This is a genomic window from Moorena sp. SIO3I6 (genome assembly GCF_010672095.1).
This window is the reverse complement of the sequence record NZ_JAAHHU010000047.1, coordinates 1-43,974: the sequence shown is the minus strand read 5'-3', so window position 1 is coordinate 43,974 and position 43,974 is coordinate 1. Positions and strand designations below refer to the sequence as shown.

The following is a 43,974-nucleotide window of genomic DNA, read 5'->3' as shown; positions in this document are numbered from 1 at the left end:
GATCAGCAAGCCCAGTGGTTTCAATCACTAAATGGTCAAACTTATCCCGTCTCCGCATCAAGTTACCGATGATTCTAATTAAATCTCCCCGCACGGTACAGCAAATACAACCGTTGTTCATTTCAAATATTTCTTCATCGGCATCTATCACTAACTTATTATCAATACCAACTTCCCCAAATTCATTAACAATTACCGCTACCTTTTTTCCATGCTCGTAGGTCAAGATATGGTTGAGTAAGGTAGTTTTTCCGGCTCCTAAATAGCCAGTTAAAACCGTGACGGGTATAGCGTTATTTACAGTAGTTGCAACCATGGATTTTTGAGTAAAATGAATTAGTTAATTACAGCAATTTTCGCCCCCCTAGGGCGTGTTTTCTTGCCTCGGAGATCCCCCTAAATCCCCCTTAAAAAAGGGGGACTTTGAGAATGGCTCCCCCCTTATTAAGGGGGGCTGGGGGGGATCTAAATCTTGCGGAAAACTTTGAAAACACGCCCTAGGGTTGCTTGGTTTTTCACACTGACCAATTTTAGTGTGGAGTTACATCAGCGGTTTTTAAGACTTTCAATCCTACTGAATACTATCACTAATAGACATATATTTTACTTAAATTTTAACAATTTTTTTCAGTACTATCTCAAAGTATTTAACCGTTTTATGTTATCATAAATATTGCTGAATTATACTAGTCTATATCTAATTTTTTAATAATCGAATATATCTTAATATAACGGTAAATTATCTGGGGCTAATATCGCCGGATCAGCTAAACTAATTTAATTTTGCTTACCTCAATTCCAATCACATCAATTCCCTATAGGAATCCTAAATTAATTGTGATAATTTCTGTTCCCTACTCCCTACTCCCTGTTCCCTACTCCCTACTCCCTACTCCCTACTCCCTACTCCCTACTCCCTACTCCCTACTCCCTACTCCCTACTCCCTTTGTTTTAAAATCTATTAAGATACTATAGCTGTTAATCCGAAGGGAGAAATTCAGCCAATTTGATCGACAAAACCTGGACTAGATAACAGAAAAAGACACAATACTTATTATGGCAACGTTACATGGCAGTTGGATACCTAGGGAAACTAGTGGTCATCTATTTATTTGGGGAGAAACCTGGCGCACGAAGGCACAGATATCAACAACTGCCAATGAGATGTCATCTCACCCCTTTGGGATGACTGAGGAAGAATTGACGTCTTTTTTAGAGTCTCGTAGTCTGTCCATTGGTCAATTTTTAGAGGTGTCTGAGAAGGCTCGTTCAGGTAGTCGTAAGCGTGGCGCTCAACAGCATCACCATCCCTGGGAGTCTCAAATTGTTCTGTTACCTACTGAACCATCATCCAAAGGTGAACCAGCTTATCCAGTGCTGTCTAGCAAAGTGTTTTTAGATAGTGCAGACGATAGTCCAGACGATAGTCCAGAGGCTACCCAGTGGGAATTCCAACCATGGCAAGTGCAAGGGGTAAGTCTGGAACCGATGGCAGCGGTAAGATTTCTGCAAGCTTTACCCCTGGGCTCCTTTGAAGGCTCAGACGCTTACCTGGGAGGGGAGTTGCGTTTTTGGTCTCAGGTGATGCGCTGGAGCTTGGATCTGCTGAATCGGGGTAAGTTTTTACCAGGACTGTACCGATTGCCTGATGGTAAGGTAAGGGCTTGCTGGCAACCTCTGCTTGATAGTACTACCGATCAAGTCCGTCTAGAAACCTATATCAAGCTCATGCCCTCGGCTTGCTGTGCTTATCCACAACAGGTTAGTTCTCCACAGTTGACCCTTGAAAGCTCCAACCTACAACCAACCAACCTACAACCAACCAACCTTCAACCAACCAACCTTCAACCTCCCAACCTTAAACCTGCAACCGATTTGGTTAAGGCTCAGGAATTGCTACTGGGATTCTTGAGTAGTGTGGTTAATACACAGGTGCAGAATTTTGTCAAGGGTGAGTCGGTGCCAGTAGTAGATTCTCCGATGGTGGAATGGTTGCGATCGCTTTCTTCTAATTCAGATAATTCAGAAACCCTAGCCCTAGAGTCAACAACCCTAGGTCGATTAGCCGCAGCCCTCTCGACTTGGAACACTCCGGTGCAACAGAATTTAGTGACACCGACGTCCAAGAGGTTGAGCAACAACCTGTTTCGCACCTGTTTTATCCTGAAACCTCCTACCTCTGATCAAGAGAATTGGGGCTTGGCTTATGGCTTACAAGCGGTTGATGACCCAGACCTGGTGGTGGATGCTGAGACGATCTGGAATTACTCCGGAGAGCGATTGGAGATTAAGCAACGAACTATTGAACAACCTCAGGAAACCTTCCTAAAAGGGTTAGGATTAGCGACTCGACTCTATCCTCCCATCGAACCTAGCCTACACCAACCCCGTCCTGAGTTTTGTGAGCTAACCATAGTAGATGTGTATGAGTTCATTAGGGCTAGTGCATGGCGGTTGCAAAACAATGGCTTGGGTATTGTGCTACCCCCAGGATTGAAACCAGGCACGGGAGCCAAACGCTTGGGGATTAGTCTTGTGGCGGAAGTGCCACCACAAAAGAAGAATCAACGGTTAGGACTCCAAAGCTTACTGAAGTTTAAGTGGCAACTGGCGATTGGAGATAAAACCATCTCGAAGCGGGAGTTTAATCGCTTGATGGCACTGAAATCTCCCCTAGTGGAGGTGGATGGGGAATGGATGGCGTTACAACCGTCCGATGTCCGTGCAGCTCAAGAGATGTTTAAGGGTTCGACAGATAACATGACTCTGTCGGTAGAGGATGCTTTGCGGATCACTACTGGTGATAATAATACCTTGGCAAAACTACCAGTAGTCAAGTTTGAAGCATCGGGAGCGTTGCAAGAGTTAATTACTAACTTACAGGGGAATCAATCCCTGGAGCCGATTCCTCAACCAGCTAGTTTTCAGGGGCAATTGCGACCCTATCAAGCTAGAGGGATGGGCTGGCTGGCGTTTCTGGAACGTTGGGGTTTGGGCGCTTGTCTGGCGGATGATATGGGCCTTGGTAAGACCGCACAACTGATTGCGTTTCTGTTGCATCTTCAGGAAGAAGGTACCCTCAATGGACCCTGCTTAGTGGTATGTCCCACGTCTGTGCTAGGAAACTGGGAACGGGAAGTAAGGAAATTTGCGCCATCCCTGAAAACTATTGTCCATCACGGGGATAAACGCTCCAAAGGGAAAACCTTTGCTAAGGCAGTTAAGACTAAGCAGGTGATCATTACTAGTTATTCCTTAGTACATCGGGATGCGACTACCCTGGATGGGGTGGAATGGCAGGGGGTGGTGCTGGATGAAGCTCAGAATATTAAGAATCCTAGCGCTAAGCAATCCCAAGCGGTGAAGCAACTTTCCACTAGCTTTCGGATTGCGTTAACGGGTACTCCAGTGGAAAATCGGTTGTCGGAATTGTGGTCAATTATCGATTTTCTCAATCCTGGGTATTTAGGCGATCGCCAATTCTTCCAACGTCGATTTGCTGTACCGATTGAGAAGTTTGGCGACCGGGATTCCTTGCAGACCATGCGATCGCTAGTGCAACCGTTTATCCTCCGTCGCCTCAAAACCGATAAGTCTATTATTCAAGATTTGCCAGAAAAGCAGGAAATGAATGTTTTTTGTGGTCTTTCGGCAGCCCAAGCTACGGTTTATCAACAGTTGGTGGATGATTCCTTAGCACAAATTGAAGAGGCTGAGGGGATTAAGCGCAAGGGCATGATTTTGACCTTGTTGTTGAGACTCAAGCAACTGTGTAATCATCCCGCTCTGTTGGAGAGTAAGGGGAAAAAGACTAAGGGGAAAACGGGAGATAATTCGTTGATGTCTAGCCAGCAGTCGGGTAAATTACGACGGTTGGAAGAAATGTTAGAAGAGGCGATTTCTGAGGGAGACCGTGGCTTAATTTTTACCCAATTTTCGGAATGGGGGAAATTGCTGAAACCCTATTTAGAGCACAAATTTGGCAAAGAAGTGTTATTCCTCTATGGCGCAACTCGTAAGAAGCAACGGGAGGAAATGATTGATCGGTTCCAGAATGACCCCGATGGTCCATCGATATTTATTCTGTCTCTGAAAGCCGGTGGCACTGGATTGAATTTAACGAGAGCTAATCATGTGTTTCATGTAGACCGCTGGTGGAATCCAGCAGTGGAAAATCAAGCCACTGACCGCGTCTTTCGGATTGGTCAAAAACGCAATGTTCAAGTCCATAAGTTTATCTGTACTGGTACTGTGGAAGAAAAGATTAATGACATTATTGAAAGTAAGAAACAGTTAGCGGAACAAACTGTAGATGCTGGAGAAGATTGGTTGACGGAAATGAATACGGAACAATTGCGGGATTTGGTGTTGCTTGACCGGAGTGCGGTTATTGATGATTAGGGAGTAGGGAGTAGGGAGTAGGGAGTAGGGAGTAGGGAACAGGGAACAGGGAACAGGGAACAGTGATAATATTTGACTATTTTAGTGCTTAAATTGATTGTTATCACTGCCGTTACAAAGTTTTTTTGTACTGGTCAAAGTATCAGTATAAGTCTTCAAAAGTCCCCCTTATTAAGGGGGATTTAGGGGGATCTCAATCCTTATTAAGGGGAACCAACAGGGAATCAGAATCAGGAATGAACAAAACTGACATACTCCCTTTCTACTCCCTACTCCCTACTCCCTACTCCCTGTTCCCTGTTCCCTGTTCCCTGTTCCCTGGGCGCAGCCCTATAATTTGCTTACCCTTCATGGTCATTTGGCGCAATAGAAGCGAGGGGCTTGATCGTTTTCAAAATCTGATCACCCAGGGTTGCTTGGGCTAGTTCAAGCTCATAATGTTGTTGGAGGTTCAACCAAAAGTGGGGAGTAGTACCGAAGTATCTGGCTAGCCTCAGGGCTGTATCGGTAGTAATGGTTTTTTTGCCGTTTACGATGGCATTGACCTGTGTTACGGGTACATGGATATCCTTAGCCAGTTGATTCTGGCTGATGCCGAATGGTTTGATAAATTCTTCTAGAAGAATCTCACCGGGAGTAATAGGGGGAAGTTTTGTAGTCATTAGTGATAATCCACAATTTCAACATCATAGGCATCTCCATTTTCCCACCTGAAACAGACTCGATGCTGCTCATTGATTCTAATGCTGTACTGACCCTGGCGATCACCCTTTAAAGCTTTTAGTCTGTTACCTGGTGGAACGCGCAAGTCTTTTAGGTCATGGGCGGCATTAAGCATTTTAAGCTTCCTGAGAGCAGATGTTCTAAAATTGGCAAATCGAGAGACGCTGTAGTTTTTGAAAAGCCGTTCGGTATCTTTGCAGCGAAATGATTGTATCATGAATAGTATATTCGGTTTGCCGTTGTCATGCAACATGGAATACAGGGTATCGCTAAAGTTGTCAAGTCTGGAAGATGCAAAGACTTTTTTATGCTAAAGTAGCTATTAAGTAGGGTGGGCAAAATTCTATGATCTAGAATTTTTAAAAGAATCAACCAGTTTTTGCCCACCCTAAAAGCTTTTTCATTTTTGATACTAGTGTTAATATTATGTATGTAAATTTTAGTATAAACTTAAATCCGTTTACCCTGATCCAATCTTTAGGAAATGTGTCAAAGGTATAAACTTCCAGAGCTTCTTCGTAACAAGCGATCGCAAGTTTAAGATTCCGTGCTTTCTGACCTTTGATTCGGTTACGGTAAGCATTTCCCATATTCTTTTGTGTCATTGCCCAATCTTCAGGAAAAGCCTCAAAGGTATAAACTGTTAGAGCCTGTTGGTAACAAGCGATCGCTTCTTCAATATTCTGTGCTTTCTGACCTTTGATTCGGTTACGGTAAGCATTACCGAGATTATATTGTGTCATTGCCCATTGTTCGGGAAATGCCTCAAAGGTATAAACTCTAAGAGCCTCTTGGAAACAAGCAATCGCTTTTTTAAAATTCTGTGCTTTCTGACCTTTGATTCGGTTACGGTAAGCATTTCCGAGATTATTTTTTGTCATTGACCATTTTTCAGGAAATGCCTCAAAGGTATAAACTCTAAGAGCCTGTTGGTAACAAGCGATCGCCTCTTCTATATTCTGTGCTTTGTGACCTTTGATTCGGTCAGAGTAAGCAATACCGATATTATTTTGTGTCATTGCCCAATCTTGGGGAAAAGCTTCAAATGTTCTGACTTTCAGAGCCTGTTGGAAACAAGCGATCGCTTCTTCTAAATTCTCAGCTTTCTCACCTTTGATTCGGTTACGGTAAGCATTACCCATATTATTTTGTGTCATTGCCCATTGTTCGGGAAAAGCCTCAAATGTATAAACGTTAAAAGCCTTTTTTAAACAAGCGATTGCCTCTTCTATATTCTGTAATTTATGACCTTTAATTCGGTCATAGTAAGCAATACCAATATTATTTTTTGTCATTGCCCAATCAATAGGAAATGCCTCAAATGTATAAACTTTAAGAGCCTGTTGATAACAAGCGATCGCTTTTTCTATATTCTGTGCTTTCTTACCTTTGATTCGGTTATCGTAAGCAATACCGAGATTATATTGTGTCATTGCCCAATCTTGGATAAATGCCTCAAAGGTATAAACTCTAAGAGCCTCTTGGAAACAAGTGATCGCCTCTTCTATATTCTGTAATTTATGACCTTTAATTCGGTCAGAGTAAGCAATACCGATATTATTTTTTGTCATTGCCCAATCAATAGGAAATGCCTCAAATGTATAAACTCTAAGAGCCTGTTTATAACAAGCAATCGCTTCTTCTATATTCTGTGCTTTCTCACCTTTTATTCGGTTATCGTAAGCAATACCGAGATTATATTGTGTTTTTGCCCAATCTTTAGGAAATGCCTCAAAGGTATAAACTCTAAGAGCCTGTTTGTAACAAGTGATCGCTTTTTCTAAATTCTGTGCTTTCTTACCTTTGATTCGGTTATTGTAAGCATTACCGATATTATTTTGTGTCGTTGCCCAATATTCGGGAAATGCCTTAACGGTTATGAAGATAAGAGCCTGTTGGTAACAAGCGATCGCATCTTCAATATTCTGTGCTTTCTCACCTTTTATTCGGTTACGGTAAGCAACACCGATATTATTTTGTGTTATTGCCCATTTGTCGGGAAATGCCTTAAAGGTTATGACGGTAAGAGCTTGTTGGTAACAAGCGATGGCATTTTCTATATTCTGTGCTTTCTCACCTTTGATTCGGTCAGAGTAAGCAATACCGATATTATTTTTTGTTCTTCCCCAATCAATAGGAAATTCCTCAAAGGTATAAACTTTTAAAGCTTCTTGGTAACAAGCGATCGCTTCTTCAATATTCTGTGCTTGCTGACCTTTGATTCGGTCAGAGTAAGCAATACCGATATTATTTTTTGTTCTTCCCCAATCAATAGGAAATTCCTCAAAGGTATAAACTTTTAAAGCTTCTTGGTAACAAGCGATCGCTTCTTCAATATTCTGTGCTTTGTGACCTTTAATTCGGTTACGGTAAGCATTACCTAAATTATATTGTGTCATTGCCCATTGTTCGGGAAAAGCCTCAAAGGTATAAACGGTAAGAGCCTGTTGGTAACAAGCGATGGCAACTTCAATATTTTGTGCTTTGTGACCTTTGATTCGGTTACGGTAAGCATTACCGAGATTATATTGTGTCATTGCCCATTGTTCGGGAAATGCCTCAAAGGTTCTGACGGTAAGAGCCTTTTGGTAACAAGCAATCGCTTTTTCTAAATTGTAAGATTTTTCCCCAACAATACGATTACGATAAACACGACCAAGATGATGTAGAGTTTGCGCCCATTCTTGGGATAGAGTTTCCCGGAGACCTAATTGTAAAACAGTTTCTAATCCAGTAAGGGCTATTTCTAAATTACTTGCCCTTCTTCCTAAAGGGAATTTATAGATATCAAGACAAAGACTTTCTACTATTCCAGCAATTGCTTCTTGTTTTTCAGGTTTTAGGTCAGCACAATTATTCAGAAGCCACTGTTCTAAAATTTTGGCAAAAGAGCTATTTAATTTATCAGCATTAGATTCCATAACATCATGAATAGGTTGTAAATCGCCATCATTTTCATACTCTAGCAAGAGGAGCTTTTTTAACAAGTCATAATACTCGTCACTACTATAAACTATATGTTGAGATAAGTCCTGTAGTTTTTGCTGCTCAATATCAGCTTGAAAGGGAGTATAATAGTCAAGCAAATCAATATCTCTATCTACAGGAAACTCGATTACTCCAGAACGCCAATCAAAAAAATCAGGAGCACGACGAACTAAATACTTTAAGGTATATTTCCTAACGGTAAACACTAAGCAGCAATTAAAATCATCTCTAAATCTTTCCCGTTGCCAATTGAGATGACCTAATAAGCTAGCTATCCCATCTTTTGGATAGGATTTTTGAGGGTTTTCAAGGGTATGTTTAATATAATCGTCTAACGCTAAAGACTTTTCAAGGCCACTAATAAATAAAATATCAATGGGATTGTCTTTAACGTTTTCCTCAATCAGATCATATAAATTATAAATAGAATGGTCTAGCTTTAAAACATCAATCGTTTTATCATTAATATCTTGTTGAATTTTTTCAATAATTATTTTTTCTTGTACAGGAGTACACCGCACAAATAAAATTCCAAAGCCTTCACGCCAAGATAAATCCCGTTTTAACCTCAGATAGGATTCTTGTTCATCTGATCTAAATTTTTGTGACTTTGATCTTGACATTGTACTCATTGATTAGTTTGACCCGGTGGTGCGTTACGGGACGGACTGCCCTAATACTGGCTACTTATCACATCAGGGGAAGCCCGTCTCTAACGCACCCTACGCAACTCATCAAGAGCAGATTTAAACTCAGGTGTCCCTTCAATTAAAGGGTGAACATCATACCAACGTACAGGATTATTTTCTGCATCAAACTCTCGATATTCCAAGAGACAACGACGGAATAGCAAACTACGATAGTATTCATCATGGGGGATAGACTTGGAAAGAGAAACTTCAGCTAATTTTTGCCATTCTTCAGAACTAACCGCATTACGATAGGTGCTATCTCTAGCATCACTAACCGCCCGCCTAACTATTTTTGTAGTAATCGGGAAATCATCAATATAACGCATGACTGATTGCATCAATAGCATCAAATCTCGGACATGACCACCAGTCATAGCACAAAGCTCAATGCGACTGTCTTGAGTATCAAAGATTTGTGTATCAATATCAATCGTAGGGTCAACTAAGTGAATCCTTTTTTCAATAACTTCTTTTAATTTATCTAATCCTTCTGAATAGGATTCATTGTGGCGGTTTTTTACCATAATCATTGGTAACACTTGAGGAGTACCATAAATATTTCTTAATTCAGTAGCTTGACTGGAATACGCTAAGGAAATAGGCACGGTATAAACTACGTGACAATTCAACGCTGTTAATTGACTGCTATAATCAATAAATATTTCTTCGTGACTTGTCCGTTCATTCCCTTTTTCCAGGGGGATGATTCTATCTAAGTTATCTGCTATCACAACTATTTTGGATTTTTCCTCAGGTAATTTATGTTGAGCATCTTCAATAAATTCATTTAACGCTGTAATTAAAGATACACTATAATTATCAACCTGTTTTCTAATGGTTTCACGGCTACTAGGAATTCGTCTCAAACTTGTGGTCAATTTACTAAAAACCTGAATTTGAGCTTCAATACTTAATTTTTCAAATTCCACCTCCGATAACGCCAAATCCTTTAATTCAGTGTAGCGAGACTGTAACCAATTTAATAACGGATTAGGAGACCCATACTCTTTAAGTTTCTCTAAAATATTACGAGTACAAGCTAACAGAATATCTGTATATTGAGCATCGATTTCATCAATATCTCCTTCCGTTGCTGGAAAATAAACCACAAAGCAGCCATCCTTCTTCAAATAATCTTCCAGACGCAATAACTCGGTTGATTTCCCCACACCTCGATGTCCAGTATAAAGTTGACAAGTCGCTTTATCTGACAAGGTGATTGTTTTACCAATTTTCATAAAAATATCGTCATCTCCCCTGACTTCACTACAGTTTACATAAGCTGGATCGTTGGCTGGTAAGGGATAAAATGGTTGAAATTTATTGTAGATTTTTTTGATTAAGCTCATGGGGGGTGATGTGTATAAAGGATTTTTTTAGGGAGCAGGGAGCAGGGAGCAGGGAGTAGGGAGTAGGGAGTAGGGAGCAGGGAGTAGGGAGTAGGGAGTAGGGAGTAGGGAGTAGGGAGTAGGGAGTAGGGAAGATGGAAACAATTAAATGGCAATTGCCCTATGGCTGCCTGGTAATGATCCTATTATAAAATAATATATTGCGGTTTTTAATTAGGTGAGGTATACAATTTAGGGATTTTAGGAAACAGGGAATAGCGATGCAGAGGTGCGACCCGTGGCGAATTTAATTCGCCAACGGAAAGCGCACCTAAGCGGTCTTGGGGGTTTCCCCCATGAGCGACTGCATCAAGACGGGAACAGGGAACAGTTCGTAGGGTGGGCAAAATGATATTATCTAGAATTTTTAAAAGAACCAAAGAGTTTTTGCCCACCCTACTTACAAATAATCAACGGCTTTTTGCCCACCCTAAAAGAAGTTGCGTAGGGTGGGCAAAATGATAGTATCTAGAATTGTTCAAAGAACCAAAGGCTTTTTGCCCACCCTACTTACAAATAATCAACGGCTTTTTGCCCACCCTAAAAGAAGTTGCGTAGGGTGGGCAAAATGATAGTATCTAGAATTGTTCAAAGAACCAAAGGGTTTTTGCCCACCCTACAAGCTTTGCTGACTGGCTAGTTTATTAGTTGCGTAGGGTGGGCAAAATGATAGTATCTAGAATTGTTCAAAGAACCAAAGGGTTTTTGCCCACCCTACAAGCTTTGCTGACTGGCTAGTTTATTAGCAACAAGTACTAGTTAATGAGAAACTAGTACTCGTTAGGAAGAAACGGGTACCCATTTGTTACACAGCAGTACTCGTTTACAAGAAAATAGTATTGGTGTGTGAGAAACTAGTACTCGTTAGGAATAAATGGGTACTGGTGTGTCACAAATGATTACCTGGTCTGGTCTATTGTTAAGCCTTGAGCCTTATAGCCCTATTGCCTATTGCTAGCATGCCTATTGCCTATTGCTTACTCCCTGCTCCCTAAAAGCCCAGACGTTGTACCTAACAGCAATTGCAAACCGCTGTATTGATAATTGTGATATTTTTGCCATCATGGAAGTAACTCCTATTTAGGTGGGAGGAAAACCGCGCTGGCGTCGGTTAATGGTTTGAACCAGCGCGGTTATTAGTCTCAGTCTCAATATCTATAGTATAGATAAATCCTGGAAAAAATGCAAGGATTAATTTAGTTTTTTACATTTATTTACAAAGACTATTTGTAGGGATTGATGGATTTAAGTATGGATAAATATTGATAGCAATGTAAGTATATTTTAGGGCATTTGTTTATTTATAAGCTAACGATAACGTTATAGTATTGCTTTTTTTATTAACTTTAAAATATCAAAAAAAAACCTTTAAAAACCCTTGACAAATAGTTGTATAATCATTACAATAATACTTGTCAACAAATTGAATCTTTGACCTATGTCAGAATTTACTCCAAACTCCAACAAACAAGCCGTTAAGCACATCTTGAAGGGTTCTCGTAAAGCAGTACTCAACACGATGTACGCCCTTTATGGTCTGCGCTATGCCGAGATTTCCGAGTGGAGTCCTCTGCAGCCCACGGAGGTTCCAGGGGAATTCATTACGATAATGACCAAGTACTTGTTGTTGCCATAACACCTTAAATTTCTGGGGGGGTTTCCCCCCCCTTGGCCAATCCCATCGGATCACGTCCGGATTGGTTTGGAAACTTCTGACATAGGTGATTGAAATAGCCGTGGATAGTATTTCTGCGGCTATTTTTTTTTGTTTTGGAATATATAGATAATTTATAATTTATAATTGGGAATCGGTAATCCAATACTGGTGGTTCAGTAAGCCTGTACTCCAACATCATCAAAGTATGATAAAATTAATAAATGGTGTTTCATAGCTATCAGGTATACAGGATTTTTTACCTCTTGCCTGCTCCCTACTCCCTACTCCCTACTCCCTGTTCCCTTTGCTATAAAAAAATGCAACTAGAAGACTATTTTGACTTCCTCAGTGTGGACGATATTCGTATAAAAGGCACAAGAATAGGAATAGAAACTATTCTCTATGATTATATCCATCGTGCCCGCACTCCTGAAGAAATTGCCGAAACCTATCCATCCCTAAATCTAGAACAGGTTTATGCTACTATTCTTTATTATCTACACAATAAAGAAATGGTCAGCCAATATGTTGCTGACTGGTTAGAGTGGAGTCACCAGCAACTGAAAGCACAGCAAATTAACCCCTCGACCTCTGCCCTGCGATTGCGGAAGTTGAGAGCAGAACGAAAAGTAATCAAAAAAGCTGATGACTCTCAACTATCTATTGGATGAAAATGTCAATCCTGCTTACAAAATCCAATTGACCCGGAATTCTCCTGATTTGGTGATGTGGATTGTTGGTGAACCGAATACTCCTGCAAGAGGAACGTTAGACCCCCAAATTCTGAAATGGTGTGACGAGTATGGTTTTGTGCTGGTAACAAATAATCGTAAATCTATGCCTACCCATTTAGCTGATTATATTGCAGAAGGGAATCACATACCAGGAATCTTTATTCTCAACACCAAGTTAAGTATGGGAGAAAATATTGATGAGCTGGTTTTTCTAGCTGAGGCATCTTTTGAAAACGAATATCAAGACCAAATTATTTATCTTCCACACAGTTATAGCGTTTAGCAAAGGTCTTTCGCCGATTGAGAAAGCTTATCTGGATCTAGACTCCACCAAATCAACGCGCAAGTATCGAGAACAATTTTCACACTTCTCCCCATTCTTCTGTCGTAGGAGTTGTTAAATCCTCAAAATACTTGACTTTACCGCGCATTTTTCCAAATAACTGTTCTGTTGAGGATAAATTACCGTATTTAGAAATTATCACCACTGGTTTGCCCCGATCAGTGACTACAATTTCTTCCCCTTCTGACTCTACAAGCTGCAATAACTCCAGCAGTTTGCTTTTCAGTATACTTTTTGAAATTGTTTTCATTATGAAACTAGTAACGGAGTTAGGTAACACTAAAATTATATCACATTTACATGGTTTTTCATAGCTATCAGCTACACAGGATTTTTTACCTCTTCCCTGTTCCCTATTCCCTGTTCCCTGTTCCCTAAAAAACCATAAATATGTACCTGGACAAAAATAAACCTCACTTCTTGATGCAAAGCGCGAGTGGGGGAAACCCCCTGTTCCGAAGCTGCATCGCTGTATTAACTTGTGTAAAGTTGCCAAAAATCGGTCTGCTCCCTGCTCCGAACGCGGGGCGCGTTCGGAGCAGGGACTTCGGAACAGGGAAGAGCGAAAAAATAGTGCTTACCTGATTAGACTAGAAACAGCTATAGTGCTAATATAAGCATTTGTTGCCTACTCCCTACTCCCTACTCCCTACTCCCTACTCCCTGTTTTCTTTGCTATATAAATGACAAACTACGAAATCGAAACCCAAGAATGGTGGGTAGAACGTTGGAATGACTTACTCAATTCCTATCGCTTCAAAAAGCGTTTGGAACGGGGACGTATCTATGCCAAAGAAGGCAATATTCTCAGTATTGACTTTCTAGGACCACAAGTAGTCGCCAAAGTTCAAGGAACTGCTCCGGAGCCCTATGAATTAACCATTTCCATCGAACCCTTTACCGAGGAAGACTGGAATTATGTGGTGCAAACCCTAGCAAGTAAAGCAATTTACTCAGCTCAGTTATTAGCAGGAGAAATGCCCCATAATATCGAAGAAGTCTTTACTGCCAATGGTTTAAGTTTATTTCCCTTCACCCTCTCCGACGTTCGTTCCCAGTGCAATTGCCCCGATCCCAAAAATCCTTGTAAGCATATCGCAGCAGTATACTATGAATTAGGCGATCGCTTCAGCGAAGACCCCTTTGTTTTGTTCCAGTTGCGGGGAAGCACCAAAGAACAAATCCTTGATGCCTTGCGTAAATTACGCAGTGGTCAAGCAGGGGAAACTTCCACCACAGAGCAGCCATCGTCAATTCCAAATCTCACTTCCGGTGATCAAAACCCTGATCCAAACAGGGAAGAGGGGGAATCAGCAATCGGCGATCCTGAAACCTCAGTCAATATTCAGCAATTTTGGCAATACGATCAGCCCCTCGATTCTTCCCTCGTGGTAATTGCACCACCAACAGATAGTGGAACCGTCCTCGATGTCTTAGGAACAATTCCTCTAGGAGCAGCTGACCCTCGTGTGATGCAGTATCTCAAAGGAATTTATCAGATAGTCAGCCAGCAAGCTGTAATTTCAGCATTAAATCGAGATAGTTAATAGGGTAATAATTTAGTTCCTGTTGGAACTAATGTGCCTATTTAAGCTATCAGCTATCAGCTATCAGCTATCAGCTATCAGCTATCAGCTATCAGCGTTCAGCATATGCTTATGATGCGCTTTTACCCAGACTTTTAATTCTGTAAAATCTCGAACTATTAAATTATCCCAAATGAAGTTTATTTGAAGCATTCGGCTGACCACTGACCACTGACCACTGACCACTGACCACTGACCGCTGACCGCTTAATGCTAACAAGACTTCTGAGCCACACCCTTATACATATAGCCCATAATCTTAGGAAATTTTGGTTCATAAAACTCTTCTAACTTCAGAATCTGGAAATGGTTTTCAACCAGCTGCTTGATATTACGATTTAGATGACAGCCATCCCCGATAATCTTTTGTACAGGGGTCAAGCGATTTTGCCAAACCTGAACCTTAGACTCATCACTCATGCCATGCTCAATAAAAAAGAACTTTCCCCCTGGTTTTAGCACCCGATAAATTTCCTCTATAGCCTGATTTACCTTAGTAATACTGCACAATGTCCAGGTGCTAACTACACTATCAAAGCTATGGTCAGCCATCGGTAAATTTTCCCCATTCAGTACCCGAAAATCAACATTAATTTCCGATTCATCAATACGTTTTTTGGCTACGGAATCCATCCCAGGATTAACATCAATAGTTGTAAGTTTTTGCAGGTGCTTGGGGTAATAACTTAAATTTAATCCTGTGCCAAAGCCAATTTCAAATACTTGCCCAGACACCTGAGATAAAACCTCTTGACGATACTTGGTTAAGACCGGGTCAGACATAACCCAGTCCAGAAATCGGGGAAAAATTAACTCTGAATATAAACTCATGCTCCAATTACCTTGGGATAACCTTGAATTGGCACTCATGATCAATTATATATATAGAGAGCAATTCTTAATTAGGTGAGGGACAAAATCCTGGGTTAATGGGAGTAGGGAGTAGGGAGTAGGGAGTAGGGAGTAGGGAGTAGGGAATAGGGAATAGGGAATAATGAAAAAATTATGTGTACCTTATTACTATGAGAAACCCTATATAAATTATAGTAGTAAACATAAATATGAGCGTGCAGGCTACCGGGTGAAGTATGACAACTATATTTGATTGGATTAATCAATTCCGAAATGCTTGGGGTGACAACTTCCAGGCAGTGGGTGATTTGGTTCTTTACGCCTGGATGATAAGTTTTGTCAATTTAGTCTTATGCGGGGGAGCACTCAACGAAAAATTTGGTATCCAACCCCGCACCTGGCTCGGGCTAGTTGGTATTTTGTTTTCACCCTTCTTGCACAAAGACTGGAAACACTTAATCGGAAACACTATTCCGTTTGCGATCCTTGGCTGTTGGGTATTGTTACGAGGAACCGATGATTTCTGGGTCGTGACCTTGGCGATAGTCTTGATTGGTGGTTTGGCTGAATGGCTAGTTGGTTCACCTAACACTGTCTCTTATGGCGCAAGCGGTGTAGTTTTTGGGTATGTAGCTTTTCTGATCGCACAGGGGTATTTAGAAGGTAAGCCCCTGTTAGTCATAGGTTCTAGCGCTATCGGTGGTCTCTATGGTTTTACACTCAGAGGTTTATTTCCTGGTGAAACAGGGATCTCCTGGCAAGGACATTTATTTGGCTTCCTGGCAGGTATGCTTGCAGCCAGCTATCTGGACACGTTTCGGAATATGTTTCTTTGACACTCCCCGTCCTTGAAGGACGGGGATTCTTTCTTCATAGGGGTTCCAACGAACTTACCCTCGGAAAGTTTACACCGTCTGCCCGGCGGTGTTTGAAGAGAGAATTTTTAAATTCTGCCCATCATCAATTTACCCAGTTTTGAGCCTTACTGGTCAAATGGTCTGGCTCCTGGCCGTAGGTCCGGTAAAAAAAATCCCCGCTAGCGGCCAGACTAACGGGGTGTGCTTTTCTCTTTGTGTTCTCAATTATTATTATTGGCTAATCATGTATGATTTGGTGTTGGCCTAATGTCAATTTTTGGTGTGATTTCATATAAATTTTTATAAACTTGCTTGTTTTGGTCGATCTAGTCAATCTGAGCATCAAGTGATCTAAGCGCAAAAAACTCCACTAGCCTGATACTAGTGGAGGCAGGGTGTGTTATTCGTCAACTTCATTGTAGATATGCGATGTTTGTGATCTGGTTTGCTGAATGTATGGTTTTGTATTTGATTTAGGTTGTTGCTCAGCAGAATCTGGAGTATAGTTTTTAATCAAATTTAACTATAATAGCATAAAAATTGTGGCTGTCAAGGGCAAAAAATCTGGACGATCAGTAATTTATGGTAATATTTGCCTAAACTTGACTATAATTACCTATGATACAACTAGCCTTTTGTGCAGCGCTTTCTGGCTATGGATAACAGAAAAGCCAACTTAAAAGACTACAGATATGTAAGGGACAAAAAAAATACCGAAAAGTCCAGAAGTGTGGAGCGCTTAAAACCTTCACAATTTATGAAATCATGACTCTTGGATAACGTTGGTTATGTGTAAATTAGGTTATTTAGACTGGTGAACACCAGGATTATAGCAGTCGCCAGGGCAGGCGCGGACATTACAAAAGTCTCAAACCTAAGTAAGCGCAAGAGTTTGACTTCTGACTTCTGACTTCTGACTTCTGCTATAGATCGTCATTCCCCATTACCGATTACCCATTCCCGGTAGCAAAAACCGTAACTAAAGGAACCGAATTATCCTGTAATGGTCATATTAGAACAGGGTATTAGCAACGGAGACGATCAAATGAACCATCAAATGCTTAGTCGTATAGCCACTGTTATGGCAGTCAGCATCCTGCTTACAGGTATATTGGGGTGTGTGTCGGAAAAAACCAATGCCCTTGACCCTATGCCTAACTCCGAACCAAGGAAAGAATCAATTTCAGCTGACCAGCAACCAACTCTAGACGTAGATACCAATCTTGTAGACGCTAATACTAAATTTGGCTTCAAGCTATTCTCAGAAATTCTCAAGCAGGACACTAACAAGAATATTTTTGTCTCTCCCACCAGCATCGCCATTGCCCTAGACATGGCTTACAACGGTGCCAGCGGCGAGACTCAAGAGGCTATGGCAAAAGTCCTAGAATTAGAGGGATTAAGTCTAGATCAACTCAACCAGGGAAATAACGCCTTAAAGGCTAGCTTGGAAAATGCTGACCCTGATGTTCAGCTGTCCATTGCCAACTCCCTGTGGGCTAACCAAGGCATTGACATCAACCCCAAATTTATTAAAAACAACCAGAAATTCTACGAAGCAGAGGTCACAGAACTTGATTTTAGTAGTGCCAAGGCTGCAAAAAAAATTAACCGTTGGGTCAAAAATAACACAAACGGCAAAATTAAAACGATTGTCGAACGCACTCAAGCGGATGATTTACTCTTCTTAATCAATGCCATCTATTTCAAAGGCAGCTGGACCAGAGAATTCGATAAAAGTAAAACGTCTGATCAAGCTTTTTATATCTCTGATTCAAACCAAAAGCAACACCCAATGATGTATCAGTATGGGAAGTATAAGTACTATGAAAATGATGCCTTTCAAGCTGTAAGTATTCCCTACGGTAAAGAACGGCTGAGTTTATATGTTTTCTTACCCCGTGAAGGGAGCAGCTTGGCAGAATTTCAACAACAACTCACAGCGGAAAACTGGCTACAATGGATGAAAGAGTTTAGGTCTCGGGATGGGTCAATTCGGCTACCCCGCTTTAAATTTGAATACGATATTAAACTCAACGATTCCCTAAAAGCTTTGGGGATGGATGTAGCGTTTACCGATAAGGCGGATTTTTCTAATCTGACCTCTGAATCAGCAGCGATTAGTCAAGTCAAGCACAAAACCTTTGTAGAAGTTAATGAAGAAGGCACAGAAGCAGCGGCTGCTACTTCTATCGGTATTGTTACTACTTCCATTAGTATAGATCAACCATTCAATCTAGTGGTTAACCGTCCTTTTTTCTGTACTGTTCGGGACAATAAAACTGGAGCAATTTTGTTCATGGGTTCGATTGTGGAACCGTAAGCTATTAGCTATTGAATTAGTGTGAAGGTTGAAAGTTAAAGGTTGAAAGTTAAAGGGTAAGCATGCAGCTATCAGCGAACAGCGTAGCGTCATCGGTGCTTTTGAATAAAATAAGCTGACCGCTGACCGCTGACCGCTGACTGCACCTCAAGTAGCGTGCGTGGCACAGGCTTCTAGCCTGTGAGGTAGCGCATATGCTTACGTTAAAGCTTCAAAAGATAACCTTTAACCTGGTAACCTAGTTAACCTTAGGCAGGTAGCTTGAATAGAATTGCATCCCAAATAAAGTATCCCTCACGTCCATATAATAGTGACGAGGGATCAGCAACACTCTGCTGACCAGAAGGACTTACTTTCTTAATTTCTGGATAATCGTTGTCCCACAACACTTTCCACTGACCAGAAACATCCAGTTCCTGCATTCCTAAATTTAATCCATAAGCGATCAGTTCTTGTTGGTTATTGTGCTCGAAGTTGATCGCATACAAGTTAGACTCGGAGGATCCTTTCACCACCGGTACCACCCCTGCTGGCTGATAGGGACCGTTGATCTGTGGCGAGACAAAATGGTACAGGCTGGAGTCAGTAATCGAGGCAGCGTCATCACCAAGTTGCTCAAGCCAACGGGGATCCACATGTTGCTTCATCACAGAGAAGAACATGTGCCACATTCCTCCTTTATAGTAAACGTGGCTTCGTTCACACTCGTAAAAGAGACCTTGCTCACCTTCATCGGTCATGAAATGAGGAAACAGGGCTGGTGGCAAGAGTGTATAGGGTCCTTCGAGTTGATCTGCTACTGCTAGACCAATACAGCCTTTCTTGGGTTGGGAATTTGTCTTGGCAGCAGCAGATAGAAACATCCAATACTTGCCTTCGTGAAAGATGGGGAAAGGATCCCGCAACTGGCGGTGACGTTGGTCTGGCATCAATGGATGGTCAGAGTAATCGTAGTATTTCTCCCAATCAAGAAATTCGATCAGTTGGGGAGCTTGCCAATCAATCTCGTGATTATCCCTAATGATTCCCTTACAGAAGCCAATATACTCATGAAGCAAATTAGGACGGTCTGGAGATCCACCGTAAAAGAAATACAGGGAATTTTCGTTTACCAACCGTAAGCTTCCTGCTAGAAGGCGAGAGCTTCGCCAGTAGTCATCCCGGTCTGGCTGAAACACAGGACCTAAGTGCTTAATTACAGACAAATCTTCACTAAGAATAGCCCCACCCATTTCCCCTCTCTGCCAAGGCACTCCCTCTAAATCCTTTCCTCCTTGAAGGTAAAGCAGGAGATATTTTGAGAGAGCTGTTTTACTTGGAGCAGGTTGATGAGGCGTTGTCTGGATGCTGATATCATGGTTGAACAGTTGCTCTAAGGTCGCAGCGTCGCTCCTGCCGTGATCGAGTTGTTGTATCATCAGCTTCTGCTTAAGATATTTTTAGTTTTGTTAAGGAAATATTACTTTATTAAATCAATCTATTATTTTTTTGACAAGGGGATCCATCAAATTGCAGGGATATGGGGCACAATCTCAGTATTTATACTGAGAATTTCCCAAGGATTTGCGATCGCCAAATCTGCTCCACATATAATACTTAATGCTACATTAAGATTACGCGATCTAGGCTCTTATCGGTAGGCTTGCTAATCGTAAGCATCAAGGTATAGGCTGAGATCTTATCTAGAGGCTGCAAGCCTTAGAACCCTAAAATTAGGGTTTGGCTTCGAGTTTGGCTTCGAGTTTGGCTTCGAGTTTGGCTTCGAGTTTGGCTTCGGGTTTTCCTTTCAGCTGCGTAAGTCCTAGTGTAAGCATTCAGCGGTCAGTGGTCAGTGGTCAGTGGTCAGCGGTCAGCGGTCAGCTAACTTAACAGAAATTAAAGCAATGCTTACCTGTTTTATTAAAAAGCTGAGAGCTGAGAACTGAGAGCTGAGAGCTGATAGCTGATAGCTAAATGCTTACATCCTAGTAATCTCACCTTAGTTAAATCTTCGTCTATGTCTTCACAAGTTAAAGATTTGATTTTGATCGCAATCAATCAGCAATTTGGCTAGTGACATTTTCCCAACACTATTTGTTATCTTGGAATAAGTTTGGTAGTGATAGGTAAAAAAGCGAGTACAGACCTCGCTTAAATGGTATAGCCTTAACCTATTCTGAATCAATATTAGGAATTACGTAGTAACTCTCTGATTATCTGATTAGAGGGTAATTTAGCAATTAAAACACTATGCTTTACTATGCTTTGAGCGGTCAACAGTGATGGTATTTGCTGATAGCTAAATCAAACTCAAACTTTATGCCCGTCCAAAGTATAGATATAGTTTTCACTCCTATCAGTACGTAATTCCTCACTAGTTTAATGTATTCAGGAAAAAAAATTGGCTTGGATACATAGACTATTGTTTAATCATTAGGCGTTGCTTCTATAAATTACACAATAATTAGTTAGATAGGATTTAATTAAGCGGTAAGGAATTTTACTTACCTTACCCTACTACCGAATTATTACTTTATACTCTCTAGTTGACGCCTTAGTAAAGAGGCTAACTGTTCTAGGGAGTTAGTCACAGTTATTCACTAACTAATACTCTTACACAAAAGCAGGTAACTCATGCTTCCTAATCACAGTTTACAAATCCCAGATAAATGGATCTGGGACTTCTGGCTAGCTCAAGATATTTCCGACTATCACTTATTTTACTTGCAAGCTTCTAAGGATTTACCGGATCCAGAAGACCGACATTGGCATGTTTCATTTGGTCACGCTGTTTCTCAGGATTTACGGCACTGGGAGATTCTACCAGATGCTATGAAGCCTGAAGCTTATGGTGACGTGGATGAGTACACTAATTGGACTGGCTGCGTAATTCGTCATGATGGCCTGTGGTATCTCCCATACACCAGCACTGATCGCAAAGAGCAAGGAAAAATCCAACGCATCAGCCTTGCGACCTCCAAAGATTTAATCCACTGGGAAAAACATCCGAAAAACCCGGTGATCGAGGCTGATAGTCGCTACTACGAGAAGTATGATCTCGAGCACCCTGAGAAAAACCTTTGGTTCGATGAAGCCTGGCGCGATCCTTGGGTGTTTCAGGATCCAGAAACAGGGGAATTTCATGCTTTAATTACTGGTCGCGTTAACTATGGTCCTGCTGAAAGTCGGGGCGTGATTGCTCATGCCACTTCACAAAACCTGATTGATTGGCAAGTATTACCACCATTAACTGAGCCTATGACGTTCGGGACTATGGAATGTCCGCAAGTGGTTCTTATCAAGGGGCGCTACTATCTGCTCTTCTCGATCCCCCCAGGAGAGTTTGTTGATAGTAACCTCACGGGAACGTTCTACATGGTTGCTGATAATCCTTTAGGACCATTTTCTGCTCCAAGGGCGCTCTGGGCTGATTCAGTGAAGCGGCTCTATTCCGGGAAACTGGTACAAGGTCCTGATCAGATCTGGTACTTTATGTCATGGCGTAATTTCGCTCTAGACGGTAGCTTTCTCGGCGATATCAGCGAACCTCTGCCGATCACAGTTGATGAGGAGGGCAATTTGATAGTGCTTGAACCAGCAATGGTTCATTAGACGTCTTCGGGAAGTCAGTAATAGGCAATCGGAAACGAGGAAGAGGAATTATAGCGGTTCTCAGTTTGATGAGGTACATACTAAATTTATTCCCTCTCCTCTGTCGGTTCTCACTTCCATAGACGAAATGCTTAAGGGGGCACGGCCTGTGCCCCTAAAATTAATATGGTCAGTAACCAATTACCAATTACCGATTACCGATTACCCATTACCCATTACCAGAATGACTTTGCCTAACTGGATTACCTTTTCCCGCTTACTGGGGTTGCCCTTTATCCTATACTTCCTGAATCACCCAACTGACCAAAGCCGCTGGATCGGTTTCGGGATCTTTCTCCTTGCTGCTGGAACGGATTGGTTAGATGGTTATCTAGCTCGTAAACTGAACCAAATTACTGATTTAGGCAAATTCCTTGACCCATTAGTCGATAAATTTTTGGTACTCGCGCCCCTACTAGCATTAATTGAGCTAGGTCAGGTCCCCGCTTGGGGAGTCTGTTTGATTTTGGCACGGGAGTTAACGATCGCAGGTTGGCGAGTTAACCCCAAGTTATCCGGTAGCACTAGCATACAGGGAGCCAATATCTGGGGTAAACTCAAAACCGTCAGTCAAATTAGTGCGATCGCACTTTTAATTGCACCAACTCCCGACACCTGGATCATCCCATCCCTAGTCCTTTTCTGGCTATCGGTGGTCCTAACCTTAATCTCTGGTTTAGTTTACCTGTTACCTGCTAATATCTGGTCATCAACGGCAAAATCCACGTCAGCTTGATCCCGACCTGAAGCGAGATAATCATTCTCGAAGGAATCCTTCAGTCCGGAAAGCAAATCATACTCCGGTTGCCAGTTAAGTTCCGTCTTAGCCTTATGGATATCAGCAAAAAAGTGCTGTAATCGAAATGGGAAAGCCTTGCGCTTACCAAAATCAAACTGCTTCGGGTCATAATGCACGAGCTTGACCTCATCAGCCGACTTACCACAGGCCATAGCACAGGTTCGTGCTAAACCATCAAAGGTGACATAGCGTTCCCCGGACACATTGTAAATTTTACCAATCGCTTCCTTATTCCCCAATACTGCTGCCATTGCCCTCGCCAAGTCCTGACAATGACCTAACTGAGTAATGTGCATGCCATTACCAGGGATGGGAATAGTGCGATCGCGAACAATCCGGTCAAAAAACCAAGCCTCCACATCATTATAATTTTGGGGACCATAGATATAAGTTGGACGAATCCCTGTAAACGGCACCCCAAGTTCTTGTAGGTAAGCCTCAGTATGATGTTTACCCTTGTGGCGAGAATTGGGATCAACTGGATCTCCTTCGAGATGGGGTAACTGATCTGACTTCAAGTACACTCCAGCCGAACTCATATACACAAAATGCTGCACCTGGTCTTTAAAAATTTCCACTAACGGTTGAGTATCACTCAACTCCCGACCATTATTATCGAAAATTCCATCAAACTCTTGAGACGATAACATTTCCTTGAGCTGATTGGGATCCTTGCGATCGCCATGAATCTGTTGGACTCCTGGCAGTGGCGCTGGCTTATTACCCCGATTGAACAGCACCACTTCATGACCCATCTCCACCAAAACCTTGGTTAAATAAACCCCAACAAACCGGGTACCACCCATGATTAAAATTCGCATGGTCACTAATTACTAAAAACTTTGATTCACTGATTTATTAATTACCTCTGGGCGGACTTTGTGCCTTCGTGGTTCTAAACCAAACCACCCATAGCATGGTCAGGACTTGGGCACTTACTCTACTAGTAGGGGCACCCTACTACCTAAGGGGGTTTGGTGCCCAGTTTTGGGTAAGTCCTGATACCTTAAAGTCGCAACTGAGTCACAGCAATATTACCCGAAAAACACACATCTACATCAGTACCAGGAGCGCGATCGCGTTTGTCATACTCCCCCTCATAATAGTAGTGATCCCCCTCCACACGATACTTTGTCGGTAACGGTTGAGTACTCGGTTCACAAAATACCACCTCTGGCTCAGGTGACCCCGGTTCCAAGTGAGGTAAATTCACATTCCAGTAAGTACCAGCAGCAATCGGACGATTCAACAAATCCGCCAACACCCTAGCTGTCCAACGACTTGCCACCTCCCAATTAATCACCCAAGGTTTTTTAATCCAGTGGGAAATCGCAATACCTGGTATTCCCTGTATCGCCGCTTCCCTAACCGCCGCCACTGTACCAGAAATGTAGACATCAACCCCCAAGTTACCGCCAGCATTAATACCTGACAGAACCCACTTTACCTCTGGTATAATATGTGATATTGCAAGGCGAGTACAATCCGCTGGGGTACTAGAGACTGCATACTCATAGTCTGACCGACGTTGGACGTGAATCGGTTTATATGTAGTCACCTGATGGCCACAGCCTGAATGATGCTCCTTCGGAGCGATAATTACAAAATTACCGTTACCGTTGACCGCTTGCTCTAGTGCTTTAATTCCGGGAGCATCTATCCCATCGTCGTTCGTTAGGATTATAGTCATTAGTTTAGTCGTTAGTGGTTAATCATTAACAGCTGAGTATGGGAAACGATCTAATCCAAGCCAAACTATCAAGGAATATCGAAACCGTATTAGAAACTTAAAACCAATCATCTCAAATTGCTTGAGCATTTGCACCCTTATACTTCCTTTGGGTATAAACTTAGCTTTTGGTTTAGCTATTGAACTTAAGCTCTGATCTCCGTACAGAAGAGCGAGCTAATAGCTGTTTACCCAGGAAAGTAGCCCGTAAGCTGACCGCTCAATGGGTATAGCTGCCCATGATCAGCCATCTGACAACCTCAGCTCAAAATCTTTCAAGCAACTGTTATGGCAAGTCAGGGATACATCTACAACTTTCAACCTATTGGCAAACCAGGATTATGACTCAAAATAGCAAAAATCAGCCATCTACCCACTCTCAGCCAACTGTTAATTTTACCGAAGAAGAGCTGCAAGATATCTTACGCTATGCTAACGAACACGGTATTAATCCTTTTAGACTAGTCAAAGCCATTGCCCAAAATCGGAAACAGAGAATTGCCCAAGCTCACAATAGGCAGATTCGAACCAGGGAAACTGTTTGTCAATAGAGCCGCAGTTATTAAACTCAAGGCGCTGACTTTATTCGCCGTCAGCTTCTTTAACAAGAAGTGGTGGAGGGCATTACCATGCTACTCTATCCATAGTTAGTAAGGGTAAGCCAAGACACAATTTTTTATCCTTATATCTTCTCTCAGAGAAGATATAAGGATATATTGAAAGAATAATGGTAAGGTCGATACCATTATAAAAACAAAAACTAAGAAATAATTGACGACTATTAAATCCCTGAGAACTGGTGTTTGTAATTTAGATTATGATCTACAAGTTCAAAAAATCCGGTTAGTCAGGATTTAAAAATACAGTAAGTTCCTCAAAACTTTGGCCATTTTAGTTAATTTTAAATTAAAACTACCCTTTATTTTAAATTTGAATTAACGGGTTAACATCCTTGAAAAAAAGGATTAAACGGCAAAAAGTACGTTAAAACCTGGATAGAAAAAAAAAAGTAACCGTTATACCAGGGCTATTTCATTATGGTCTGAGATGGGCTGGTGCTAATAGAGATGCAATTCCCAATTGAACCTGGGGTTAAAACAACGGGAATAGCTAGTGTTAAATGTAGTCAATTTTTTTGGGTCGCAGAATTAACTGATAGAGGGTTTTAGATTCGGGATGCTCTAACTACCTTCTGGTAGTGAATAGGTTCATACTCTAGGAAAAAAAGACTCTCCTAGTACAATCAAAGCTACAATCAAAGATTTAAGTTCCCATCTAAAAGATTTAAGTTCCCATCTAATTTTCACGCATCAGTACCAACAAAGGGGTTCAGGCACTAAACTATTAAATTTAAATGGGCGACAGGTTAGTAGGGGAGGGTGGAATTAAATTATCTACGTAACTGGTGAACGATAACACTCAACAGTCCACAGCTGACAGTATTATCAGTCTTCACCTTTATTTACTTGTTGGTTCATTAGAGTTGGTTCATTAGAATGTGGTTAACCACTATCACTTCACTGCTAGGCTAGGAAGTGTCCAAGCAGTCCCAGATCGTCACTACTGCGTATCATTACCTTCAATCTCAGCTTAAAGAACCCTAATGCAGACTACAGCTTATAGTGAGCTTTTCCCACTATTTAATACAGCTAGCCCAGAAACCTTAGAATGGTTTGAATCCATTGCGGTGGAGCATGAGTACCCGACCGACCGAGCTATCATCATGGAGGATGCTTGGGGTAATGCTGTTTACTTTATTGTCTCCGGCTGGGTTAAAGTGCGACACTTACGCGGTGAAAACGATGTCACACTGGCAATTTTGGGTCGGGGTGACTTTTTTGGTGAAATGGCAATTCTTGATGAATCTCCCCGCTCCACCGATATCGTTGCCATGTCGAACGTGCGACTACTGACCATTTCTGCGCAACGCTTTATTCAAACTCTCTTTAAAGATCCCCAGTTGCACCATCGCATGTTACAACTGATGGTGCGGCGGTTACGTCAGAGCAATGTTCGGTTGCAAAATCGCTATCAGCCTCCAGCGGTTAATTTAGTCAATACTCTAGTTGGTCTGGCAGACAATTACGGTGAAATCACTGAAAAAGGCACAGAAATATATAACATTTCCTATCAAGACTTAGCTGATATCACAGATATCAGTGTGGAGGATACTACCAAAATTATGGAAAAGCTGGAGAGTAAGGGCTGGATTAAGACTGACCCGGAGCAGCAGACTATGCGCTTGATGAATATCAAGCCGCTAACTCAGCTTGTCAGACGAAGTAGCTCATGAGGCAAGATTAGCTCTAGGTGCTACCTGCGCCATCAGGGAGGCGTGGGCCTTGGTTAGGAGATTTGGCTGAATTTACCAATATCGAGCTTGATAGATTACTTAATATAAGCTAATATTTCTTCATAAAGTTAAATAAAACTTAAATTAATTAACCTATCTACACCTGTATGGTAGAGACTTACTCTCGGAGCATGTAGATAGATTACGTCTAGCTTCTTCCCAAAAGCTAAAAACTTTCTGTAAGATAGCAGAATCAGTTTTTATTTGTGATAGATACACCATCTTAAGTTTTGTTAGCTCTCAATCAAGCTAATTTAGAAGATTTTTGGAGGACTATAATATGCGGATAGCTCAAGTTTCCCCCTTATGGGAGAGAGTTCCCCCACCAGGGTATGGTGGGATAGAACTAGTGGTTAGCCACCTCACTGATGAATTAGTTCGTCGCGGTCACGATGTCACTCTATTTGCCTCTGGAGATTCGATCACTAAGGCAAAACTAGACTCTGTGGCTCCTCAGGCTTTGCGCCTTGACCCCTCCGTAGAGGTACCGCTAATTTACGAGCTACTGCAATTGACTCAAATTTGCGAGGTCGCTGATCAGTTTGACTTAATTCACCTTCACTTAGGACCAATAGCCTTTTTGGTTATGGAAAGGATTAAGACCCCTGTGGTTTTTACCATGCATGGTCGCTTTGGCCCTAATATTAGCAAGATTTATGAGCGATACCGCCACATACCCCATATTAGCATCAGTAATCATCAGCGGTCATCCGGACCGGATATGAATTACATTGCCACCGTTTACAATGGTGTTCAGATTGACGATTATCCGTTCAATCCTGAAGCAGCTGACCCCCCCTACTTGGCATTTTTGGGTCGTTTGTCACAAGAGAAAGGACCTCATCATGCGATCAGAATTGCCCGTGAAACTGGGTGGCGGTTGAAAATGGCAGGCAAGGTTGATACAGTTGACCGGAAGTTCTTCGAAGAAGAAGTTGCTCCTCAAATTGACGGTGAACAAATTCAATTCTTGGGTGAAGTGACTCATGAACAGAAGGTGGAATTAATATCCAAAGCCAGCTTGACCCTATTTCCGATTACCTGGCCTGAACCTTTTGGTTTGGTGATGATTGAGTCGATGTGTGTTGGGACTCCAGTGATTGCCACGAGATTTGGCTCTGTACCGGAGGTGGTGGCCGACAAGAAAACTGGGATAATCTGTGCCACTCCTGAGGATATGAACGCTGCCATTCCAGAGGCTCTTAAACTCTCTCGCGAAGAATGCCGTAAGTATGTCGAAGAGTTCTTCAGTGTTCCCAAGATGGTTGATGGCTATGAAGCGGCTTATCAGAAACTGCTAGAACAGCATAGCTGAGTGTGTGTATACAAGGACTTGCCAGTTGACACTCAGCACTCGCTACTCGGTACTTAGGACTGTAACAAAAAAAATATGGCTGGGTGAATTAGACTTCACCCAGCCAATTTAGTTCCAAATATTTAGTCTCAAATACCCTAACAAGGAATTAAACGATTCCCTGCCAATTGTTTGTGGAGGTTGCTCCAGTGTATGCCTTCGAGACTGGGTAACACCAGGTGGGCTGCTCCAACTCGTTCAACCGGACCAAGTCCCACAGCCCACATACCAGCAGCTAGAGCGGCTTCGACACCAGATCCGGCATCTTCTACTACTACACAATAAGCGGGTTCCAATCCCAACTGCTGTGCTGCGTGCAAGAAGAGATCTGGTGCTGGCTTAGAGCGGGTCACACTGTAGCCATCAGAAATGGAATCAATGCGATCGCTAATACCCAATCGTTCCATAACTTCCTTGGCATTTTTGCTACCGGAGCCAATGGCAACTTTGATACCAGCTTCCTTGAGTTCAATCAGTAACTCTAGAGCTCCAGGTAGTAAGTCAGCCTTAGAGATGTTCTTGATCAATTCCAGATAGTACTTATTTTTGCGATCCATCATCTCTTGGAGTTGCTCTTCTGTGGCTGAGCGACCGTTCAAAAGTTCCATCAGGGACTCTCGACGTGAAAGACCCCGCAGTGCTTCGTTGGCCTCGCGATTAAAGGGAATACCCTCTTCATCAGCTAGTTTTTGCCAAGCTTGGTAATGATATTCTGCGGTATCAGTGATTACGCCATCTAAGTCAAAAATCACACCCTGGATTTGAGCTGGAGAGCCGGGGGGTCGAGAACTTGAGGAGATGGTAGCCCCAGATTGGGCTGTTTGAGTACTGGTTTCTGGATTTAGATCAAACTCGTACTTCTGTCCACGCCATTGCAGCTTAAACTTCAGACGTGTCCAGCCCGGTAGGAAGTGGGGAGTAGCAACCGGTCCGTTGTCTGTGAACTTGATCCCAGCACATCCAAAGATTATAGCTTGCCATAGACCACCACCGGAAGCAGCATGAATTCCTTCATGAGCGTTACGCCGCACATTTTCTAGGTCTACCATCGCTGCCCGCATAAAGTGTACATAAGCTTCCTCGGTCTTTCCTAATTCACAGGCGAGGATGGCGTGAACCGCAGGACCGAGGGACGAACCATAGGTGTGATCGGTGCGAGGAGAATAGTAGTCCCAACTTCGTTGCAAAATTTCCCGATATTTGTCTGGGTTAGAGGTTACGCCGTACTGCTCCCGCATCAGGTATAGCAACATCAAGACATCTGGCTGCTTGAGTACTTGCTTTTTAGTTGCTCCCTCAATGCCAAGGATAGCCTGCATGGAACGGGTACGTGGCTCGTAATCTTCCAGGTTGATGTCTTCAATTTGGAAGAACCCCTCACACTGTTCGATTAAGTTCCTTTCATGGTCATAGGGTATCCACATCCGACGGATAATTTCAGACCACAGACTAACTCGGCTTGGAGTTAGCTCCAGTGTTTCTTCCAGTTCTTTAGCTTTCTGTGGATGTTCCCGGCGTAACCAGTCTAGGACAAACTGAGCAGTCTCTAGGTGCCATTGAACCATGCGGTTGGTGAAGGCATTGTTGTCTACCCCTTCGTGGTATTCGTCCGGACCAATCACATCCCGGAGTTCATAGCGCTCCCGTTTACCATTCCACTCAACCCGAGTTCCCCAGAATACCGCTGTATCTAGGATAATTTCAGCACCGTAACGTACCACCCAGTCATCATCACCGGTAGCTTGCCAATATTTCCAGATACCATAGACTACATCAGTAGTGATGTGGAGTTCGCGATCGCCACACCAAATTCGGATTGGGTCTCCATCCTTCTCAGCGGAGAGAACCCAGCGAGGGGTTACTTCGTCACCGGTGTCAGCACTTTCCCAGGCGTAAACGGCTCCCGGATAGCCCTGAAGCTTAGCTTTACGCCTTGCCCCAGGTAAAGTATGGTAACGGTAGGTCAGCAAATTCCTGGCAATCTGGGGCTGAGTTAATATCATCAGGGGCAGCATAAAAATTTCTGTGTCCCAGAAAACGTGACCCCGATAGCCAAAACCAGAAAGGGTTTTAGCGGGAATATTCACCCGGTCATCATGACGGGGAGCACAAATGAACAGTTGGAACAAATTGTAGCGTATAGCAATCTGAGCGTTGAGGTCCCCTTCAATGACAACATCGCTATCTTGCCAAATCTTATCCCAAGCTGCCTCATGTCGAGAGAATAGGGTGAGATAATCCGGTTGGTTGACCAGGTGTTCCTGGGCTACCTTTTCTGGGGTTTCGGTGTCCCGGGATGTGAACACACTAATTACTTTATCCAGGGTCACCAGCTGTCCTGAGCGCACTTGTAAGGTAGTGGCTAAGGTGGGGTGACCTTCACAGCCCTTGAGCTGTATTTGGGCATCATCAACACCACTTACACTGACTCTCGAAGCCATACCCAGTTCGATCGCAGTATGACGGGTGCGAACGTGTAACCAGATACTTCCTTCGGATGTCTGGTTAGTTCCAGTTGAAATCTGACCCTGTTTCAACCATTCCCAGTGGAGCACCCCTTGGTTATCTGGGTAACCATTGATGCTGGCTTGAATTTCGATTGCCCCATCGAAATCCACCGGAGTGATTTGACAGCGAAGGGCTAATACATGGTCATCAGCCATACTGGCAAAACGCTCGATATGGATATCGATAGTCTTACCACCAGGAGTACGCCAACGCACATCACGAGTTAGCTTGCCTCGATGCAGGTCAAGTTGACGTTCGTAGTGCAAGATCTCGCCTTGATCAAGACGAAAGCGTTCACCTTCTACAACTATCACTATAGGTAGCCAATCAGGACAATTAGCCAGTTCAGTATAGACAACTGGCACATCGTCGTAGACACCATTAATCAATGTCATTGGCCATGCAGCGTGATACCCTTCCTCAAAGCTACCTCGGGTACTGAGGTAACCATTGCCAATGGTAAAAACGGTTTCCTTGTAGTGCAATTGAGTCGGATCAAACTTGGTCTCAGTTACTGTCCAGTCGCTGTAGATGTGGTTAGAGCTAGATGGGGACGATACTTTGGCATCCATAGTTAGTCGTTAGTGTTGCTGTGGTGGGTGGTTCCTTGAGTGAGGTCAAACGCTTCCCTTCGCTTGTGGGGTATAGGGTGTAGGGTTTAGGGAGTAGGAGAGAGGGGTGATGGGGGTGTGAACAGAAGATGGCACAACGCCACCCTTGAAACTCGGATCACTAACACCAGATTTTACCCATACCCCATACCCAACAATCTAAACCCCTGCTGTCAAGGGAAGGCTACTAGCAATTAATTGAAATAGTTATTGGCTCAGGCAGATTGCCCATAATTAGTGAATTCACTAATAATTTGCGATTTCCGCATTAACTGACCCATGAACAAATCTTTGGTTAGCTGTTGGTAGCCAACATCGGAGGATGAGTTTAGGTCAGTTAACGATATGAAGCTTAATAACTAGTAATTTCTATAACTAGTAATTTCTAGAATCAGCCTCCATCGTTCCATGAGTTTTCTACAACTCCGATTAGGAGTAACGTTTGTCGGACTTCGTTCCACTCCCGCGAACGGCAATGTTGTAAAGGCTTGTGGGGCTAGCAGCACATTTTTCCCTCACATTAACTACTAGGGAAAGGGCTACGAGCTGGCGGTCATTCGTAGGTGTCGTAACCATTACAACCAGCGGACTAATGTCCATCGCGGTGCATCTTAGCTAGGAAATTCCCGATTAACCGGAAACTACCAGGGAATTAACTAAGAGTGAGTTCTTATTAGCTTAAAATCAGTATAATTTGAATGGTTTTAAGCATTACTTTAGAAACAGTCAGGGGAACGATTCAGTTGTGATCCTTTCAGCTCTCCCTCCTCACTTTTTTATAGCCCATAATCTCTGATTAACGCGAGCTATGCTCGGCTAGTAACTTTGCCGCTCTGGGTTTGTAAATCAGATAGAACAAAGCTTCTAGGTAGCGCAGCAAAGCTTCTCGGCTTTCTTTAGAGGTTTCGCTCCAGAATCCGTAAATTTTTGCGAGTGAGAGCAGCTGCTTGGTATGCAACTGCCAATTGTATTTATCCCGAACTCGCTTAATACCTGCGTGAGAAATTTTCTGCCAGTAGTCAGGGGTGTGTTCGCACTTTGAAATAAATTGCTGAATTTTTTCGGCAGTCCCTTGCAAGTCTGTGGGGTTAATGAGAAACCCATTATCGCCGTTTTGAATAATCTCTGATGGTCCACCAAATTGAGTAGCAAATGTTGGTAAACCGGAGACCATGGCTTCTAAAACGGTGAGACCAAAGGCTTCAAAGCGAGCAGGATGGACTAAAATTCCCCCCAAATCAGCAATCACTCGGTAGGATTCGCCGATATCGGGGGTGGTCAGACGTAGTCCGATCCATCGAATTTTGCCGTGAAGATGGTATTGCTCAATTAGCTGGTTGAGCTTCTCAATTTCCCCTTTCTCTTCTGGATCAGTGGCGTCCTCAACCCTGACATGGCTAGTGATTAAAATTAGGTTGCACTGTTCCTGAAGTTCTTTTGAAGTGGCAAAGCATTCCACTAAGCCACTCAGATTCTTGATTGAGTTTAGGGGCGCAATGCTGAGAATCGGGCGCTGGTTAGGACTGTTGAGATAGCCGATAATTTCGGGGTCTTCCTTGGTCAACAGCAAGTCTTTAACCCGTTCACTGTCGTCGGCAATCCGGTCTGATGTCTGAGTGTAGGGAAAGAAAATGTTTTCGTTGACCCCTGGTGGTACCACATTAAATTTGGGGCTGAATAACTCAATCCCATTCACCACATGATAAAGTTCAGGCATACTGAAAGACTTGTAAGACTCGTAGTAGCCTACACTGTTTGGTGTTCCCACAAGCTCCTCATAGGTACTGGTCAGAATGAAATCTGCTGAATTCATCGCAATTAAATCAGCGGTGAATTGTATGGAGAAGTTATATTGGGACTCAAAGTCTTTCCAGTAGAGGTCACTAAACAGATATTTAGGCTTTTCCATGGTGTGAGCAATACTGCCATGGATAGCGTTTAGGCGTCGAGCTAGCAGAAACGCAACTAAACTCCCATCGGAATAGTTTCCGATAATTAAGTCTGGACGACCCTGGAATTCTTCTAGCAGGGCTTTTTCTGAATCTAAGGCAAAGGATTCGAGATAGGGCCAGATCTCAAATTTGGAAATCCAGTTGTCGGTGACGTTTGGGTTAAATTCCTCGAAAGGAACCCGCAAAATCCAACCGTTGCTGGTGCCTTGGATTTTTTCTAGGCGTAGATTGCACTGGGTACCTTCACAGTTGGGAATTAGGCGAGTCAGAACGATCACCTTTGGTTCGACACCAAGAACGTCAAGACCTGAGAGTTTAATATTGTTTTGGATTGTTTGTTCCAGGCTACTGGCTTGGTCGATGACGTATGCCACTTGACCAGCGGTTTCGGGAAGACCCAAGACTCCTTCTTGGCCAACCCAGCCATGAACGGAAACCAGAACAACCCGAAATATCAGGGGAATACGAGAAATAAAGGCTTCGAGTACTGCATGATCAGGAGCGTCCATTAACCGCTCGAGGAGTTCTAGGGTTTCGCGCACCCGACCAGCAGTGTTACCCCAACCTGCTTCAAAACCGAGAACTTGAAGCTCGAAGCGAAACTTTTCATAGGGGGTGTGAGCTGGTAGCTCTCCCACTAATGTTAGTGCTTGCTTAACCTTTTCAAAGAGTTGGGTAGTTGAGTCAATCCGGTTGTTGAGCAGTAATGGTGTGTGGTCGTAGTGGTGCGCTTGTAAGTTTTTCAACAGCTCCTCTAGCCACTGCTCAGAGTCAGCAAATAATTGGCTAGATAGGTAACGGTTAAGAAACTCCAGCCCATTGCCAATCTTTCTCGGGTCACGAATTGTAGGAGTATTTTTGTAAAACGGACCAACATCAATTTCTAGCAGACCCCCTTTTTCTGGGAAGTAGCGCTTAACCCAGCGATCGCGTAAGCTTAGTAACTCCTCCACTGGCATTGGTTCAAAACTGGTCAAATCCGCTGCCAGCCGATAGATTTCTTGAGAAGCAACCCTTGTCCGCAGGAGAAGCCAAAGGTTTTTCTCTTCCAGAATAATTTCGTGGGTATAGTTCAGTAGTTCGGCGATAGAGGAAGTTCTTTTAAAGTAAGCAGGCTTGTCATGAGTAGTGCAGTAATTATCAAACGCTTGCAGAATCTGATTCCTTAGAAAGTACTGCTCTTGTTCAGATCGCAGTTGGCTGATAAACTGACGCAAATCAGCTTTCTCGTTACTTTGGAGAACAGCTCGTAACAAACTAGACATAGTAACTTAGCGTGTCTTGTCCATGGTGGGTCTGTAACCTACTCCCGCTCTAGCCCTTGGCTAGCAGGGAGTAGGATTGTCGTCGGAGATTGGCTCACTCCTTGGGATCTTCTGGCAGTGGGGCAATCGCTTACCCCACTATCGTGATTTGAATTAGGGCGGGGTGTGCCAAGCTTTAAGTAAGCAACCGCCATATTTACATGATTCCCCTAGATCGACAAGGCAGTTGGAAAATACATGGAAACAATTAAGCTTTTAATTATGATTAAAATAATTTTGCTAGGTGTGCTTGACCCATGAAGAATTAAATTCGCCACAGGTTGCACCTGCCGATACCCCACCTACACTTAAACACCCTGAACAATAGGTTTCAACTCCCACGCACTAATGGTCAAGACAGCTTGCCGATCATCGGCACTCAGCAAGTATAAAGGAAGTGCGTGGGAGATCAGCGCTCAGTGGTAAGGGTCAATTCTATGAAAGCCTTACCTTTGTCAAATCGGACAAATTTATAGCGCTATGCTTTGTCTTTTCCCTTTGCTATTAACTGGATGAGCTTTCGATCACAACCGTGAGGTTACCGGAATTTTTGACCACTTTACAGGTGGTGGTTGTGTCAGCTCGTTCCAATTGCAAGTCTAGCACCGTTGAGCCAATCCGCAAGTTACGAACTAAGAGTTGATTGATAAAATTTGGTAAAGTTGGTTTGAAAATATGTAAATTGTTTCCTGAAGCATCCGGTCGCAAATTCACCATCATTTGCAGCAGTTGGAAAATACTGCCAGTTGCCCAGGCTTGGAGAGGACAGGCTCCTGGATACTTGACCGGAGAGCTGTTGGGAGTGCGCTGGTAACCAGAGAATAGTTCTGGAGGACGATAGTAGGGTTGCTCAACTGTCATGTCAATCATGCCTTTGGCAATTTCTAAGGCTTGATCGACTTGATTTAGCGATCGCAATCCTAACGCAATCAAGGAATTTTCGTGGGGCCAAACGGATCCGACGTGATAGCTGATCGGGTTGTAAGCAGCGGATTGATTACTGAGGGTACGAATCCCCCAACCATTGAACATATCTGGTGCTAACAGCCGCTTTGCTACACTAGCTGCTTTTTCTGGAGTAAAAATACCCAATGACAAGCAATGACCAGGATTGGAGGTTATGCTATCTACGAGTTTTCCTTCTCCATCTAGTGCTAAGGCACAGAAGTCTAGGTCGTCTAGCCAAAAATCCTGATTGAAGCGTTGCTTGAGTTCCTGGGCTTGGTTTTCCCAACGCTCGGCTAAATCAATTCGCCCCTTGATCCTGGCCAGATGGCTTAGCCTAACTTTAGCGCCATAGACATAAGCTTGGACTTCGCATAATGCGATCGCTCCCGTTGCTAGGGTACCATCACGAGTGACCATGGAATCACCGGAATCCTTCCAGCCTTGATTACGCAAACCCTTTTTGGACTGGCGCTGATAACAGAGATAGCCGTTTTGCTGAGATTGACGATCAATCCAATCCATGGCAGCCAAAGCATTGGGCCAGAGCTTGTCTCGGGTAGTTGTGTCATTGGTCCAAGCATAGTAATCGGCATAGAGCATCAGCCACAGTGGGGTAGCATCAACTGTACCGTAGTAGGGAGTGTGAGGAATTTCCCGACAGCGAGCCAATTCCCCAACCCGTAGTTCATGCAAAATCTTACCCGGTTGCTCATCCCGCCATGGGTTATCCTCTTGGCCTTGGTAGTGGGCTAAAATTTCCAGAGTACCTTTAGCAATGGTAGGGTCAAGAATTAAGGTTTGTGAGGCAGCAATTAAGGAATCTCGTCCAAACAAGGTGGAAAACCGAGGTACTCCTGCGGAAAGAACTGTGCAGCCATTAATAGTCTGCCTTAGTAAAAAGATGTCTCGTATTGCCCGAGAAATCACTTGGTTAACGGTTTCATTATCTGAGCTAATGTGAGTTACCTGTTTATACCATTCCTGGTTTTGGAGTAAGTTAGCGGTCTTAGCTTGTTCAAGGGTGGCTGGAATTTTAGCTCTAGTGATTCGCGCTTTGTGGGTGACCAGTTCCAGTCGATAGCCTAAAGTTTCAGTAGCCCCAGGCTTGAGGCACAATTCCCAAACCGCTGTGTCTCCTTTGTAGGTGTCTGGGAGACGGTGCATAAAGTAGATCTGAGATTCAATCAGGGAGTTATCGAGTCCCTGGTAAGCTAGGTTAATGGTATTGGTGTTGAACTCAGTTAGGGTTAGCAGGGTATCTAAATCGATATCAGGCGGTAATGAACGCAGCAGAGTTCCCCGTTGCTGTCGCTGATGACCCCGAACTTCAAACCAGTCTTTAAAATCGGCATCGAAACTGAGGCTGACGGTGAAGCTAAGGGGTTGAGTGTCGTAATTGGTGATTACAATTTCTTCCCATAAGCCACCATGGAGGGCTAGCTGCCGCTGAATGCCTAGGGTTTTTGGGGGAAGATTAGGTGAGCGGGGATTACAACACATGACCGATAGGGCAAATCCTTCTTCAGCAGTGCTACTCAGGGGAATGGGGAGTTGCCCTTCTATTTGTAACTCTAAGCGAGAGAGAAAGCGGGTATCTTGACAAAATAACCCGGTTGTGCTATTAGTTTCGTTTTCTAAGTTCCCCGAAATATTCCCTAGGGTATCTGTGATTAAAAACAGGTCATCTACTTTGAGAGGAAGGGTTGGTAGAAGTCTTGAGGTGGTGGGCCATTCGGTCATCGACAACTGCTCGCTAGGAAGATATCGTCTACCATCTCGTTCGATAATCTGTAAATCCATAAAATCAGCGCTGGGGCTTTGGGTTTAACTAGTGGTGGGCGCTTGGGGGATGTCATCAGTCTCTCTCTACCGCTGTGGTAAGGGTCGGGAGACATGGACATGACCCAAGTTAATTATCAATTTTTTTTGACAGGTCGAGTCCTCAGAGGATTGCTACCCTAAGAGCTAAATGGTAATCCCTAACCTTGAGTAATGACTGAAGCAAGAACTATTTTTCGGAGCAGCGCAGCCACTAGTACCTTAGCTATTCACTACCATGTCGCTATGCCTCAGCCTCAATCCCATCTGTTTGAGGTAACGCTGCAAGTGGAAGGCTGGGAAGCCCCTTTGTTAGATTTAAAGATGCCAGTTTGGACTCCAGGCTCTTACTTAGTGCGGGAGTATGCTCGACATTTACAAGATTTCTCTGCGGATACGGGTAATCCTAGCCAGTCTTTACCGTGGCGGAAACTGGCCAAGAATCATTGGCTAGTGGAAACTGGTGATGGGTCGGCTATCACTGTGCGTTATCGTATCTTTGCTAATGAATTAACGGTACGGACTAATCACTTAGATGCTAGCCACGGTTATTTTAATGGTGCTGCTCTGTTCTTGTTCATCCCAGGATTTGAACAATACCCTTGCCAGGTTACTATCGCGCCACCTAATCCCGATTGGCGGGTGACCACACCCTTACCGCGAGTGTCAGGAAAATATAATACCTTCAACGCAACGGATTTTGATACCTTAGTCGATAGTCCGTTTGAAATTGGTGATCATAAGCTCTATGAGTTTGAGGTTTTGGGAAAACCCCATAAATTGGCAATTTGGGGAGAGGGGAATGCTGACCCAAAGCGGATTATTGAGGATACTACAAAGATTATCAAGGTAGAAGCTGAGCTGTTTGGGGGTTTACCTTATGATCACTATTTGTTCTTGCTGTATCTAACTGGTAGTGGCTTTGGGGGACTGGAACATAAGGATAGTTGTTCGTTAATTTACTCACGCTTTGGTTTTCGGGCAAAGGATAAGTACAATCGCTTCCTGCAACTGGTGGCTCATGAGTTCTTTCACTTGTGGAATGTTAAGCGGATTCGACCATTAGCCCTAGAAACCTTTGACTATGAACAGGAAAATTATACGACATCGTTGTGGTTTTGTGAAGGAACAACCAGTTACTATGACTTATTAATTCCCCAACGGGCTGGTATCTATGATGCTAAGACGTTGTTAGAAAATTTGAGTAAAGAAATTACCCGGTTTTTAACTACACCAGGACGTAAGGTGCAGCCCCTGAGTGAGTCGAGTTTTGATGCCTGGATTAAGCTTTATCGACGGGATGCGAATAGTGATAATAACCAAATTTCCTATTATTTGAAAGGGGAAATGGTGTCGTTATTGCTGGATTTGTTAATCCGGGAGCGCCATGGAAACCAGCGATCCTTTGATGATGTGATCAGGAAGATGTGGGAGCAGTTTGGTAAACAGGAAATTGGCTTTACTCCCCAACAACTAAAAGAGGTAATAGAATCGGTAGCAGAGCTAGATTTAAGTAATTTCTTCTCGAAGACTATTGAGGGTACTGGGGAATTGCCCTTCAATCAGTATCTCAAACCCTTTGGCTTACAAGTGGTGGCTGTGGATGAAGAATCTGTGCCTTACTTGGGGGTGAAGGTGAAGACCGAGAATGGTCAGGACTGGATCCAGTTTGTGGAGATGGATTCTCCTGCGGCAGTGGCAGGAGTGGATGCTGGTGATCAGTTACTGGCTATTGATGGGTTGCGAGTCAATGGGGAGCAATTATGCGATCGCTTAAAAGATTACGAAGCTGGTGATGTTATCGAGCTTAGTGTATTCCATCAGGATCAATTGGTCACTCTACCGATTACATTAGGGAAATCTCAACCCAGTCGTTACCAAGTGATGCCAGTTAAAAATCCTACCAATGTCCAGCAGCAGAATTTTTCTGGGTGGTTAGGGGCATCTTTAGCCAAGATGAGTTGAGGGTAATCGGTAATTGGTAACTGACCCAACTATTACTTGATTCCATTTTTTTGGGAAGCCAGAGGAGGCTTTGAGTGTATAGCAGTTCTCAACTTAGCCCCCTTTGGTTATGGGTCAAAACAGAAAAACGATCCACTCAACCTATGGGCTGTCGCTAATAAACTTCATCATGAGTGCCAATTGATTCTAAAAGAATTGCTTGTATTTTTTCATGTTTAACAAATTTAAAAATAATTCTTAAGTCATATCCAACACTACAAGCCCAAGAATCTTGAAGATTGCCTTTTAATTTATGGGTTCGTAATCGAGGATCAAATGGTTCTATACATAATAATTTTAGCGTGTTTTGAAGGTTTTGAGCGGTTTGGGGTTGTTTTTTGACAAGTTTTTTCGCCTCCCGAACAAAGGCACTGGAACGTAGTAATACAAACGTCACGAGAGAATTTCCTCCATCAGCTGTTCAGGAGTAACGGGTTGACATTTTCCTTCGGCAAACTCTTGTTGAGCTTCTTTAACATCTCTAATTCTCTCGGCTCTTCGCCGAGAGCGAAGACGATTTATTAAAATACTAATTAGATTTTCTTGATCCTCTAAGGGAAGTTCATCCGCTGCTTCTAATATTTCTGAAAAGGTAGTTTTTGTCATGATGCTTTTTATTTTAGGTAAACTTAGTTTTCTTCATTATAGCAATTATCTATCCCATGAGGGACAAAGGTATCCCCCGTTGGTCCCCCTTACAAAGGGGTACTTTGAGGTTGATAAGCGTACCTGGTAAATGCAATAAACGCTATATATATTTTATCCACCACGATTGACAGTTATAATTTAATCATTAATCATAATAGCAGCTTACCACTGCCAGCATGATTTTATCCTGATAAGGAGTGCGATTGTAATGCTTCAAGCTTTACCAACGTTTATAACTGTTGATCAGTTTATTACCCAGTATGGTGACAAAGAAGGCTATGAACTAATCGATGGGGAACTAATTGACATGGAACCTACGGGACCACATGAGGAAGTAGCAGGGTTTGTGGGACGGAAGTTAAATGTCGAAATTGACCGAGGATACCCAGATTATGTTATTCCCTACCGATGTCTGATCAAAATTTTAGGAACTCAAACAGCTTTTCGTCCTGATGTGATTGTATTAGATAGAACTCGGCTCGTAAATGAACCTTTATGGCAAAAAGAGCCTGTGATTACGTTGGGAACCTCAATCAAGCTTGTTGTTGAAGTTGTTAGCACCAATTGGCAGAACGATTATGCTCGTAAAGTTGAAGATTATGCCATACTAGGTGTTCCTGAATACTGGATTGTCGATTATCTGGGCATTGGTGGTAGAGATTATATTGGTAAACCTAAACAACCAACAATTACAATTTGCACTTTGGTAGATGATGAGTATAAAAAACAATTATTCCGAAATGATGATGGTCTTGTTTCCAAAGTCTTTCCGAATCTTAGTTTAACTGCTAACCATATTTTTTGCTCTAGTCTAATTTAGATATTATTGTTAGATATATAGCAATTATCGTAGTCATGATGGACAAATGTATCCCCCTAAATCCCCCTTAAAAAGGGGGACTTTGAGGTTGAAAAGTGTACCTCATAACTGCGAAAAATGCTATATAATGGTAAAACCAGTGTATAAATAGGAGACAACATGAGTAGTGTCATATCAAAGCATATTGAAATTACACCGGGGGTTTGTGGTGGCAAACCTCGCATTGCCGGTCATCGTATTCGGGTTGAGGATATTGTCATTTGGCACGAAAGAATAGGATTGTCGCCGGATGAAATTGTTTCACAATACCCAACCATTACCTTAGCAGATGTCTATGCTGCTTTAGCCTATTATCATGACCATTTTGAGGAAATCAGGCAACAGATTCGTGAGGATGAAGAATTTGCCCGTGATATGCAAGAAAAAACACCGTCTTTGGTTCAGCAAAAGTTAAAGCAGTAAGATGCCTCAGACAATTCGGTTTCACTTAGATGAGAATGTCAACAAGGCCATCGCTGACGGGTTAAGGCGGAGAAAGATTGACGTTACGACCACTAGCGATGCAGGATTAATTTCCTCTTCGGATGAGGAGCAATTAAGATTTGCTTACAGCCAGGGGCGAGTGATGTTTACTCAGGATAGTGATTTTTTGAAATTACACAATTCTGGCTTTGAACATTGCGGAGTTGTTTATTGTGTGAAGGGACGTCGCTCCATCGGTGAAATTTTGCAGGGATTAATTTTGATTTGGGAGGTGCTTGAGGCTGAAGAAATCGCAGGAAAGGTGGAGTTTTTATAAGCGATGCAGTGGCCTCACGGGGGTTCCCCCCACTCGCGCTTTGCATGGCTGACATGGATTAGTGATCTCAAAAGCCTCGTTCACGCACCCTACAAGATTGCGATCGCACTGCATCGCTAAATAAATGGTATAAGCCCCCCGCTGTTTTGGGGGGTATGGGGGGAGGGAAAGGGAAAAGCGATCGCAAAGCAAACCCTCAATCAACAAAAACCAATCGCCTCAAAACTCTCATCACCTCACCAGGATTACCAGTTGGCACCGGCTGAGTCCACTCCGTTACCTCAGCAAATCCTCTGATATATAGGGCGTGAATTATTTTTTTTACCCCTTTGAGTGAACCAATCACTATAACTTTGACATATTCTCTGCCAGAAACTGGCTCCCTAGAGGCTTGAAGCTTAATCGATGCTGAGGTGTCTTGGCTAGAATCACCTAGAAAACTCTTGAGCATTTGGCTTGTCCCAAATTTTAGTTAACAAATATATTCGCAGATCTGCGAATATTAAAAGGCTATCGGATATTCGCAGATCTGTAAAGATTTACTAGCTCATGATCTTTTGACACGATCGAGGTCATGGGAAAAGTAGGAAAAGCGCTCAAACAAACCTTAGCAACCCACGGCATCAGCCAAAACAAATTGGCCGTAACACTGGGAGTTAGACCATCGGTGGTATTTCGCTGGTTTCATGAGCAAACTGATCCTAGCGGGGAAACCATTGCGGATATTGCTAAAGCACTCCAGAGTATCAATCCCTCCGCTGCTGCTGAATTCGTCAAGCTTTACCTGGGGGAATTCATAGAAGACCAAATCGAAAACCAAGACGAAGAGGAATCCTAGACTGGCTTTGGGTAGAATAATTCTTGTTGTTTGTTAATTCTCAATTAACAACGCCTCGATTCAACTCTGGCTTCAACCAACAAGCCACTTCATGGTCAACACTTACTAATTCCAAGGTGGGATCGTTCTGCCAACATTTATCAATCACGAAAGGACAACGAGCCGCAAAGGGACAACCTTGGGGATAATTGGTTAAATCTGGTGGTAACCCTTCAATGGTCTGCAAACGCTCTTGGCGCTGTTCATCCAGACGGGGAATACTATCGAGTAAACCAATAGTATAGGGATGGCGAGGATTTTTATAGATTTCCATCACCGATGCTTGTTCTACTACTTGACCGGCATACATCACTAAAATCCGATCCGCTAATCCCGCCAATAGCGCCAAATCATGGGTAATCCAAATCACGGCCATGCCAATTTCTTGGCGCAGTTTCTTGACTAATTCTACAATTTGAGCTTGGATGGTCACATCCAAAGCAGTGGTAGGTTCATCGGCAATCAGCAACTGGGGATTACAGGCTAATCCCATGGCAATCATGACTCGCTGGCGCATCCCTCCAGAAAATTGGTGGGGATAGTTACTAATCCGTTCCGCTGCACCAGGAATTCCGACTAATTCTAAGAGTTCAATCGCCCTAGATCTTCCTTGCTCTCGGGTCATCCCTTGGTGTAACCGTAGGGCTTCTGTAATTTGCCTTTCTACCTTTAGTACTGGGTTAAGGGAAGTCATGGGGTCTTGAAAAATCATCGCGATACGGTTACCCCGGATTTTCCGCATTTCCCCCTCACTAAGCTTTTGGAGGTCACGCCCTTCAAAAATGACTTCACCATTGGTAATCTTTCCAGGAGGTGAGGGGATTAGTCCCATAATCGACAGGGCGGTGATACTTTTACCAGAACCGGATTCACCAACAATCCCTAGGGTTTCCCCTTGATTGACCTGGAAGGAAATACCATTGACAGCATGGACAGTACCAGCTGGGGTGAAAAAGCGTGTTTCTAGATTACGAAGGTCTAGGATTGGTGACAAGGGAAGAATTGAGAATTTAAGTATAGTTTATAGGATATAGCAAAGGGAGTAGGGAGTAGGGAGCAGGGAGCAGGGAGCAGGGAGCAGGGAGTAGGGAGTAGGGAGTAGGGCGTGTTTTCTTGCCTCGGAGATCCCCCTAAATCCCCCTTAAAAAGATACGGCTGGCGAAATTAATATTTGTTTACAAAAGGATGAGCAGATGTGGAAAAGATCCTTTGTTCGTAGTTGGTTTGGGAGTTACAGTTGAAACAATTGTATCAGTTATCAAACTGAGGAGTTGC

38 protein-coding genes are annotated in these 43,974 nt (G+C 43.0%); 18 read left to right on the top strand and 20 right to left on the bottom strand.

Features of this window, described 5'->3' with window-relative positions:
• A partial coding sequence (locus F6K49_RS15830) for a GTP-binding protein (RefSeq protein ID WP_293098164.1) occupies window positions 1-316 on the bottom strand: 316 nt, incomplete at its 3' end.
• A 521-nt stretch (window positions 317-837) separates the two neighbouring features.
• Here F6K49_RS15830 and F6K49_RS15825 point away from each other — a divergent pair.
• Both F6K49_RS15825 and F6K49_RS15820 read left to right on the top strand, forming a co-directional pair.
• Window positions 838-966 (top strand): hypothetical protein, encoded by a 129-nt coding sequence (locus F6K49_RS15825; RefSeq protein ID WP_293098162.1) that lies wholly within the window; start codon window positions 838-840, stop codon window positions 964-966.
• 91 nt (window positions 967-1,057) lie between these two features.
• Window positions 1,058-4,402 (top strand): DEAD/DEAH box helicase, encoded by a 3,345-nt coding sequence (locus F6K49_RS15820; protein WP_293098160.1) that lies wholly within the window; start codon window positions 1,058-1,060, stop codon window positions 4,400-4,402.
• 341 nt (window positions 4,403-4,743) lie between these two features.
• Here the strand turns inward: F6K49_RS15820 and F6K49_RS15815 are convergent, their stop codons facing one another.
• The 6 genes from F6K49_RS15815 to F6K49_RS15790 all read right to left on the bottom strand — a co-directional run bounded on the left by F6K49_RS15815 (window position 4,744) and on the right by F6K49_RS15790 (window position 10,573).
• Window positions 4,744-5,064, bottom strand: coding sequence for a HigA family addiction module antitoxin (locus F6K49_RS15815; protein WP_293098158.1), 321 nt, complete (start codon window positions 5,062-5,064; stop codon window positions 4,744-4,746).
• Entirely contained in the window at window positions 5,064-5,342 is a 279-nt protein-coding gene (locus F6K49_RS15810) for a type II toxin-antitoxin system RelE/ParE family toxin (RefSeq protein WP_293098155.1), read from the bottom strand. Before F6K49_RS15810 ends, F6K49_RS15815 begins: the two co-directional genes overlap by 1 nt.
• A 151-nt stretch (window positions 5,343-5,493) precedes the next feature.
• Window positions 5,494-8,736 (bottom strand): tetratricopeptide repeat protein, encoded by a 3,243-nt coding sequence (locus F6K49_RS15805; protein ID WP_293098153.1) that lies wholly within the window; start codon window positions 8,734-8,736, stop codon window positions 5,494-5,496.
• An 89-nt stretch (window positions 8,737-8,825) separates the two neighbouring features.
• Window positions 8,826-10,154 carry a P-loop NTPase fold protein gene (locus tag F6K49_RS15800; protein WP_293098151.1) on the bottom strand — a complete coding sequence of 443 codons (1,329 nt, stop codon included), beginning with the start codon at window positions 10,152-10,154 and terminating at the stop codon, window positions 8,826-8,828.
• Entirely contained in the window at window positions 10,151-10,309 is a 159-nt protein-coding gene (locus tag F6K49_RS15795; RefSeq protein WP_293098148.1) for a hypothetical protein, read from the bottom strand. The genes F6K49_RS15800 and F6K49_RS15795 overlap by 4 nt, the downstream gene beginning before the upstream one ends.
• A 54-nt stretch (window positions 10,310-10,363) precedes the next feature.
• Window positions 10,364-10,573: a hypothetical protein gene (locus tag F6K49_RS15790; protein WP_293021146.1), complete on the bottom strand. Its 210-nt coding sequence runs from the start codon at window positions 10,571-10,573 to the stop codon at window positions 10,364-10,366.
• Between the two features lie 1,058 nt (window positions 10,574-11,631).
• On the opposite strand from F6K49_RS15790, the gene F6K49_RS15785 reads away from it, so the two are divergent.
• The 3 genes from F6K49_RS15785 to F6K49_RS15775 all read left to right on the top strand — a co-directional run bounded on the left by F6K49_RS15785 (window position 11,632) and on the right by F6K49_RS15775 (window position 12,867).
• Window positions 11,632-11,829, top strand: a complete 198-nt coding sequence (locus F6K49_RS15785; RefSeq protein WP_008185695.1) for a hypothetical protein — start codon at window positions 11,632-11,634, stop codon at window positions 11,827-11,829.
• 338 nt (window positions 11,830-12,167) lie between these two features.
• Window positions 12,168-12,521 carry a DUF433 domain-containing protein gene (locus tag F6K49_RS15780; RefSeq protein ID WP_293044716.1) on the top strand — a complete coding sequence of 118 codons (354 nt, stop codon included), beginning with the start codon at window positions 12,168-12,170 and terminating at the stop codon, window positions 12,519-12,521.
• Window positions 12,496-12,867: a DUF5615 family PIN-like protein gene (locus F6K49_RS15775; RefSeq protein WP_075902114.1), complete on the top strand. Its 372-nt coding sequence runs from the start codon at window positions 12,496-12,498 to the stop codon at window positions 12,865-12,867. Before F6K49_RS15780 ends, F6K49_RS15775 begins: the two co-directional genes overlap by 26 nt.
• Window positions 12,868-12,946: 79 nt before the next feature.
• On the opposite strand, the gene F6K49_RS15770 is transcribed toward F6K49_RS15775, so the two are convergent.
• Window positions 12,947-13,177 (bottom strand): type II toxin-antitoxin system Phd/YefM family antitoxin, encoded by a 231-nt coding sequence (locus F6K49_RS15770; RefSeq protein ID WP_293062643.1) that lies wholly within the window; start codon window positions 13,175-13,177, stop codon window positions 12,947-12,949.
• Between the two features lie 433 nt (window positions 13,178-13,610).
• Here F6K49_RS15770 and F6K49_RS15765 point away from each other — a divergent pair, with 433 nt between their 5' ends.
• On the top strand, window positions 13,611-14,474 hold the full coding sequence (locus F6K49_RS15765; RefSeq protein ID WP_293021154.1) for an SWIM zinc finger family protein: 864 nt from the start codon (window positions 13,611-13,613) through the stop codon (window positions 14,472-14,474).
• Window positions 14,475-14,726: 252 nt separating this feature from the next.
• On the opposite strand, the gene F6K49_RS15760 is transcribed toward F6K49_RS15765, so the two are convergent.
• Both F6K49_RS15760 and F6K49_RS15755 read right to left on the bottom strand, forming a co-directional pair.
• Window positions 14,727-15,344: a class I SAM-dependent methyltransferase gene (locus tag F6K49_RS15760; protein ID WP_293098143.1), complete on the bottom strand. Its 618-nt coding sequence runs from the start codon at window positions 15,342-15,344 to the stop codon at window positions 14,727-14,729.
• Window positions 15,345-15,439: 95 nt separating this feature from the next.
• The gene (locus tag F6K49_RS15755; protein WP_293021157.1) at window positions 15,440-15,631 is read right to left on the bottom strand and encodes a hypothetical protein; all 192 of its coding nucleotides are present in this window, start codon (window positions 15,629-15,631) and stop codon (window positions 15,440-15,442) included.
• Between F6K49_RS15755 and F6K49_RS15750 the strand changes: the two genes are divergently transcribed.
• Both F6K49_RS15750 and F6K49_RS15745 read left to right on the top strand, forming a co-directional pair.
• Window positions 15,602-16,201 (top strand): rhomboid family intramembrane serine protease, encoded by a 600-nt coding sequence (locus tag F6K49_RS15750; RefSeq protein ID WP_293021159.1) that lies wholly within the window; start codon window positions 15,602-15,604, stop codon window positions 16,199-16,201. The two genes, F6K49_RS15755 and F6K49_RS15750, sit on opposite strands and share 30 nt — an antisense overlap.
• Window positions 16,202-17,267: 1,066 nt before the next feature.
• Window positions 17,268-18,545 (top strand): serpin family protein, encoded by a 1,278-nt coding sequence (locus F6K49_RS15745; RefSeq protein ID WP_293021161.1) that lies wholly within the window; start codon window positions 17,268-17,270, stop codon window positions 18,543-18,545.
• A gap of 248 nt (window positions 18,546-18,793) precedes the next feature.
• On the opposite strand, the gene F6K49_RS15740 is transcribed toward F6K49_RS15745, so the two are convergent.
• Window positions 18,794-19,963: a glycoside hydrolase family 68 protein gene (locus F6K49_RS15740; RefSeq protein ID WP_293021163.1), complete on the bottom strand. Its 1,170-nt coding sequence runs from the start codon at window positions 19,961-19,963 to the stop codon at window positions 18,794-18,796.
• A 1,195-nt stretch (window positions 19,964-21,158) separates the two neighbouring features.
• Here F6K49_RS15740 and F6K49_RS15735 point away from each other — a divergent pair.
• Window positions 21,159-22,136, top strand: a complete 978-nt coding sequence (locus F6K49_RS15735; RefSeq protein ID WP_293067793.1) for a hypothetical protein — start codon at window positions 21,159-21,161, stop codon at window positions 22,134-22,136.
• A gap of 223 nt (window positions 22,137-22,359) precedes the next feature.
• Window positions 22,360-22,911: a CDP-diacylglycerol--glycerol-3-phosphate 3-phosphatidyltransferase gene (gene pgsA / locus F6K49_RS15730; RefSeq protein WP_075906374.1), complete on the top strand. Its 552-nt coding sequence runs from the start codon at window positions 22,360-22,362 to the stop codon at window positions 22,909-22,911.
• Here pgsA and F6K49_RS15725 read toward each other — a convergent pair.
• Both F6K49_RS15725 and surE read right to left on the bottom strand, forming a co-directional pair.
• A complete protein-coding gene (locus F6K49_RS15725) occupies window positions 22,857-23,795 on the bottom strand; it encodes an NAD-dependent epimerase/dehydratase family protein (protein ID WP_293026245.1) in 939 nt (312 codons plus the stop codon). The two genes, pgsA and F6K49_RS15725, sit on opposite strands and share 55 nt — an antisense overlap.
• A gap of 185 nt (window positions 23,796-23,980) precedes the next feature.
• On the bottom strand, window positions 23,981-24,664 hold the full coding sequence (gene surE, locus F6K49_RS15720) for a 5'/3'-nucleotidase SurE (RefSeq protein WP_075902245.1): 684 nt from the start codon (window positions 24,662-24,664) through the stop codon (window positions 23,981-23,983).
• A 278-nt stretch (window positions 24,665-24,942) separates the two neighbouring features.
• Here surE and F6K49_RS15715 point away from each other — a divergent pair, with 278 nt between their 5' ends.
• The 3 genes from F6K49_RS15715 to F6K49_RS15705 all read left to right on the top strand — a co-directional run bounded on the left by F6K49_RS15715 (window position 24,943) and on the right by F6K49_RS15705 (window position 28,371).
• The gene (locus F6K49_RS15715) at window positions 24,943-25,254 is read left to right on the top strand and encodes a hypothetical protein (protein ID WP_075902243.1); all 312 of its coding nucleotides are present in this window, start codon (window positions 24,943-24,945) and stop codon (window positions 25,252-25,254) included.
• Window positions 25,255-26,306: 1,052 nt separating this feature from the next.
• Window positions 26,307-26,996 carry a Crp/Fnr family transcriptional regulator gene (locus F6K49_RS15710; protein WP_293026250.1) on the top strand — a complete coding sequence of 230 codons (690 nt, stop codon included), beginning with the start codon at window positions 26,307-26,309 and terminating at the stop codon, window positions 26,994-26,996.
• A 340-nt stretch (window positions 26,997-27,336) separates the two neighbouring features.
• A complete protein-coding gene (locus F6K49_RS15705) occupies window positions 27,337-28,371 on the top strand; it encodes a glycosyltransferase family 4 protein (protein WP_293026252.1) in 1,035 nt (344 codons plus the stop codon).
• Window positions 28,372-28,508: 137 nt separating this feature from the next.
• Here F6K49_RS15705 and pgmB read toward each other — a convergent pair whose 3' ends face one another.
• The 3 genes from pgmB to F6K49_RS15690 all read right to left on the bottom strand — a co-directional run bounded on the left by pgmB (window position 28,509) and on the right by F6K49_RS15690 (window position 37,473).
• Window positions 28,509-31,490: a beta-phosphoglucomutase gene (gene pgmB, locus F6K49_RS15700; protein WP_293098139.1), complete on the bottom strand. Its 2,982-nt coding sequence runs from the start codon at window positions 31,488-31,490 to the stop codon at window positions 28,509-28,511.
• Window positions 31,491-32,325: 835 nt separating this feature from the next.
• Complete coding sequence (locus F6K49_RS15695; RefSeq protein WP_293098136.1) at window positions 32,326-34,746, bottom strand: sucrose synthase; 2,421 nt, start codon at window positions 34,744-34,746, stop codon at window positions 32,326-32,328.
• Between the two features lie 543 nt (window positions 34,747-35,289).
• On the bottom strand, window positions 35,290-37,473 hold the full coding sequence (locus F6K49_RS15690; RefSeq protein WP_366514192.1) for an amylo-alpha-1,6-glucosidase: 2,184 nt from the start codon (window positions 37,471-37,473) through the stop codon (window positions 35,290-35,292).
• 252 nt (window positions 37,474-37,725) lie between these two features.
• Here F6K49_RS15690 and F6K49_RS15685 point away from each other — a divergent pair, with 252 nt between their 5' ends.
• Entirely contained in the window at window positions 37,726-39,516 is a 1,791-nt protein-coding gene (locus F6K49_RS15685; protein ID WP_293026261.1) for a M61 family metallopeptidase, read from the top strand.
• Window positions 39,517-39,670: 154 nt separating this feature from the next.
• On the opposite strand, the gene F6K49_RS15680 is transcribed toward F6K49_RS15685, so the two are convergent.
• Both F6K49_RS15680 and F6K49_RS15675 read right to left on the bottom strand, forming a co-directional pair.
• A complete protein-coding gene (locus F6K49_RS15680) occupies window positions 39,671-39,952 on the bottom strand; it encodes a type II toxin-antitoxin system mRNA interferase toxin, RelE/StbE family (RefSeq protein ID WP_293026263.1) in 282 nt (93 codons plus the stop codon).
• Window positions 39,949-40,161 (bottom strand): hypothetical protein, encoded by a 213-nt coding sequence (locus tag F6K49_RS15675; RefSeq protein WP_293026265.1) that lies wholly within the window; start codon window positions 40,159-40,161, stop codon window positions 39,949-39,951. The genes F6K49_RS15680 and F6K49_RS15675 overlap by 4 nt, the downstream gene beginning before the upstream one ends.
• A 250-nt stretch (window positions 40,162-40,411) precedes the next feature.
• Here F6K49_RS15675 and F6K49_RS15670 point away from each other — a divergent pair, with 250 nt between their 5' ends.
• The 3 genes from F6K49_RS15670 (at window position 40,412) to F6K49_RS15660 (ending at window position 41,822) form a co-directional block, all read left to right on the top strand.
• Window positions 40,412-41,023 carry a Uma2 family endonuclease gene (locus F6K49_RS15670; protein ID WP_293026267.1) on the top strand — a complete coding sequence of 204 codons (612 nt, stop codon included), beginning with the start codon at window positions 40,412-40,414 and terminating at the stop codon, window positions 41,021-41,023.
• Window positions 41,024-41,182: 159 nt separating this feature from the next.
• On the top strand, window positions 41,183-41,485 hold the full coding sequence (locus F6K49_RS15665; RefSeq protein ID WP_008185608.1) for a DUF433 domain-containing protein: 303 nt from the start codon (window positions 41,183-41,185) through the stop codon (window positions 41,483-41,485).
• A gap of 1 nt (window position 41,486) precedes the next feature.
• Entirely contained in the window at window positions 41,487-41,822 is a 336-nt protein-coding gene (locus F6K49_RS15660; protein WP_293026270.1) for a DUF5615 family PIN-like protein, read from the top strand.
• A gap of 196 nt (window positions 41,823-42,018) precedes the next feature.
• Here the strand turns inward: F6K49_RS15660 and F6K49_RS15655 are convergent, their stop codons facing one another.
• The gene (locus F6K49_RS15655; protein ID WP_293067811.1) at window positions 42,019-42,273 is read right to left on the bottom strand and encodes a hypothetical protein; all 255 of its coding nucleotides are present in this window, start codon (window positions 42,271-42,273) and stop codon (window positions 42,019-42,021) included.
• Between the two features lie 123 nt (window positions 42,274-42,396).
• Here F6K49_RS15655 and F6K49_RS15650 point away from each other — a divergent pair, with 123 nt between their 5' ends.
• The gene (locus F6K49_RS15650; protein ID WP_075902219.1) at window positions 42,397-42,660 is read left to right on the top strand and encodes a helix-turn-helix transcriptional regulator; all 264 of its coding nucleotides are present in this window, start codon (window positions 42,397-42,399) and stop codon (window positions 42,658-42,660) included.
• Between the two features lie 40 nt (window positions 42,661-42,700).
• Here the strand turns inward: F6K49_RS15650 and F6K49_RS15645 are convergent, their stop codons facing one another.
• Window positions 42,701-43,693 carry an ABC transporter ATP-binding protein gene (locus F6K49_RS15645; RefSeq protein WP_293067816.1) on the bottom strand — a complete coding sequence of 331 codons (993 nt, stop codon included), beginning with the start codon at window positions 43,691-43,693 and terminating at the stop codon, window positions 42,701-42,703.
• Window positions 43,694-43,974: the final 281 nt, after the last annotated feature.

Coding starts and splice junctions, on each gene's coding strand:
- F6K49_RS15725 (WP_293026245.1), bottom strand. CDS start 23,795: ATGCGAATTTTAATCATGGGTGGTACCCGGTTTGTTGGGGTTTATTTA.
- F6K49_RS15705 (WP_293026252.1), top strand. CDS start 27,337: ATGCGGATAGCTCAAGTTTCCCCCTTATGGGAGAGAGTTCCCCCACCA.
- F6K49_RS15665 (WP_008185608.1), top strand. CDS start 41,183: ATGAGTAGTGTCATATCAAAGCATATTGAAATTACACCGGGGGTTTGT.
- F6K49_RS15760 (WP_293098143.1), bottom strand. CDS start 15,344: ATGAGTTTATATTCAGAGTTAATTTTTCCCCGATTTCTGGACTGGGTT.
- F6K49_RS15750 (WP_293021159.1), top strand. CDS start 15,602: ATGACAACTATATTTGATTGGATTAATCAATTCCGAAATGCTTGGGGT.
- F6K49_RS15710 (WP_293026250.1), top strand. CDS start 26,307: ATGCAGACTACAGCTTATAGTGAGCTTTTCCCACTATTTAATACAGCT.
- surE (WP_075902245.1), bottom strand. CDS start 24,664: ATGACTATAATCCTAACGAACGACGATGGGATAGATGCTCCCGGAATT.
- F6K49_RS15740 (WP_293021163.1), bottom strand. CDS start 19,963: ATGATACAACAACTCGATCACGGCAGGAGCGACGCTGCGACCTTAGAG.
- F6K49_RS15820 (WP_293098160.1), top strand. CDS start 1,058: ATGGCAACGTTACATGGCAGTTGGATACCTAGGGAAACTAGTGGTCAT.
- F6K49_RS15785 (WP_008185695.1), top strand. CDS start 11,632: ATGTCAGAATTTACTCCAAACTCCAACAAACAAGCCGTTAAGCACATC.
- F6K49_RS15810 (WP_293098155.1), bottom strand. CDS start 5,342: ATGATACAATCATTTCGCTGCAAAGATACCGAACGGCTTTTCAAAAAC.
- F6K49_RS15715 (WP_075902243.1), top strand. CDS start 24,943: ATGATCAGCCATCTGACAACCTCAGCTCAAAATCTTTCAAGCAACTGT.
- F6K49_RS15770 (WP_293062643.1), bottom strand. CDS start 13,177: ATGAAAACAATTTCAAAAAGTATACTGAAAAGCAAACTGCTGGAGTTA.
- F6K49_RS15655 (WP_293067811.1), bottom strand. CDS start 42,273: ATGCTCAAGAGTTTTCTAGGTGATTCTAGCCAAGACACCTCAGCATCG.
- F6K49_RS15735 (WP_293067793.1), top strand. CDS start 21,159: ATGCTTCCTAATCACAGTTTACAAATCCCAGATAAATGGATCTGGGAC.
- pgmB (WP_293098139.1), bottom strand. CDS start 31,490: ATGGATGCCAAAGTATCGTCCCCATCTAGCTCTAACCACATCTACAGC.
- F6K49_RS15660 (WP_293026270.1), top strand. CDS start 41,487: ATGCCTCAGACAATTCGGTTTCACTTAGATGAGAATGTCAACAAGGCC.
- F6K49_RS15650 (WP_075902219.1), top strand. CDS start 42,397: ATGGGAAAAGTAGGAAAAGCGCTCAAACAAACCTTAGCAACCCACGGC.
- F6K49_RS15800 (WP_293098151.1), bottom strand. CDS start 10,154: ATGAGCTTAATCAAAAAAATCTACAATAAATTTCAACCATTTTATCCC.
- F6K49_RS15745 (WP_293021161.1), top strand. CDS start 17,268: ATGAACCATCAAATGCTTAGTCGTATAGCCACTGTTATGGCAGTCAGC.
- F6K49_RS15765 (WP_293021154.1), top strand. CDS start 13,611: ATGACAAACTACGAAATCGAAACCCAAGAATGGTGGGTAGAACGTTGG.
- F6K49_RS15690 (WP_366514192.1), bottom strand. CDS start 37,473: ATGACCGAATGGCCCACCACCTCAAGACTTCTACCAACCCTTCCTCTC.
- F6K49_RS15805 (WP_293098153.1), bottom strand. CDS start 8,736: ATGTCAAGATCAAAGTCACAAAAATTTAGATCAGATGAACAAGAATCC.
- F6K49_RS15815 (WP_293098158.1), bottom strand. CDS start 5,064: ATGACTACAAAACTTCCCCCTATTACTCCCGGTGAGATTCTTCTAGAA.
- F6K49_RS15780 (WP_293044716.1), top strand. CDS start 12,168: ATGCAACTAGAAGACTATTTTGACTTCCTCAGTGTGGACGATATTCGT.
- F6K49_RS15685 (WP_293026261.1), top strand. CDS start 37,726: ATGACTGAAGCAAGAACTATTTTTCGGAGCAGCGCAGCCACTAGTACC.
- pgsA (WP_075906374.1), top strand. CDS start 22,360: ATGACTTTGCCTAACTGGATTACCTTTTCCCGCTTACTGGGGTTGCCC.
- F6K49_RS15775 (WP_075902114.1), top strand. CDS start 12,496: ATGACTCTCAACTATCTATTGGATGAAAATGTCAATCCTGCTTACAAA.
- F6K49_RS15675 (WP_293026265.1), bottom strand. CDS start 40,161: ATGACAAAAACTACCTTTTCAGAAATATTAGAAGCAGCGGATGAACTT.
- F6K49_RS15670 (WP_293026267.1), top strand. CDS start 40,412: ATGCTTCAAGCTTTACCAACGTTTATAACTGTTGATCAGTTTATTACC.
- F6K49_RS15695 (WP_293098136.1), bottom strand. CDS start 34,746: ATGTCTAGTTTGTTACGAGCTGTTCTCCAAAGTAACGAGAAAGCTGAT.